Below are 56365 nucleotides of genomic sequence, written 5' to 3' on the forward strand. Positions count from 1 at the left end.
TTGGGAATTTTCTACTTGGTGGTGGATTCAGCTTCAACCAGCCTAATGATGATCCTGCGCCTGCTGCGCGGCCTGTGGCGGGTGCTGTGGCCGGTCATCCGGGTAGTAATTCAATACCTGTTAATCCGCCTCGTAACGATGGTTATTTTTCTCTACCTGGGCAGCAAGGTGATCGGCTGGCTGCTGTGACCCATCCCTTCCAAAACCATGTAATCCAGATTCGTGGGTCATTGCTTGGCGACAAAGACGCCTTTCGGCTCTACCTGTTCGATGTGATCGCCCCCGGTGGTGAGCGTTTCCAGCTTAACAGCCGCCAGCTTCGACAGAGTGGCTACTCCCTTTCCGAGACGGCTGATTGTTCGGTGCGGCTGACTTTCGCAGGCGCATCCTTCTACGCCGTATGCGCCGGGGCTGCGGAGCGCGCCGCCGAGCGGCTCGTCTCGGAGCGTAGCGGCGCGCCCAGCAGCGAACCCGCGCGCCCCTATGTCCGCGTCATCGAGCACAGCGCGCCCCGCTGACGTCCCTGTAACACGTCAGATAAAACCGTATTGAAACGGTCATTAGTGGCCATTGTTGGAGTTTTAAGAATGAGCGTTAAGGATTTTTCCCGAATCAACCCGACTACCGGCGCAACTGGTGAAGGTCGTGTGTTCGTTGACCCTAACACCGCTGAGATTGTTGACCTGTCTAAGGTCCGTCTGCTCCGGTGTGGTGTCGATACTGTTCGTCAGCTCTACCGGGGCATGATCCGGTTAGGTGTTCTGGCCCTGTTCGAAAAGCCCGGCACCATCGTTGAGTTTGCCGGTCAGCGTTGGCACACCGGACGGGTTGGCCGTGACTCTGGCTACCAGTTCAAGCTGCAGAATGCTGACCTTGGGTTCGTTCTGTTGATCAAAAACTTCAACGCCAAGGCCGACAGCATCGGCCCACACCTCAAAATCGAAGTGTCGCCCCACACTATCGACACGCTGTCGCCTGATCGCCTGCAGGCCCGCATGGACTACTACGCATCCGAGATTCTGGAACACGTCGAAGTAAATCAGTGTGCGGTGCATCTGGCGCTGGACCTGCAGGGCTGGCAACCACCAGCCGATCTGGTGTCCCGCATGCACTGCCGTGCACGCAATCACCGTGATGTGTCCGGTATCAACTCCATTGAGTGGGCCACCAAGTCGAGCGTTTACGGTCGCGGCGAAACATCCATGTTCGGCTCTGCTAACGGTATTCAGTTGAGCATCTACAACAAGACCGAGCAGGCCAAGGCGACTGACAAGCTGGACTATTGGCAAAGCGTCTGGCGGCGCAATGATGACCCGTTTGATGACGCCTGCCCGGATAACTACAACCCCGATCAAGACGTGTGGCGTATCGAGCTACGCTATCACCATTCCGTTATCCAGCAATTCGCCAGCGGCTCGACTCAAGTCAGCACCGGCCAGCTGATCGACACGCGCACCTTTGAGGCTTTCTGCCCTCACCTAGACGGCCTGTGGCGCTATGGCCTGCAGCAGTTCAAGCTGCTGAATCGTCCTAGCTACTTTGACCCCTTCTGGACCCTGATCCGTGACGATGTGCGGGTGGAACTGCCGGTTGAGTCCCTGATGGACGACACCGAGTACAAACGCTATTACAAGACGGCTGCCGGCTTCTCCGGTAAGAACGTTGAGCTGTTCCTGGGAAACTTTGTGAGCCTGCTGGCACGGGAGCGAGTGGGCGCCACCAAAGCGTTTGACCGTCTGAAGGAATGGGAATGCTGGCCTGTGATCCGCGATCACTACGCTGCAAAGGATATGGGGGAGCGGGCTATCTATCGCCATATCCGTGACCTGCTGGAAGAAAGGCACGTTCGTTGGGGGCGTGGTGTCTGATGGCAGTAATCAAGCAGCCTAACGGCCTTTGGAAAGCGGACGTTGAACCCATCAAGGGGAAGCGATTCCGCAAAACCTTCAAGACTAAAGGTGAGGCCCAACGTTTTGAGGCCAACTGCCGGGCCAAGCTGTCGCAACAGCCTGACTGGTCTCCCAAGCCAAAGGACAAGCGCCGGTTACTGGACCTGATTCAGCTCTGGTATGAAATGCACGGTTCATCGCTCACTGATGGCAAACGCCGGCATGCCATCCTGACGGCTGCAGCTGAACAGCTGCATAACCCTGTCGCTCTTGCTGTCTCTGGCTCCAGCGTTGCGCACCTGCGGGCCAAGTGGCTGCAGGATGGTGTATCCGGCAAAACGGCTAACAACCGACTGGCCTACCTGAAAGCGGTATACAACCAGCTGTACCGGCTGGATGAAATTGACTACCCCTGCCCTTTTCAGAAGGTGCCCGCGCTCAAGCTGCAGGAACGCCCCCTGACCTACCTCACCCGCGAGCAGATCAGGGAGCTATTGGACGCCCTAGACGCCCACCCGACCATGCCACACCCCGCCATGATGGCCCGCTTGTGCCTGGCTACCGGTTGCCGCTGGGGTGAGGCTCAAGCCATCACGCCAGACCGGATAAGGGGCGGACAGGTCACGTTCCATAACACCAAGGGTAAGCGGGTTCGGGTCATCCCGATTTCGGCTGATCTGGAAAAGCGACTCAAAGCCCACTGGCGTCAGTACGGGGCGTTTACCAACTGCCTGATGACCTTTTGCCGAGTGTTGGAATCAACGTCTATCAAGCTACCTGCGGGACAGGCATCACACGTCCTGCGACATAGCTTTGCTAGTCACTTCGTGATCGGTGGGGGGAGCATTCTGGTACTGCAGAAGATTCTCGGCCACACCTCGCTGGCAATGACCATGCGTTACGCACACCTTGCGCCGGATCACCTGCAGGAAGCGTTGAGGCTGAACCCTTTCGACACTTTTTCGACACTTTCCGATGCCGAAAAAGAAAAACCCCTGAAATCTTAACGAAATCAGGGGTTTATCTATCGCATCTGGCGGAGAGAGAGGGATTCGAACCCTCGATACGCGATTAACGTATACACACTTTCCAGGCGTGCTCCTTCAGCCACTCGGACACCTCTCCGGATCTCGGCGGACAGGTGACCCTGCTACCGAGGCGCGCTAATTTACCGAAACACCCGCCTTTTGGCAAACCCTTTTTCCATGTATTTCAGTCACTCCGGCGGCTTGCCGGCAAGACTCGCCAGTCATGATTTAGTTGGTAAACTGCCAGACCTGTGCTGCGGCATTGAGGCCGCGTGACTTCTAGTTGAGGACTTTCTGATGAGCGAGCTGGTTTCCTATCGTTTCGCCGACGGCGTTGCCCACCTGAGCCTGGACAACGGCAAGGTCAATGCCTTGTCGCCCGACATGATCGCAGCGATCAACGCAGCGCTTGACCAGGCCGAAAAGGACCGTGCAGTAGTGGTGCTGAGCGGCAAGCCGGGTATCTTTTCCGGCGGTTATGACCTGAAAGTGATGACCTCCGGGCCGGACGCAGCCAAGGCGTTGGTGGCCTCTGGCTCGACCCTGTCGCGCCGCATGCTGTCGCACCCCTACCCGATCGTTGCCGTGTGCACCGGCCACGCGATTGCCAAGGGCGCTTTCCTGCTGCTGTCCGCCGATTACCGCGTGGGTGTAGCCGGTCCGTTCAAGATTGGCCTGAACGAAACCGCCATCGGCATGACCATGCACCACGCCGGTATCGAATTGGCCCGTGCGCGCCTGACCCCGGCAGCCTTTGGTCGTGCAGTCATCAATGCCGAAATGTTTGCCCCGGAAGAAGCCGTGCAGGCAGGCTTCCTGGACAAGGTGGTCGCAGCCGAGGAGCTGGAAGCAGCCGCCATGGCCAAGGCGCAGGAGCTGGCAGCGCTGAACATGACTGCCTTCCGTCAGACCAAGGTCAAGTCTCGCAAGGCTTATCTTGAGCTGCTGGATGCCTGCATCGAGCTGGACCGTCAGCACGACCTGAGCTGACAGCCGCAGATTGATCAGTAGCCCCTTGGTGGGGACTGCGCCAGCGTCGCAGATGCAGTAGTCTGTTGCTCTGTTTATCGCGGAATAGTCCCCATCATGGATTCAGTCACTCAGCTTGTGCTCGGCGCCTCGATCCAGGGCGCGCTGCTTGGTCGTTGGCAAGGCCGCAAAGCCTTACTGTACGGCGCAGCCTTGGCCACCTTGCCCGACATGGATGTGCTGATTGACTACGGCGATGCCGTCGCCGACATGACCTACCACCGTGGCTTCAGCCACTCGCTGCTGGTCCTGACCGCGCTTGCCGCGGTGCTTACCTGGCTAATTCGCAAGCGCTGGCCAGATGCGGGCTACAGTGGCCGACGGCTGTTTGCCACGCTGGCACTGGTGCTGTGCACACACCCGCTGCTGGACAGCTTTACCACCTACGGCACTCAGCTATTCTGGCCGCTGACCACACCGCCGGTGGCGATTTCTTCAATCTTTATTATCGACCCGCTATACAGCATGCCGCTGCTACTTGCGGTGCTGGTGGCGCTGGTGGTCGGCCTAGGTCACCAAGGCCGTCGCTGGCAGTGCGCAGCGCTGCTGTTAAGCAGCCTCTATCTGAGCAGCACGTTGGCCGGCAAGACGATGGCAGAGCATCGCTTGCACGTCGCGCTGGCCGCCCAGGAGGTGCAAGCCGACTCGGTTTTCAGCACGCCAACCCCGTTCAACACCCTGCTCTGGCGCGTCATGGCGGTGGATGGCGATACCTATTACGAAGGGCTTACCGGTTGGCTGGACCACCAGCCACTGACTCTGACGGCCCTGCCTCGCAACAGCGCGGCAGCGGCTCAGGCACTGGCTAACTCACCGCAGGATCAGCGCCTGCGCTGGTTTACCGGCGACCGGTTACGCTACGACTTGATCAACGGACAGTGGGTAGTGACCGACCTGCGCTTGGGCATGAGCGGATATCACCCGTTCCGCTTCGCGCTGGCTAACGAAGAAAACGACGGGCAAACGCAACTGATTGAGCACACTGAACTCTGGCCGGCCCGCCGACCAGACGTCTCCACCTTGCGACTGCTGGCGCAGCGCGCAGTGGATGCGGCAACACCGCTGTCACTGGAGGAGCTAGCTCAACCGCTGGGCGAGCCCGCAGTGAATCAACCGCAGTGATGGGCTGACTAGCTGTCCCTTGCGTGGCGGCTTCTGCGATAATCGCGGTTTTGCCGGGAAGGAGCAGGAAGATGTCGGGGCCGTCGCCAAGCAGCAGTACCGCAGCCAGCCGCCGGGTGGCGATGAGTGCTGCGCTGATGGCGATCTTTACCACCATCTTCGCCAGCAACGTACCCACCCCCTTGTACGCGGTGTGGCAGGCAAAGATGGGCTTCTCTTCGACAGCGCTTACTGCGGTGTTTTCCATCTATGTGCTGGGAGTCGTGTTAACCCTGCTGACCCTGGGCTCACTGTCAGACAAGATCGGCCGACGCCAGATGATGGTGCCGGGGCTGCTGTTCATCATGGCCGGTGCCGTGATGTTCATATTAGCCAACGACATCTACGGCCTGGGTGTTGCCCGGGTGTTGACCGGCATCGGCACCGGCATAGTGACAGGTGCGTCCTCTGCCGCACTGGTGGAACTGGAGCCGAACGACAACTGGACCCGGGCAGCCACGCTGTCCGCGCTGTTTTTCACGCTCGGCGCGTTTGCTGGCCCCACCGTCAGCTCGCTGATGCTCGGACTGGGAGAGGCCGCGCTCACCTGGCCCTTTGCGGTGACGTTGGTTCTGGGTAGCGGCACGGTGGCAATGCTGCTGTTTGCGCCCTGGCCTGCGGACATTGGCCAGCGGCACCCGGAGTTTCGCTGGCGCGCCTGGCGTCCCACCACCATCAGGGTGCCGCGCGAGATGCTGGGGGCATTTATCTTTGCCGCAGCCGCCATTTGCCTGGCCTGGTCTACCGGCAGCTTGTACGCCTCACTCGGCCCATCACTGGCAACCAAGCTGGTGGGCATCGATGACCGCACCAAGGCCGGCCTGTTTGCTGCCGGCTGGCAGCTGATGGCCGGCGTCAGTCAGTTTGCCTGCAAACGTCAACCATTGGACCGCCTGCTATTGGTCGGCCCCAGCACGCTGATCCTGGGTCTGGGCGTGATGGCCGCGGCGGTGATCTACAGCTCGCCGTGGCTGTTTACCCTGGCCACCCTGGCAACGGCCAGCGGGGCTGGCGCCACCGGTGTGGTCGGTATTGCCTCCATCAGCAACACCGCGCCGGTCGATCAACGCGGCAGCATCAATTCGGCGTTTTACCTGATGGCCTACCTGACCATGGCATCGGTCGTGCTGGGCGTGGGTTTTGTCAGCGATATGATCGGCTTTGCCCCGACGGTGCTGGGCTTCACAACCGTCATTTCCTGCGCGGCCCTGACGTTGATGCTGGTTGCCATTCGCAGCAAACGAGTATCGCTCTGGTAATCAACCGAGCAGCCACCAGCGCCAGAGGAAGAACACCAGCATGCTGCCGAAGATGGTCAGCAGCAGGTTGCGACTGAACGCGGCGATCAGCACCGCAACGACGCCGCCGACCAGGTAGGCGTTGTCCTGCGTCAGCTCCAGCCCCTGGCCGCTCGGCATCAGCATGGCCGGCACGATGATCGCGGTCAGCACCGCCACTGGCACATAGCCCAGCGCCTGCTGTATCAACGGACTGAAGCGTACGCGATCCCCCACCGCAAACAGCGTATAGCGGATGGCGAAGGTAATGCTGGCCATGCCCAGCAGCAGTGCTACCTCAAACTGACTCATTGGCCACCTCCTTCACCGGCTGGGCCGCCAGCCAACGTTCAGCCAGCACGCCAGCAGTCACGCCCGCCAGCGCGGCCAGCATCAAACCCAGCTTCCACGGCAGGTCATAGGCCAGCACCGCCACCACCCCGGCGCTCACCGCAGCCAGCAGCATCGGGCGAGTACGCAGCAGCGGCACCACGATGCCGGTAAAGGTCGCCACCATCGCAAAATCCAGTCCCCAATCGGCCAATCCTGGCAGCGCATTGCCCAGCAGCGCGCCAAGCAGCGTGCAAACAAACCAGTTGCTGTACATCGCCAGGCAGGAGCCTAGGTAATACCAGTGCTTGAGCTCCTTGGGAGGGTGCGGGTCCAGGTAGTGACGATGCACCACGGCAAAGCTCTCGTCGGTCAGCCAGAATGCCAGCGGAATCTTCCAGCGCTGCGGCAGGTGGCGGACATGGGACATCAGACTGGCGCTGTAGAGCATATGCCGCAGATTGACGATAAAAGTGGTCAGCAACAGCACCACCAGTCCCGCACCGGAGGCCACCAGACTGACGGCAATAAACTGCGCCGAACCGGCAAATACCAGCGCCGACATCAACAGGGTGGCCGGCAGAGACAGCCCGCTGGCCACCGCCAGCGTGCCAAAGATAAGCCCAAACGGCAGCGCGCCGATCAGCATGGGGACGGTGTCACGCGCGCCGCGCAACAGAGTTTGGGTTTTGGCAGACATAGGCAGCAGGCAGACCGGGCAGTATCAAAACGATAAAACTGCAGCCTATCCCGTCGCCTCCCAGCAGAACAGATACAGCTACACGGCAACACCAGCGCAAACTGTTACGTTCAGGCCAAGGCCACGTGACGACTGATCAGCGCGCGCAGCGCGGCCGGCTTGACCGGCTTGGGCAAATAGGACAACCCGGCCAGCGAGATTTCGCTGAGCAGCTCCTGCCGGCCGTCGGCACTGATCACCACGCCCGGCAGGTCTGTACCCAACTGCTCACGCAACCAGAGCATCAACTGGGTGCCGGTTTCACCGTGATCCAGGTGATAGTCGACCAGCACCAGCTCGGGCACAAACCCCTGCTGTAGTACCTGCAGCACTTCTGCCCGGTCGCGAGCCACCGCCACCCGGCACTGCCAGCGGCCCAGCAGGCTCTGCATGCCAGCCAGGATACTGGCCTCGTTGTCGATGCAGAGCACAGCAGCCCCGTCGACTGGTGGCGCCAGCTCAGCGCTGCTGGCCGCCGGGCGAACCACGCGCGGCGTGCTGGCCAGGGGTACAGTCACGCTGAAGACACTGCCTTGCCCCGGCCACGAGCGCACGCTAAGTTCGTGGCCCAACAGCCGGCACAGGCCATCGGCAATCGCCAAGCCCAGACCCAGTCCCTTTTCAGCCTGGGTCCGGTGACTGTCCAGACGTTGAAACTCCTCAAAGATCAGCTGCAGCTTGTCGGTCGCAATACCCGGCCCCTGATCCCAGACTTCGATACGCACGGCGCCGCGCAGGTGACGCACCCCCAGCACCACACGGGCCGCGCTGGCATAGCGGAAGGCGTTGGTCAGGAAGTTCTGCAGCACACGTCGCAACAAGCGCATATCACTGCGCACCCGCAGCCGACTGCCGTGCACCCGCAGGTCAATATCCTGCTCGGCCGCCAGGGCATTAAACTCGATACGCAACGGATCAAACAGCTCGCTCAGGGCAAAGTCACCCATCTCCGGCACCACACGCCCCGCCTCAAGACGAGAGATGTCCAGCAGGTCGGAGATCAGTTCTTCGGCCGAGCCCAGCGAACTGTCGAGGTGTCGCACCAGCTCACTCACCTCCGGCGCCAACTCCTTCTGATGAGCCAGTGACGCGGAAAACAGACGTGCCGCGTTGAGCGGCTGCATCAGGTCGTGACTGACGGCGGTCAGAAAGCGGCTTTTCGACTGGCTGGCGCGTTCGGTTTGCGCCTGCGCCTGCAATAACGCCTGATTCAGCTCCGACAGTTCGCGGGTACGCTCATCGACCCGGCGTTCCAGCGACTCGTTGACGTCCTGCAGTGCCTTTTCCGCTTCGCGGAACGCGGAGATGTCGGTAAAGCTCATGACAAACCCGCCGCCCGGCATCGGATTACCGATAATCTCGATGACGCTGCCACCGGGAAACATGCGCTCGGAGCGGTGAGGCGTGCCCTGCTGCATCCAGGCGATGCGCTTGTCGACATGCATCTGCGGATCTCCGGGGCCACAGAGGCCACGCCGGGCGTTGTGCAGGATGATGTCGGCAATTGGCCGGCCGATAGAGATCAGGCCGTCCGGGTACTGAAACATCTCCAGATAGCGGCGGTTCCAGGCCACCAGGCGCAGTGACTTGTCGACCACACTGATGCCTTGGCTGATGTTCTCAATCGCACCCTGCAACAGGCCGCGGTTGAACTGCAGCACCTCGGACGCCTCATCGACAATGCGGACCACATCATCAAATTGCATGTCACGCCCTTCGATCGCCGCCTTAACCACCAGCCGCGCCGACGACGCACCAAGCACGCCAGCCAGCAGGCGCTCGGTCAGAATAATCCAGCTCGAATCCGCGGTCTGGCTGCCCTGCAGAGTGCCGCCCTGACGCACAGCATGGTGGCTGAAGGCGGCCTCGGCCCGCTCCTCACCAACAAACCGTGCAGCCAGCTCCAGCAGATCATCCACCCGCACCCGCAGCAGCACCTTGCCCAGACCGTCGATGCGCGGCTCAGCGTCCTGACTGACAAAGCGACTCGCCTGCCAGTGCTCCAGCACCCGCGTGCGACTGAACAGCGACACCGCAACAAACACCGCAAAATTGCAGGCCAGGGACACAACGCTGGCCAGTGTCAGGGTATCCACACCCCACCCGGCTGCCGCCGCGCGCACACCTTCGATAATCGGCAACTGATTGGTGTGCCAGTGCAGGCCGGCGCCCACCAGCGGCAATACCAGCAGATACAGCCACAGTGCGATACCTACCGAGAGCCCGGCAAGCACACCGGTACGGTTGGCCTGTTTCCAGAACAGCGCACCAAACATCGCTGGCGCCAGCTGACCTATGGCCGCAAAGGCCACCTGACCGATACTGGCCAGACTGGTGTCGCTGCCAATCAGGCGATACACCACATAGGCCAGCAGCAGGATAATCAGAATGCTGGTACGCCGCACATTCAGCAGCCAGCCGCGAAACGCCTCGTAGGAATGCTCAGGGCGGGTGCGGCTGCGCAGCAGAATCGGCAGAACCACATCGTTGGACACCATGGTACTCAACGCGATGGCAGCAACAATCACCATCCCCGAGGCAGCCGAGGCGCCCCCCAGAAAGGCCAGCATCGCTAGTCCGGGTTTACCCTGCAGCAACGGCAGACTGATGACGTAGGAGTCCGGCGAAAAACCTGAGCCCAGCGCCATCTGTCCGGCCAGACTGATCGGGATAACAAACAGCCCCGCCAACAACAGATACGCCGGGAACACCCAACGCGCGAGCCGCAGATCACCGGGCTCGCTGTTCTCTACTACCGCGACCTGAAACTGGCGCGGCAGACAGACAAAGGCCAGCATCGCAATCAGCGTCTGGAACGCCAGGCCGAGGACCGGGGTTTCCTGTTGCCAATACCTGTCCAGCGTCTGACTGCTACGTGCCTGCTCGAGCAGCTCGGAGGTGCCGCCAAACAGGCCGAATACCACAAATACGCCAACCGCCAGAAACGCCAGCAGCTTGACCAGCGACTCAAAAGCAATCGCCAGCATCATGCCCCTATGGTGCTCGGTCACATCCAGGCTGCGGGTGCCGAACAGCACGGTAAACAGCGCCAGCACCAACGTCACCACCAGTGCGGTGTCTTCTGCGCCAATGCCGCCCTCCACCTCACCCGAACTGGGCGTGCCGCTCAGCAGGTTATAGCCCAGCACTATGCCCTTGAGCTGCAGGGCAATGTAAGGCAGCACCGCAACCAGACAGAGCAAGGAAACAATCACACCCAGGCTCTGCGACTTGCCGTAACGCGAAGCAATAAAGTCAGCGATGGAGGTAATGTTCTCCTGCTTGCTGATGGTGATCATGCGCGCGTACAGGCGCCAACCAAACAGAAACAGCAGCAGGGGGCCGAGGTAGATAGGCAAAAAAGCCCAGAGCTGGGTAGCGGCCATACCCACCGAGCCAAAAAAGGTCCAGCTGGTACACCAGACCGCAAGCGATAAGCTATATACCCAGACGCGCAGGCGCGGCTTGAGCACGCTGCCGTGTCGGTCACCCCAGAAGGCAATGACAAACAGCAACGCCATGTACAGCAGGAAAATGAGGGCTACCAGCCCGCCGGAGAGCATCATCGAGCGTGTTCAGTCCACAACAATGTCACAGTCCGCAGTCTGGCAGCGCTACCGCCGTTTGCCCAGCCGACTTCCGTCGTAGCCTACATGGATTGATTAGCTAGCCAGCTCCATCTGCTGCAGGACCAGCGCCGCCTGGGTACGGGTGCGGACATTTAGCTTGCGGAAGATAGCGGTGACATGGGCCTTGACGGTCGCCTCGGACACCTCCAGCTCATAGGCGATCTGCTTATTCAGCAGACCGTCACAGACCATGGTCAGCACCCTGAACTGCTGCGGCGTCAGGCTGGCAACGCGCTCGCTGATCTGTTGCTGCTCGCTGCTCATACCCGGTGGATTATCGATGCCGGCCGGCCAACAGGTGCCGCCATCCAGCACCGCCTGCACGGCGTGCTGAATATCCTCAAGACTGGCTGATTTGGGAATAAAACCACTGGCGCCAAAGTCGCGGGCGCGGCGCGGCACCGTCGCCTCCTCCTGCGCAGAGATCAGGATCACCGGAATCTGTGGAAACTGCCCGCGCAACTGCGCCAGGCCGGAAAAACCGTAGGCGCCCGGCATGTTCAAATCCAGCAGCACCAGATCCCAGTCGGCGCGCTGGCCCAGTCGCTGCTGCAACTCGGCAATACTGCCCACATCGCTCAGGGTAATGGTGTCACCCAATCCGTCGCACAGCGCCTGGCGCAATGCACTACGAAAAAGAGGATGGTCGTCAGCAATCAGAATGTCGTAGGTCAGGCCCATGCGTGGTGTCCTGCACAGTCTTTTTTGTTATGAGAGTGAGACAGCAGGCTGAGACTGCCAGCCGCCGCCCATCACGTCAATGCCACTTTGTACCGATACAGTCTGCAGCGCCAACTGTATCTGTTAAACACTGGGGCACAGCGCCGACAATGCGCGTTTGCCTGCCGCCGAGCCCACCATGAACCTGCGCCACTATCGGGCCGATGCCCTGATGCTGATCACCGCCCTGATCTGGGGCAGTACCTTTGTCGCCCAACGGCTGGGCATGGACCATATTGGCCCCTTCCTCTACACCGGTTTGCGCTTTGCCATCGGCGCGCTGACGCTCTTGCCGCTGATCTGGCTACTGCGCAAACCAGCCGCCGCAGACGGTCGCCGACCCGCTCGCGTCAGCCGCCCGATGCTGCTCGGCAGCCTGGTCCTGGGTGCGGTACTGACGCTGGGCATCAACCTGCAGCAGATCGGCTTGATGTTTACCACTGTCACCAATTCCGGCTTCATCACCGGCCTGTACGTCATCCTCGTGCCGGTGTTCGGTCTGTTTATTGGTATGCGCACACACAAGGGCACCTGGGCCGGAGCCCTGCTGGCCCTGATCGGCATGCTGCTGCTCAGCGTCAACGCCGACTTTCAGGTGGCGCCCGGAGACTGGCTGCAGCTTGTCGGCGCTGCCTGCTGGGCGGTACATGTGCTGCTGGTCGGCGCCCTGGCCAGCCGCTATGACGCGATCATGGTGTCTTTTGTGCAGTTTGTGGTCTGTGCGTCCGTCAGCCTGATGCTGGCGCTGATATTCGAACCCATTGTGCTGGAGGCTGTGCGCCAGGCGCTGCCTGCCATCCTGTACGGCGGTGTGCTCGCGGTGGGAGTCGCCTTTACTCTGCAGGTGGTTGCACAAAAAGACGCTATCACCTCCCACGCGGCCATTATTCTTAGCCTGGAAGCGGTATTTGCCGCGCTGGCCGGCTGGCTGATTCTGGGAGAAACCCTGAGTCTACGAGGGCTACTGGGCTGCGCCCTGATGCTGAGCGGCATGTTGCTCGCTCAGCTGGTGCCCATCTATCTGGAACGACGCCGCACCCCGCCAGCAGTGCAACAGGAGCCAGCCGGCCATCATTGAGGCCGCTTGCGACAGGTGCTCAGGTAGGCATCGGTGAAGCGTTGGAAATAGCCATCCAGCGCCTCGGCAGCGGCCCCGTCACCCGCCAGCTGCAGGCAGGCCGACGCCACCTCTACGGTGCACAGGTGATCATCACGGGTTGAGCGGCGCAACCGGTAACGCGACAGCTGCTCGGTCTGCAGGCTGAGCACCGGTACGTCCGCCAGATAGGGGCTCTTGCGAAACATTTTGCGTGCCTGGGTCCAGGTGGCGTCCAAAATGACCAGCAACGGGCGCCGCCCCTGCCCCACCGCTATCTGCTCGCAGACCTGTTGGGTTGGCTGGGCGTACTCACCAGGGAACACCACGTAAGGCTGATAGGTCGGGTCGCTCAGCAGTGCCAGCAGAGCCGGGTCAACCTCGGTACGCGCCCAGGTAAAGGCGTGGGTATCGGGCAGACAATCAGCAATCAACCGGCCGGTGTTGGTGGGCTTGAGCGGCTCATAGGCGTGCATCAGCAAGCAAAAACTGACTGCGCTCTCAAGTGAAGGACGCGCTGCGCAGATACAGGCATGCACCGCGACCTGACAACCCGGACACCGCCGCACCCGCGCACCGCGCGCCAGAAAAGGTCGGGTGGAGCGCGCGATCGCGACGCTGCGCAAACGGTTTACCGCATGGTCCGGGTGTTCAGACATCACTGCATTTTCCAGGCTGGACAGGCGGCGCGCCGCAATGCCAGCATTCTATCCGATTCCAGCCGGCAGTACCGATAGCGACTGGCCAGCGAACCAGTCGCCAAAGACGTGGTCATAGGAAGAGTCGTAGTACGTGGACATTGGATCTGGAGAGACATGATGCGCTGGTTACCCCTGGTGCTTGCCGCCTGCCTGGCAGCCCCCCTTGAAGCCGCTTCCCTGCGGGATATTCGCCTCAATGAAACCCTCAAACAGGTAGCTGCGCAAAGCAACGAAAACACCCCGCGCGCCATCAGCGCGCAGATCACCGATATGGGCTTCAGCGCCGACGGCGATGAGCTGGTTAACCGGCTCGCAGTAGACGCCGACTATGCCGAACTCATGCAGCAAGACCCGCTGCTGACCCGCAGCCAGCTGCAGGCCAGCGTATGCAGCGACCTGCGTTTTCGTCGCCTGCTGGATATGGGCGCCACCCTGACCTACCACTTTGTCCTCAAGGACAGCGAACAGCCGGTCCTGACCCAGAGCTTTATCGCCGATCATTGCCAAACCCTCTGAGGCAACTGCCCAATGCAGGACGACGATCCGGCCGACTACCTCAGCCGGCACTGGCAAACCGGCAGCAATGAAATACCCAGGCGAGTCGACGAGCTGATTACGCTGTGCGCAGCCGGCAGCGACAACGCATCGCTGTACCGAGACATGCTGCTGGACGTCATTCGCATGGCCCAGGCCGACCGCAATCGCTGGGACGCCAAGATCATGCTGCACACCATTCGCGAGATGGAACAAGCCTTCTCGCGGCTGGAGATCTTCAAGCGCCGTCGCAAGGTCACGGTATTTGGCTCAGCTCGTACCAGAGCCGACCACCCGCTCTACGCCGTGGCGCGTGAGATGGGCGCAGCCCTCGCCGCCAACGACTACATGGCAATCACCGGCGCCGGCGGCGGCGTGATGAGTGCAACACACGAAGGCGCGGGGCTGGACCACAGCCTTGGCTTCAACATCACCCTGCCGTTCGAGCAACAGTCCAACACCGTGGTACATGGCACCAGCCATGACCTGGCGTTCGGCTTCTTTTTCTTGCGCAAGCTGTTCTTTGTCAAAGAGGCAGACGCGCTGATTCTCTGTCCTGGCGGATTTGGCACGCTGGATGAAACGCTGGAGGTGCTTACTCTGGTACAAACCGGTAAGAGCCCCATGGTGCCGATCATCCTGCTGGACCAGCCGGGCGGCCAGTACTGGCAGGCCTTTATGCACTTCATACGCAGTCAGCTGGCCGACAACGCCTATATCCACCCCGACGACATCAACCTGCTGACGCCATGCAAGTCACCCGCCGAAGCGATGCAGGTGGTTCTGGACTTCTACAGCAACTATCACTCGTCGCGCCGCGTTGGCGAGCAATTCGTGTTGCGTCTTCACCGGCCATTACACCCGCAGGCGCTGACACAACTGACTGCCCGCTTTGGGTCTATCTGCGCGTCAGGCGGCTTTGTACAACAGGGGATGTGTGAGCAAGAGCGCGACGAGCCCGAACTGAGCGCACTGACGCGTCTGTGTTTTGATTTCAACGACAGGGAAAGAGGCGGCTTGCGGGCCCTGATCGACTTCGTCAATCAGCCCGAAAACCTGAGAAACCACGGTACTGCATAAAGCGCAGCTGCTTGCCGCGCTCTGCCGGCTCACGGGCAACGCCATCAGGAAAGCGCTTGGCAAACACCTGGTTGGCCAGCGCCTGCCAGTCCTGACCAGCCTCAGCCAGGCAGCGCTCAACCAGCGACTCACCAACCCCACGCTGACGCAGTTCCTCGCGCAGGCGAGCCGGCCCGTAACCCCGCTGGCTACGGGCGTAGATATAGGCTTCGCAAAATCGCTCGTCACTGAGTAGTCCATCGTCAACCAGACGGTCCAGCTCAATCTCGGCCATATCCCCCGGCGCACCCCGCTGGCGCAGCTTGCGGCGCAGCTCGGCGTAGCTGTGCTCACGCCGCGCCAGCAAATCCATCGCTGAGCGGCGTATGGCTACAGGGGTTTCCAGTAGGGTGCGCGAGCGCATGACTCAGCCGGCTCAGTCTTCCAGTTCGGCGTCAGCCTCGGTTTCCGCCTTGGCCTTGCCGGGCTTGGCCAGCAGCTTCTCACGGATGGCCTTTTCGATTTCCTCGGCGATTGCCTGGTTATCCTGCAGGAACTTGGCAGCGTTAGCCTTGCCCTGGCCGATCTTGTTGCCCTGGTAGCTGTACCAGGCACCGGACTTCTCAACCAGGCCAATCTGCACACCCAAGTCGATAATCTCGGCGTTGTGATAAATGCCTGCGCCGTACAGAATCTGGAACTCGGCCTGACGGAACGGCGGCGCCACCTTGTTCTTGACGACCTTGACGCGGGTCTCGCTGCCAACCACCTCGTCGCCCTCTTTCACCGCGCCGGTACGGCGGATATCCAGACGAACAGAGGAGTAGAACTTGAGGGCGTTACCGCCGGTAGTGGTTTCCGGGTTACCGAACATCACGCCAATCTTCATACGAATCTGGTTAATGAAGATCACCAGGCAGTTGGCGTTTTTGATGTTACCGGTGATCTTACGCAGCGCCTGCGACATCAGGCGGGCCTGTACACCTACGTGGTGGTCACCCATCTCGCCTTCAATCTCGGCCTTGGGCACCAGTGCCGCTACGGAGTCGACGATGATCACGTCAACGGCGTTGGAGCGCACCAGCATGTCGGTAATTTCCAGCGCCTGCTCACCCGTGTCAGGCTGGGACACCAGCAGGTCGTCAACGTTAACACCCAACTTGCCAGCGTACTCCGGGTCCAGTGCGTGTTCGGCATCGACGAAGGCACAGGTAGCGCCTTGCTTCTGCGCTTGGGCGATGACCGACAGCGTCAGGGTGGTTTTACCGGAGGACTCCGGACCATAAATTTCAACGATACGGCCTTTGGGCAGGCCGCCAATACCGAGGGCGATATCCAGGCCGAGCGAGCCGGTAGAGATGGCCGGAATGGCCTGGCGCTCATGATCACCCATGCGCATCACGGCCCCCTTGCCAAACTGACGTTCAATCTGACTCAAGGCCGCCGACAGCGCCTTCTTTTTGTTATCGTCCATTTCGCATCCTCTTGGCTTGGGGTAGGCACCGAAGTGCCAAACCGATCAACTACTGTATATTTGGTCAGTATTATTCCACAGAAAAAATGACCCGCCTACCCCCGGTTTGCAATCAGACTGACGACCGGTCCGCAGCCTGCGCCTCAGCCTCTTTGACCAGCCGCTCTAGCGCATGCAGCACGGTCTGCGCACGCACCTCTCGGCGCCCGCCCTGAAAGCGCTTGCATTCGCTAATCACCCTGCCGTCACTCAGCGCCCAACCAAACCAGACCGTGCCAACCGGCTTCTCGGCACTACCGCCATCCGGGCCGGCAACGCCGCTGACCGCCACCGCCAGCTGCGCGTCAGCGGCCGCTTTAGCGCCGGCTGCCATCGCCAGTACAACCGGCTCACTGACCGCGCCATGCGCCTCCAACACCGTCGACTCCACCCCAAGCCAGCGACTTTTGCTGCTGTTGGCATAGGTAACGAAACCGGTTTCAAACCACCCTGAGCTGCCAGCCACCCGGGTAATGGCCTCGGCAATGCCGCCGCCAGTGCAGGACTCCGCGGTGCTGACCCGCTGGCCCAGGTGGTCAAGCACGCGCCCGAGACGCGCGGCGGCAGAATCAATTAGCGGATCGTAATGGGACATGGTGGCTCCTCAACGTGCGTAACAGGACACAGCATGCCAGTTGCCCCGGCGGCTGTACCAGAGCTGGGACCGGCTTTGTCGAGGTTGGTTTCGTGCAGACAGCATAACGCCGGCAGCCCGTTCAAGGCTGCCGGCGTTATGTTCGTGCTCAGGGGCACACGGCGGCGATGGCGCTGCTGTCGTTGCTCAGCACCTCATCGATCGGCTCACCCAGTTTGAGTACGGTCGCGGTCAGCGTGCTGCCCTCCACTGTCAGGTCGAAGCCGCTCCAGTAGAGTGTTTTGGCATTACCTTGCTCGCTGTAGGCGGCACTGGAGGCAATGTACTCCTTGGTGGTTTTGGCGGCGCTGCCGAGCTGGTTGAACAGCACACGCGGCTTGCCATTGGTGGCGCCGTAGTCCAGGTCAAACTCGTACTCGGTGCATACCGCTTTGTCCAAGCCGGAGTTGTAGGTACTGTCCTGGGCGATTACCGTCAGGGTGGTCGGCAACAATGCATCCAGCGCATCCATGTAGGCCTGATGCGTGGCATTCAACGGCATCACCTCACTGGCAACATTGACGCCGTCGGCCGCACCCGGCTGATCCTGCAGACGCCAGCCGTTCAGCCCCTCGCCTTCTTGCCGGTACAGCAGCAACTTGATGTCGCTGTCACCCACCCTGTAAAGCACTTGGTAATGCGGGTTAAAGCGCGGATTGGTTGAGGTTTTATCACTCCAGGAGAAGCTGCTGTCTGCCGGGTCCAACTGGTACTTGCCAGCGATATCAATCAGACCGCTGACGCTGTCGATGCTCAGCGCAAGATCGTCCCCCACGGCCCAGCCGTGGCGGTTACCTGCCTTGCTGAAATAGGGCTGCGTATCGTAGTTGCCGGCCAACGCCAGTAACGCTTGCGGCACACCGCCGGTGGAGGAGCTGTAGGGCGCATAGGAGCCGTAGAACACATAGCCGCTGTCACCAAACAAGCCTTCACTGACGTTCAGCTCATTGATGACACCGGTATTGGCGTTGCTCAAGGCGTACGCCAGGCCGGTACTGCTGTCCAGCCAGGCAATTTCAACGTGCGAGGCGGACACATATACCGGGCTGCTCAGTTCGCTGCCGCCAGGCAGGATCAGCCGACCGTCGGCTGTCACCTGATACTCCTCAACCACCCCGTCCTGAATACCCGAGCCGGTGGTAATTTCCTCGTACAGAAACTGGTAGACGCCCACCAATCCGGCCGGCACCGTCGCCGCCTCCCGTTCAGGATCAGTGGTTCCCCCATTGAGCTCGTCCAATTCGGCCTGCAGATGTTCAAGGGCGTCCGCCTGGCTGATCAGCGCAATGCCGAACGCGGCTTGCACCGCAGCGGCAAAATCTGCCACTCCCAGGGTGAAGTCCAGTGCGGCAGTCGCCGTCAACTCGGGGATAACAATGCCGTTCTCCGGGTTACCGTCTTCATCCAGGGTCTGCAACAGCCGGGCAATGTTGATCACCACCGGATTGTTGATATCCGTACTGCCGGCCAGATCCAGGGGCGTCAGCACGCCCTTGGCGGTCACTGCCGGGAAGACAATATCGCCGATACGGAAGGTGACGGTCTCGCCCTCCTTATACAGATACTCGCCGTCGGCGTTGGTGCTGCCGCTGAAACTGGCCGTACTGTAGCTGACTCCGGCCACCGCCGAGTCAACCAGGCGGCCAGTTTTGCCTGCCGCGCCGCCGCTATCGCCACCACCGCCGCCGCCACCGCCGCCCAAACACGCTGTCAACGCCACGGTCAGTGGCAAAAGAGAAATCAGTTTTGCGTTCATGGCCATATGCCTTCCTTGTAGATGTGCTGTCATTAAAAGACAGCCCCCCAAAGGCACGACAGCCCCTGAACATGGGGGTCAATCCACGCTGGCAAGCACCGGCGAGGCGAGCGGCACCTGCACGATCAGCCACCAGCGCTGAGCCTCACTACCTTGCTGCAGCTCGCCGCCAAGCTGGCGGGCACGGGCAGCCATGATGTGCATACCTCGCCCGCCAGCGCTGGCCGGCGCCGCGCCAACGCCATCGTTCTCGATCCTCAACTGCAAGATACCGTCGGTTTGCCAGCCTAACTCAACCACCAGCTCCCCAGGCGTTGCATGACGTAGCGCGTTACTGACTGCCTCGCGCAACAACCGCGTCAGATGACTGAACTGCCCGGCACTCAGCAGCGACGGGGCCAACTGCTGACGCCAGCGCAAGGCCACGCCGCTGGCCTGGCAGCGTCCGGCAACCTCCTCTTGCCAGCGCGCCGCCGCCACATCCAGACGCACCTCATGACCATCCATGTTCTGCAGCAACTCACGCAAGTCACGAATCGCTTCGCGTACCAGCTGACGCGATTCATCGGAGGCTGTATGCAGTAACTGCAGCAGCTTGGCACCAAGGTCGTCATGAATATCCTGACGGATCCGGTTGCGCTCCTCGGTGGCTCCTTCTACCCGGGCGTTAAGCGAGCGCAGCACCAGGCCATCCAGTGACAGCACCAGGCCCGCCAGCTGAATGTCCTGGCGAGTGAACAGACGTCGCCCCTGCTCGGCATGGCGCAGCAGATAGTCGCCCTCTCCAGCAGGACCTGGTACCTGCAAGGCTTCACCGTTATCGACTACACGCGGCAACGGCAGCTTGTGCCCCGCCCGCTCCAGCCGCAACGGTTGAAATACCGCCACCAGCGCCTGCTCTACCGCACCATGAGCCTGGTCACGCTGCTGTGCCTGCAGCATGACCGGCAGCGCCTGCGACAACCAGGTGTCCAGACCGCGCTGCCGCCTGCTGGTCAAGCGACCCCAGATGAACTGTCGCACCGGAAAGTAGACCCAGCCAACCAGCGCCAGCGACACCGCCAAAACGGTAGGCCCGGACAGGGAAAGCAACGAGGCCAACGCCAGATCAGTGAGCAGCACCGCCAGACCACCCAGCAACCAGCTCCATATCGAAAACCACCAGCGCTCCAATTCGAATAGACGATAGCGAGCCACCCCCAAGGCCATGCCGATATACATGAGCAGGAAGGTCGCCAGCAGTGGTCCCTGAGCGTAAGGCACCGCGATCTGCAAAATCGCCGGCAAAATCATACCGGCAGAAAAGAACACCGTGCCGGCAACGATCGACAGCAACACCCAACGAAAAGCCGAGCGATCTGACGGGCTGTTGCGCGTCTGCCGCCACTGCCAGACCGAGCCGGACAGCCCAACCATGAAGACACCAATAACCCACAAGTGAAAGGCCTCGACCGGGGAGGCCAGAAGTTGCAACTGATCCAGCACCATGCAGACGGCAAAACCGGCGTACAAAAACCAGGCAATCCAGACCGAGGGGCCCCGTCGCGGGTAATTCCACAAGAACGCGCTGACCGCCGCAGAAAACAGCATGGCGCCAAGGTGGTTGACGCCTGAGAGCACCCGAAACAGGTCACCATCTATAAAGAGTGCTCGCGTGCTGTACACCGCAGCACAGGACGATGACAGCAGGTATCCGAGGCCAGATAGCACAAAGGAGTGGGTAGCCAGGTTTCGTTCGCCAGCAATCCACACGGCCAGGCAGACGGCCATGCCCGCCAGACCGCACAGCAGCTGCAACCAGAACATCGCCGGCAGCTCAGTAAACCGACGCTCCAGCAGCGACAGCGACTGAATGCTACCGTCGACATAGCGAACTTGCAGCTCGCCGGCCTCAAGCGCTGCAAGCAGCGTGGAATGATCGGCAAACAACCGATTGATGTCGGCGTACAACGGCAGCACATCAGCCTCTTCAATCGCCAGCACCGGGTCGGCTGGCAGCGTGCCTGCGCCAAGCACAAAGGCGTCCACCGCCAGCGCGGGCTTCGCCGGGGCTGCAGCCACCAGTTGCCCGGCGAGCGGCGAAAAGCGTAGCTCGCTGACCGGCAGGTCGAGCGCCAGTTGAATGATCCAAAACCCATACAGCACGATGACCGCCAAAGCGGCGAGCAGTTTGGTGCGCAGCGATAACATCTAGGCAGTTCCCTCGCAGCCCCCACATTGAGGGGGTTGTTTTTGTAGACGTTCAGCGCTTCCCTAGACTCGATGGCAGCCTGCGGGAACATCAGCGCTAAGATGGTAACGCCAGCACTGTGACATCGCCCAATGGATTTTCAGCACGGAGCGCAAGAGGTCATGAACTACACCGACCGGGTACTGATCATCGAAGACATGCCTCAGGTGGCAGGCTGGCTGGCCGCGCGCTTACGACAAGCGCTCGGCGCGCAGGTGATGGATCACGCGGCCAGCGCGGCCCAAGCCATCGAGCTGATTGGTCAAAGTACTTACACACTCGCGCTGGTCGATCTCGGCTTGCCCGACGGCAGCGGCGTTGACCTGCTGCCGCAAATCAAACGCCAGAGCCCGCACGCCCAGTGCATCGTCACGACCATCTTTGACGACGCCGAGCACCTGTTCGCGGCGCTGCGCGCCGGCGCTGACGGTTATTTGCTCAAGGACGACGACGACCACACGTTCGAGGCCCAGCTGAACGGCATTCTAGAAGGCAAGCCACCACTCTCCGCTTCCATTGCCCGCCGCATTCTCGAGCAGTTCCGTCCAACGCCGGCACCGGCCAGCGATGCACTTACACCCCGTGAGCAGCAGTTGCTGCAGCTCATCGCCCGCGGCCTAAGCGTCAAGGGCGCCGCCCAGGAGCTGGCGATCTCACCCCATACCGCCGCGAGCTACATGAAGGTGATCTACCAGAAGTTGCAGGTCAACTGCCGCGCCGAAGCCACTCTCAAAGCGCTGGACATGGGGCTGCTTGGCGAGCGCCTCGGGCGCTGAGCCGACTGTCCGGCATTTCTCTCCCGACTCCGCTGCAGGCGGCTGCAAGGCCATGGTAACCTTGCGCCCACACCGGCAACGGCGCCCCAGCGTGGCGCCTTCACCCGCAGCGCAGTCGAGTCATTGATGAAAAAGAGCAAATCCGAAGCCACCGCCCACACCCCGATGATGCAGCAGTACTTCAGCATCAAACAGCAGCACCCCGAGCAGTTGCTGTTCTACCGTATGGGCGACTTTTACGAGCTCTTTTATGACGACGCCAAAAAGGCCGCACGCCTGCTCGACATCACCCTGACCGCCCGCGGCCAATCCGGCGGCCAACCGATTCCCATGGCCGGCATTCCCTACCACTCGGCCGAGGGTTACCTGGCGCGCCTGGTGAAGCTTGGCGAGTCAGTGGTGATCTGCGAACAGGTAGGCGACCCGGCCACCAGTAAGGGGCCGGTCGAGCGTCAGGTCGCGCGCATTATTACGCCCGGCACGGTCAGCGACGAGGCCTTGCTGGATGAACGCCGCGACAACCTGCTGGCCGCTCTGGTGGGCGCCGAAAAGGGCTTTGGCCTGGCCACGCTGGACATCAACAGCGGCCGCTTTGTGGTCATGGAGCTGCGCGGCTGGGAAACCCTGCTGGGTGAGCTGGAGCGTCTGGCCCCCGCCGAGCTGCTGATTCCCGACGACTGGGAGAGCAACACCCCGATTGAACGCCGCCGTGCCGTGCGTCGTCGGGCGCCCTGGGAGTTTGACCAGGACAGCGCCTTCAAGAGCCTGACCCAGCAATTTGGCACCAAGGATCTGGTAGGTTTTGGCTGCAACGACCTGCGTCTGGGACTCGGCGCTGCCGGCGCACTGCTCAGCTACGCCAAGGAAACCCAGCGCACCGCCCTGCCGCACATTCGCAGCATCAGCCACGAGCGCTTTGAAGACAGCGTAATCATCGACAGCGCCAGCCGCCGCAATCTGGAAATCGACCAGAATCTGTCCGGTGGCCGCGACAACACCCTGCTCGACGTGCTGGACCATACCGCCACCGCCATGGGCAGCCGTCTAATGGCCCGCTGGCTGAATCGCCCGCTGCGCGATATGCAGGTACTGGCGGCACGGCAGGACAGCATCAGCACCCTGCTCGATCAGCAGTTCTATCTGGACCTGCAGCCACAACTCAAGGGCATCGGCGATATCGAACGTATTCTCGCCCGTGTAGCCCTGCGCTCTGCCCGCCCGCGTGACCTGGCACGCCTGCGTGACGCGCTGGCAGCGCTGCCTGCGCTACAGGACTGCCTGCAACCGGTTGAAGCGCCGCATCTGCGCAACCTTGCCGAGCAGGTCAGCACTTATCCCGACCTGGCCGAGCTGTTGGCCAACGCGGTGATCGACAACCCGCCAGCGGTACTGCGCGACGGCGGCGTGATCAAGGCCGGCTTTGACGCCGAGCTGGATGAACTGCAGAACATCAGCGAAAACGCCGGCCAATATCTGATTGACCTGGAAACCCGCGAGCGTGAGCGCACTGGCCTGAGCACCCTCAAGGTCGGCTACAACCGGGTGCATGGCTACTATATCGAGCTGTCGCGCAGCCAATCCGATCAGGCGCCGGTCGACTACATCCGCCGCCAGACCCTCAAGGGCGCCGAGCGTTTTATCACCCCGGAGCTGAAAGCCTTTGAAGACAAGGCACTGTCGGCGCGCAGCCGCGCACTGGCCCGTGAGAAACAACTCTACGACGAGCTGCTCGACCGCCTTAATGAAGACCTCGCCGCTCTGCAAACCAGCGCCGCCAGCCTGGCCGAAATCGATGTGCTCTGTACCCTGGCCGAACGCGCAGGCACGCTGGACTACTGCCGCCCGCAGTTTATCGAGGGCAGCCAACTGCATATCAACCAGGGCCGCCACCCGGTGGTGGAACAGGTACTGGAGACGCCCTTTGTCGCCAACGACCTGGTACTGGACCCGGACACCCGCATGCTGATCATTACCGGGCCGAACATGGGCGGTAAATCGACCTACATGCGCCAGACGGCGCTGATCACCCTGCTGGCGCATATCGGCAGCTTTGTACCAGCCGCAGCGGTGGAGCTGTCCTGCGTGGACCGCATCTTCACCCGTATTGGCTCCAGTGACGACCTGGCCGGTGGTCGCTCGACCTTCATGGTCGAAATGAGCGAAACCGCCAACATTCTCAACAACGCCACCGACCAGAGCCTGGTACTGATGGATGAGGTCGGTCGCGGCACCAGCACCTTCGACGGCTTGTCGTTGGCCTGGTCCGCCGCTGAATACCTGGCGCGGGCACGCGCCTTTACCCTGTTCGCCACCCACTACTTCGAACTGACCGGCATGGCCGACAGCGACCCAGGCGTAGTGAACGTGCACCTGAACGCCACCGAACACAACGAGCGCATCGTGTTCCTGCACAACGTGCAGCCTGGCCCGGCCAGCCAGAGTTATGGCTTGCAGGTAGCCCAGCTGGCCGGCGTTCCCCGCCCCGTGATTGAAAGGGCGCGCGAGCATCTGGCTCAGCTTGAGCAGCAGAGCCTGGAACAGAGCAATCGGCCGGCAGGTACACCGCATCAACCTTTCCAAAGTGACCTGTTTGCCAGTGCTGCACATCCGCTGGTGGAACACCTGCAAGGTCTTGACGTAGATGATCTCAGTCCGCGACAAGCGTTGGAGCTGCTATACAAAATGAAACGAGAGTGGGCCTGAACAAACAACAAATGATACTTATTTGCATTAAAAAGAAGGGATCGTGCGTTTATCAGCACAAAAAAGCGTTGAACCCTATACCCCCTCAAAAAAACTGATAGACTACGCGCCAGCTTTTTCTCGCCTAATACGATGGAGACCTGACCATGACCTTTGTTGTTACCGACAACTGCATCAAGTGTAAGTACACCGATTGCGTTGAGGTCTGCCCGGTCGATTGCTTCTACGAAGGCCCGAACTTCCTGGTTATTCACCCGGACGAGTGCATCGACTGCGCCCTGTGTGAGCCAGAGTGCCCAGCCAGTGCAATTTTCTCCGAGGACGAAATCCCCGAAGGCATGGACGAGTACATCGAACTGAACGCCGACCTGGCCGAAGTCTGGCCGAATATCACCGAGAAGAAAGATTCTCTGCCCGACGCCGAAGAGTGGGATGGCGTACCGGACAAGCTGCAATACTTGGAGCGCTGAGCAGATTACCTGTCTCACCCCCGAAAAACCGGCTCTTGCAGCCGGTTTTTTTATGCACCTCGCGCACCTGGGCGTACATAGCTCGACAGCGTTTTGTTGCGGCGGGCATACCCGTGATATACCCCGTTTGCGCGGACGCCGGCAGGGCCAGCAAAGTTGATAAGGGGAAGAAGGAAGCCAGCCTACGACATTACCAGGCGCAGACACGCCTTTGGCTTAGCCCGCCCCCTGGCTACGGCTTACAGCTCGACTGCAGACCGCCAAATTCCAGACAAAAAAAAGGGGCCGGTAAACCGGCCCACTCTTTAGTCCTTTCGTGCCTTCCATGTCCAGCCATCCCGGCTTAATCGTCCTGAAAATCCCTTGCTCAAGCTCCCTGCCGAGCAGCGCTATCCGTCGCGCTTGAGTAGATAATAAGCTTTTCAGGACTGAGCGCAAGCATCAAATGACATTCATTCTCACGCAACCTTAAAAATAAAATCCTTTAAATTCATAAGCTTAATAAAAAATCACAACAAAAAGCACCGCTTACCCACGCTCCCTAGTGTCAAAGGCGTACACGCCCTGTAGGAGATCTCTTACAAAGAAAACGCATGAAAAAATAGCGGGCATAAAAAAACCGGCTGCAAGAGCCGGTTTTTTGGGGTGAGGCTGGCTTACATCATGCCGCCCATGCCACCCATACCACCCATGCCGCCCATATCAGGCATTGCAGCCGGCTTCTCTTCCGGCAGCTCAGCGATCATGGCTTCAGTGGTGATCATCAGGCTGGCGACGGACGCAGCAGCCTGCAGCGCGCTGCGGGTTACCTTGGCCGGGTCCAGAATACCCATGGCGATCATGTCGCCGTATTCGCCGGTAGCAGCGTTGTAGCCAAAGTTACCTTCGCCACCACGTACTTTCTCCAGCACAACAGCGGCTTCTTCACCGGCGTTGGCAACGATCTGACGCAGCGGCGCTTCAACAGCGCGACGCAGCAGCTTGATACCGACGTTCTGATCTTCGTTGTCGCCAGTCAGACCGTCGATCGCAGCCAGAGTACGGACCAGGGCAACACCGCCGCCAGGAACCACGCCCTCTTCTACCGCAGCACGAGTAGCGTGCAGCGCGTCTTCTACGCGGTGCTTCTTCTCTTTCATTTCAACTTCGGTAGCAGCGCCAACCTTGATCACGGCAACACCGCCAGCCAGTTTGGCCAGACGCTCTTGCAGCTTCTCACGGTCGTAGTCGGAGGTGGTGTCTTCAACCTGCTTGCGGATCTGGTTAACGCGGGCTTCGATGTCAGCCTTGGCGCCAGCGCCGTCAACAACGGTGGAGTTGTCCTTGTTGATCTGCACGCTCTTGGCTTGACCCAGGTGCTCCAGAGTCGTGGTTTCCAGGCTCAGGCCAACTTCTTCGCTGATCACAGTACCACCGGTCAGGATGGCGATGTCCTGCAGCATGGCCTTGCGACGGTCGCCGAAGCCCGGTGCCTTGACAGCAGCAACCTTGACGATGCCGCGCATGTTGTTGACAACCAGGGTTGCCAGCGCTTCGCCTTCAACGTCTTCAGCGACGATCATCAGCGGACGACCAGCCTTGGCAACGGCTTCCAGAACCGGCAGCAGCTCGCGGATGTTGGAGATTTTCTTGTCGACCAGCAGGATGTAAGGGTTGTCCAGGTCAGCGGACATGGTTTCCGGCTTGTTGACGAAATAGGGAGACAGGTAGCCGCGGTCAAACTGCATGCCTTCAACAACAGACAGTTCGTTTTCCAGACCAGAACCTTCTTCAACGGTGATGACGCCTTCTTTGCCAACGCGGTCCATGGCTTCAGCGATGATGCTGCCGACGGACTCGTCAGAGTTGGCGGAGATGGTGCCTACCTGGGCGATGGCCTTGGAGTCGGCACAGGGCTTGGCCAGGTTTTTCAGCTCGGCAACGATGCCGGCGGTGGCCTTGTCGATACCGCGCTTGAGGTCCATCGGGTTCATGCCGGCAGCAACGGCTTTCAGACCTTCAGTAACGATAGCCTGGGCCAGTACGGTAGCAGTGGTAGTACCGTCACCAGCGTCGTCATTGGCGCGGGAGGCAACGTCTTTGACCAGCTGGGCGCCCATGTTTTCGAACTTGTCTTTCAGTTCGATTTCCTTGGCAACGGAAACGCCGTCTTTGGTGATCAGCGGCGCGCCGAAGCTGCGCTCGATCAGTACGTTGCGGCCCTTCGGACCCAAGGTGGCTTTTACTGCGTTGGCCAGCGTGTTGACGCCGTCCAGCATCTTGTTGCGACCGGAAATACCGAATTTAACTTCTTTTGCAGCCATGATTGCTTTCCTTCAAATGAATTCGTTAAGGGGTTAGCGGCGGCTGGATCAGCCTTCGATTACACCGTAGATTTCGGACTCGCTCATGATCAGCAGGTCTTCACCATCAACCTTGATGGTGTTGTTGCCGGAGTAAGGACCGAATACCACCTTGTCGCCTTCTTTGACGGCCAGCGCACGAACTTCGCCGTTGTCCTGCAGACGCCCGGTACCTACAGCAACGATAACGCCGGTATTCGGCTTTTCAGCGGCCGAACCGGGCAGCACGATACCGCCAGCGGTCTTGGTTTCTTCTTCGCTGCGACGAACGACTACGCGATCGTGTAACGGACGAATTTTCATCGTTGTGTGTCTCCCAATTAATTGTCTCAAATGCCGGCAACCCGGCGCTTTCACGTTGAAATCCGCAGCCGCCGAGGCCGCTGCGGGGGACGCGCCTGTTGGCACGTCGCTGTTCACGGCTCGTGCGCGCACGAGCCTGCTAAACCGGTGTGAACTAGATGGGGCTGCGCCAGGGCTTTTCAAGGCCCTGACAAAAGATTTTTTTCAGTCACGCTCGATGCGGTGATCGCGCGGCGCGCGCTGATCTTCACCGTCGCGCCACTCACCTTCGATAATGGTGGTATCGCCCTGCTTCCAGACACTGGGGCCACCCGGCTCACCCGGGGCCGGCTTGCCGCGCGACACCAGCGCCATAACCAGGCACGGAACCGCCAAGGTATCGGTAATCAAACCGGGGATCATCAACAGCACGCCCGCCAGCAGCCACCACATACCGGTTTTCAGTACCGCAAACGGGGAACGGTTCTCGGCCATGCGAATCTGCAGCTGCTGCAGCATGGACCAGCCCTGACGCTGAATCAGCACCAGGCCCAGCAGGCCACTACCAATTACCCACAACAGGGTTGCCCCGACGCCTATGCGGTCGCCGAGCACAATCAGTGATGCCAACTCCAGCAGCGGCAGAATCAGCAACAACACTCGAAATAAGGCCATGTAAACCTCTCTATATGGTCAGTCAGGACTATATGGGTACGCCCACGGCCGCTTTCAAGGCACTGGCGACGAGGCGCTCGGCCGCAGCATGAAACAAAGTCAAAAAATGACCCGAATGCGGGTTCAGGTCTTCAAAAACCACCGAATCTGGTGCATGCTTGCGCACCTGTTTCAATAACCTATTACGAGGAGTGTCTGATGCAACTGCAAGACAGCGTTATCATCATTACCGGTGGCGGCCAGGGTCTGGGGCGAGCCATGGGCGAGTTCCTGGCGGCCAAGGGTGCCAAACTGGCACTGGTCGACCTGAACCAGGAGGCACTGGATGCTGCCGTTGCCGCTTGCAAGCAGGCAGGCGGAGATGCTCGCTCCTACGTTTGTAATGTGGCCAACGAAGAGCAGGTCACCCACATGGTGAACCAGGTGGCCGACGACTTTGGCGCCATTCACGGCCTGATCAACAATGCGGGCATTCTGCGCGACGGCCTGCTGCTGAAGGCAAAAGACGGGCAAATTCAGAAAATGAGCATGGCGCAGTGGCAGTCGGTCATCGACGTCAACCTGACCGGCGTTTTCCTGGGCACCCGTGAAGTTGCTGCAAAAATGATCGAGCTGGGCACCCCGGGCCTGATCATCAACATTTCCTCCATCTCGCGCGCGGGCAACATTGGCCAGTCCAACTACTCTGCCGCCAAGGCCGGGGTAGCCGCCATGACCGTTACCTGGGCCAAGGAACTGTCACGCTACGGCATCCGCGTAGCAGGCATCGCGCCGGGCTTTATCGAAACCGAAATGACCGGCAGCATGAAGCCCGAAGCGCTGGAAAAGATGACCTCCGGAATTCCGCTCAAGCGTATGGGCAAGCCGGCAGAGATCGCCCATTCAGCTGCCTATCTGTTCGAGAACGACTACTACACAGGTCGCATTCTGGAACTGGACGGCGGTCTGCGCATCTGATCGACGCCTACGCAGCGCAGCGCCACTAGCGCCGCGCTGCCTCGCCTACCAACCCACCCCTACCCCCAGAGTGTATCGGGTATCGCGATAGCCGGTCTCATCGGTCGTGTTGAGATAGTCCAGCTCCCCTTTCAAACTGAGTGAGGCCCAGCTGGTCAACCGGTAGCGCAAACCCAACTCGGTATCAAGCTGATAACGCACCGCCGGGTCGGCCGGCAATAGCACCTCGGCGTTATGAAACACCTCAAAGCGCTTGCCTAGCAGGTAGCGCCGATAATCCCACTGCAGCCCCAACGCATCGTACTTGTCGCGAGTGCCGTCACGCTCTTCGGTCCAGAGCCGCCCCAGCAGCAGCGAGGTTTCAAAGCGCCCCAGGCCATTGTTCCACCACTGGTAACCAGGGCCTGTACCAAACTGACGCTGACGAGCAAGCTCTTCTATATAGTCACGCTTGTAGCGCATGCGCCCGGCCCAGAACCAGTGGTCGTCGAGGAACCGGTTGAGATCATAGGACGCATCCAGCACGTGACTGGTCTTCACATCGTTGCTGTAGTCACGGTCATACTCCAGCGTCATATCATGACGCCAGCGTCCATGCTGCAGGCTTGACGCAATATCCACATCGACGTCGCGCTTTTCGGTGCCCGAGGTGTCCTTGATGTCCAGCTCGGCGTCAATATCCCCCTCCCAAACCATGTCGTACACCAACGGGCGCGGCACCAGCAGACGATCAATGCGGGCTATGTCTGTCGCAATCGGCCGACGGTTGGGCACCCGCAGCATGACCTGCCCCGGCTCCTCAGCCTCTGCCAGCTGCACCGTATACTCATCGCCATTACCCAGACGCACCAGCACCGGCTCATCGCTGGTAAAGGTACGAATGCGGCTGGTGCTGATGGACAAAGTACCTGCATACTCGGTGCGCAGCACCAGCTTGCCGGCATCCAGAAATTCCACCTTACCGCTGACTCGGTCCCCATTGTCGAGCCACAGCGTATCGGCGACACTGCCCATCGACAGCACCGCCAGAACCAAACCTGAAACCAGCCGACGCAACATGATTGCCTCACACCCCAAAATATGTCGGAAAACGAAAACCTTGCATGAAAGACCAGCAGACATCCGGCATGTTCCAGCCTGACAACCCAGACCCGCGCCGCGACGCCTTCTTTCAGGCATTGGCCAGCATCCCGGCGGGCAGGGTCACCAGCTACGGCCGTCTGGCTGCGCTGGCGGGGCTGGGTCGGGGCGCGCGATTGGTCGGCCGCTGGCTCGGGCAGCTGCCCGACGACACCCGTCTGCCCTGGCATCGCGTACTCAACAGCCAGGGCAAGCTGTCGCTGGGCGCTGATACGCCGGCTGGACGCGAACAGCGAGCGCGCCTGAGCGCCGAGGGTGTGCTGATCCGAAATGGCCGCGTCAACCTGCAACACTACGGCTGGCCTGACGCCTGAGCCGCCGCAACAAGGACATCCATGAGTCTTCAAAACACACCAGACAGCCCCCAGCCGGTCCACGACGGGCTGCGAGTCTACCTCAAGCCACGCGTCATCGGCATGCTGTTCCTTGGCTTCTCTGCCGGTCTGCCGCTACTGCTGGTTGGCGGCACCTTCAGCGCGTGGCTGCGCGATATCGGCGTTGAGCTGGCCTCCATCGGTTTTCTCAGTTGGGTCGGCATGGCGCATTCAATCAAGGTTCTCTGGGCGCCGCTGATCGACCGTCTGCCAGTGCCTGTGCTGACGCGCCTGTTCGGTCGCCGACGTAGCTGGATGCTGCTGGCTCAGTTGGTGATTGCCGGCTCGCTGCTCGGCATGTCTCTGAGCGATCCCCTGGAGCACCTGGAGTGGGTTGCACTATGGGCCGTGCTGGCCGCCTTTGGCTCGGCCACTCAGGACGTTGCGATCGATGCCTACCGGGTTGAGGCCGAAGCCCGCCACCGCCAGGCAGCAATGGCGGCCACCTACGTGACCGGCTATCGGGTCGCGATTCTGGCCGCCGGCGCCGGCGCGCTGCATATTGCGGCCCTGCAAGACTGGAGCAGCGCCTACAGCATGATGGCCGCACTCATGCTGGTAGGCCTTATCACCACGCTGTGCATCGCCGAGCCCGAGGTGCACGACAACCGCGACGCACAAGCAGCCGAGCAAGCCTTGGCACAACAGCTGGGGACTACCGGTGCCGGCTGGCGTCAGAGCCTGTCGAACTGGGCAACCAGCGCCTTTATCGCGCCCTTTACCGAGTTTTTCGGCCGCTATGGCCGCGTCGCCATCGTGATCCTGTTGTTTGTCGCCACCTTTCGCATCAGCGACATCTTCATGGGCACCATGGCCAACCCCTTCTATCTGGATATCGGCTTCAGCAAGCAGCAGATTGCCAACATTGCCGCCGCCTTCGGGCTGGCCATGACGCTGGGTGGCGCGGCATTGGGCGGTTTTATGGTGGCACGCTTTGGCATCGCTCCGATCCTGGTTTTAACCGCCTTCATGGCCCCGGCCACCAACCTGATCTTTGCCTGGCTGGCCTTCATTGGGCCGCAGCCGGACGGACTGGTGCTGGCAATCATCGCCGACAACATTACCGGTGGATTGGCCATTTCTGTCTTCATCGCGTACCTGTCCAGTCTCACCAACACGGCCTATACCGCCACCCAATACGCGTTGTTCAGTTCACTGATGACGCTGCCGGGGCAGTTTGCCGCCGGCTTCACCGGGCTGCTGGCAGCCAAACTGGGCTGGATCGGATTCTTCTGCGTCACCGCGTTAACCGGGCTGCCGGCAATCATCCTGGCCTTCGCCCTGCTCAAACTGGCGCACCCGGACCGCGTTTCCCGCCCGGGCATTGACTGACAGTACAGCAGCGAGAAAATGCGCCACGCATAAAGCAGAAAACCCGGCAAAAGCCGGGTTTTCCATAGCGCATTGACGATTACTTCGCTGCCGCCTCGGTAACCATGTGCACGGTACGCTGCGGGAAGGGAATGGAGATCCCCTGTGCATCGAAGGCTTCCTTGGCCTGCTCCTGGATATCCCAGAACACACCCCAGAAGTCTTCCGTCTTGGCCCACATGCGCAGCGAGAGGTTGACCGAATTATCGCCCAGCGACACCAGCCAGACCGCCGCCTCCGGATCTTTCAATACGCGGCTGTCAGCCGCTGCCAGGCCCAGCAGAATGGAGCGGGCCTTTTTCACATCGTCGCCATAGTCAATGCCGATATTGACGTCGACACGGCGGGTTGGTTGACGCGAGTAGTTGACGATATTGCCATTGGACAGGCTGCCGTTAGGGATGATGACAGTCTTGTTGTCCGGCGTTTTCAAAATGGTGTTGAAGATCTGGATACTATCGACCGTACCCGCCACGCCCTGCGCCTCAATGTACTCACCGGCACGGAACGGGCGCAAAAACAGGATCAGCGCACCGCCGGCAAAGTTAGCCAGGCTGCCCTGCAGCGCCAGACCGACAGCCAGACCGGCAGCACCCAGCATGGCAATAAAGGACGTGGTTTCGATACCAACCATGCCCGCGACGCTGATCAGCAACAGCACCTTCAGGGCAACCGACACCAGCGCGGTCACAAAGCCATGCAAAGTCGGCTCGACATTGCGCTTGTTCAGCACGGCTTCCATCGCCTTGATGACCCGGCCAACCAACCACCAACCAATAACCAGCGTCAGCAGCGCCAGCGCCAGCTTGCTGCCGTACTCGATTACCAACGGCAGCCAAGCCTCTTCCAGCCCATTCAGCTTTTCCATCAGTTGCTCCATTACTTCCCCCTTTTGCATCTAAAAAATAGCCGACTGAGCCTCAGTCGCGAAAATTGTTGAACTGCAGCGGCATCTCCAGCGCGCTGCCGCGCAACAGGGCGATCACCTCTTGCAGGTCATCGCGCTTCTTGCCGGTCACGCGCACCTGGTCACCCTGAATGGCGGCCTGGACCTTGAGTTTAGCGTCCTTGATCAGAGACACGATCTTGCGAGCGAGTTCCTTGTCGATTCCTTCCCGGAGCAGCACTTCCTGCTTGACCTGCTTGCCCGAGGCAAACGGCTCCTTGCACTCCAGGCAGCGAATATCCAAGTTGCGCTTGGTCATGCTGAGTTCGAGAATGCCCATCATCTGTTCAAGCTGAAAGTCGGCATCCCCGGTCAGGGTAATCTGCAGCTGCTTGTCGTTAAACTCGAAGCTGCCCTTGCCGCGCAGGTCATAACGCCGGTCCAGCTCCTTCTTGGCATTATCAACCGCGTTGGTCACCTCATGTTTGTCCAGTTCGGAAACCACGTCAAAGGACGGCATGCAACTTCCTCTAAATGGCAAATATATGATGTTGATTGCAAAACAACAGTATACCCTCGTGGCATTATAACCAGATTGGTCAACATCCAGCAGGGAGCACCTCATGCCCAATCCCCAACTCAGTATTCTGGTGGTGGATGACACTAAGTTCAGCAGCGCTGTCATCGGCCACACACTGAGCCAGGCCGGCTATAACGACATTCGCTTCGCCAGCTCGGCGGTTGATGCGCTACGCATGCATGAGGAGCGCGCCGCCAGCGTCATGGTGGCCGACTGGTTGATGCCGGAAATGGACGGCCTGGAGCTGACCACCCGCATTCGCCAGCTGGATGAGCAAACCGACCATTACACCTACGTGGTCCTGCTGACCGCACGAGAGGGTGACAACGTGCTCAGCGAAGCCTTTGACCGGGGCGTAGACGACTTCATCAGCAAATCTGCCATGAACGAGCAGTTGCTGCCGCGCATCTTCGCCGCCGACCGTACCTCGCAGCTGATTAACCGTCTGCTGGATGAAAACCGCCTGCTGGCGACCAACAACGCCCAGCTCGAAGAGCACAACCTGGTCGACCGGCTGACCGCGATTGGCAACCGCCGCTACCTGCTGCAACGCCTCAGCGATGCACTGCGCAGCGTCGAGTCACGCGGCGGCGCGTGCTGCCTGGTCGTCATGGGTGTACAAAATCTACCCACCCTGCACGAACGCTTTGGCGACCTTGTGCAGCAAGAAGTCCTGCGCGGCACGGCACGACGTCTGCAGCAACTGGTGCGTCCAACCGATGTTATCGCACGGGTCGACAGCAACGCTTTTGCCATCGTCACCCTGGCCGAAGAGGCTGCCGACCTGAAGCCGGCGAGCTTTCGCCGCCTGCACGACGGGCTCAACCTGAAGGCGTTCAAAACCAGTGACGGCTACCTGTCGATTCGTGCCGGCATGGCTATCTGCACGCTGACCGACAAACAGGCGCTGCCTGATTCGCAACAAATGCTGGAGCAGGTGGAGGCCAAGCTGGCTGAGGCCTACGAAACCAACCTCATCACCGAAACCCGGCTGTCCTGAGCCCGTGTTGCATATTCTTGGCCCAGGCAGCTTGGGCCTGCTATGGGCCGCCCGCCTGCAGCTGGCGGGCATCGATTACCGCTTGATTGTGCGCAACCAGCAGCAACTGGAGAGCTGGCAGCGGCGTGACAACCAACTGCTCTTCAATGACGGCAGCCAGCGCCATGCCCTGACCCTGGCCCTCGAAACAGCGGCGCATGACACACCTATCAAGCAGTTGATCGTTGCCACCAAGGCGCATACGGCGCTTGCTGCCGTGCAACTGCTGCAGCCTCGGTTGGCGCCGGCGTCAGACATACTCATGCTGCAAAATGGCCTCGGCGCGCAGCAGGCGGTCGCCCGAGCCTGCCCCGGCCAGCGCCTCTATGCCGCCAGCGTCACTGACGGTGCCTGGCAGCCGGCGCCAGGAGAACTGGTCTGGGCTGGGAGAGGCCGCACCACCCTCGGCCCACTCAGCGCCGATACAGACTCCCCCGCCTGGCTGCAGACACTGCCGCCAGCCTTGTTTGATTGGCACTGGCAAAACCCCATCATGCCAACGCTATGGCGCAAGCTGGCCATCAACTGCGCGATCAACCCCTTTACGCTCATCTACGATTGCTGCAACGGCGAGGTGCCTGAGCGCGCAGGCGCGTGGCTGACGGCCTGCCTGACGGAACTTGAGCAACTATTGCGTCAACAGGGCATCGACGATGACTTGACCGGCATTGTCCACCAGGTGATACGCAACACCGCGACCAACAGCTCCTCCATGCGCCAGGACCTGCATGCCGGCAGACGCACCGAAATTGACTACATCCTCGGCTACGCCTGCCGTCAGGCTCGCCATGACGGGCTGCCGGTGCCGGCGTTGGAGCGTCTGCTGCAGTCCGCCCAGATCTGTTTGCAGCAGCACCAACTACCCACCGATTGAGCCACCCAACCGGAGAGCACCCCATGGGCTACCGCCTCAGCAAAATCTATACACGCACCGGCGACCGCGGTGATACCGGCCTGGCGGACGGCCAACGTATCCGCAAGGACCATCCAAGAATTGAAGCAATGGGCGATGTTGACGAACTGAACTGCCAACTGGGAGTACTGCTGAGTCAGCTGGAGACGCCAGAACTGGCCGAACTGAAAGCGGCACTGGTGCCGCTGCAGCACCGTCTGTTCGACCTAGGCGGTGAGCTGGCTGTGCCCGGCCACGACATCATCGAAGCAAGCGACGTCGCAGCACTGGAAGCATTGGTGGATGAATACAATGAGGCACTGGCGCCACTGCAGAACTTCATCCTGCCGGGCGGCTCATCGTTGGTGGCGCAGGCTCACCTGGTGCGCAGTGTCTGTCGGCGGGCCGAGCGCCACTACCTGACCCTCGCGGCAGAGCAGAAGGTGAACAACCAATCGGCTATCTACCTTAACCGCCTGTCAGACCTGCTGTTTGTGGTCGCCCGCAGCATCGCGCGCTTGCAGGCTGTCGATGAAGTTCTGTGGGCACCCAAGCCCAAGCCAGAGGCTTAGGCCCACGCACCCGGCTCCGGCTATACCTTGAAGGCGTTGATGATGCCTTGCAGCGATTGCACCAGTTGCCCCATGCGACCGCTGGCGTCCTCCGAGCGACGGGCACCTTCGGCGGTGCGCTCACCCGCCTGGTTGATCTGCACGATGTTCTGATCGATATCGTGGCTAACCACTGTCTGCTCTTCGGCAGCGGCCGCAATCTGCTGGCTCTGATCAACAATTTGCGTCACCGCTTTCAGGATGCTGTCCAGCCCCTGCTGAACCCGCAGAGAGGCATCTACCGTGGAAGCGGTCATGCCATGACTGCTGTCCATAGCCCGCACCGCTGCACCTACACCGTCCTGCAGGCGCACGATCATCTGCTCGATTTCTTCGGTGGACTGCTGCGTGCGACGCGCCAGGGTACGCACTTCATCCGCCACCACCGCAAAGCCGCGGCCCTGCTCGCCAGCCCGGGCAGCCTCGATAGCCGCGTTCAGCGCCAGCAGGTTGGTCTGCTCAGCCACACCCTTGATCACATCCAGCACCCTGCTGATCGACGCGCTGTCTTCCGCCAACTGGTTGATAACCCGCACCGAGTTTTCGATCTCACCGGCCAACTTCTCGATGCCGTCGACCGACGATTCAACCAGGCGTCGCCCATTGAGGGTTTCCGTGTTCACCTGTTCGGCGTTGGTGACAGCCAAAGCGGCGCTACGCGCCACCTCCTGGGAGGTGGCAGCCATTTCGTTCATGGCCGTTGCAACCTGTTCAATCTGACTGCGCTGCGCGGTCACCGACTGGTTGCTTTCTGTCGCGATCTGCTCAACCTCACGGGACTGCTCCTGCACCTGCCCCGAGGTCACGCTGACCTGCTGGATCAACTCACGCACGCGCTGCACCGTGTTATTGAAATCACTGGCCAGGGCGCCCAGCTCGTCGCGACTATCCACATCCACGCGCACGGTCATGTCACCCTGAGCAACCTGCCCCATTTGCTGCGACAGACGCTTGAGCGTGCGGCGAGTCGCCATGTAGAAGCCCGCGTACAGGTAGATAATCAGCAAACCCACCGCGAGCAGCGAGACAATCAAAACCATCATGGCGCGCTCATTCTGACCCAGGCGGCTTTCCAGTCGCCCCCCCAGATAGTCAAAAATGGCGGCATTCAGCGCATAGGTGGCATCAATCTCGCCGCTGATGCGGTCAAAGAAAGCGTCCCAGCTGCTGTCCAGCGAGGCAGCGAGGATGATGTCTTCTTCAAAGATCAGCGACGCGTTGTCGATACTTTCGCGGCTGCGCGCCGCTGCCGCCGCCAGCGTGGCGTTACCGGTCTCGCCGATCGACTGATCCAGGCTCTGCTGATAATCGGTCCCCAACTTCTGCAGCACGGTTACCAGCTCATCCATCTCGCGACTGGCATCGGAGTTGAGAAAGCCAAGCCCCATCGAATAGGCACCGGTCGCACGTCCCTGGCCAACGGTAGATGTGACCTCGGGCATGCCGGCGATCAACAGCTCGGTGAGCTGGCGAATGTTGCGATCAAAGTCCTGCGGCAATCCGGCGTAAGCGGCGGCCAGATTCAGCAAGCTGCCGACATTGTCCAGCGCCTGAGCGGACATGCCACTGCGCGAAATGATCGACTGAGCGCCGATTTCTTCATAGCGGGCAACCAGTTGGTCACGCATCTGAATAACATCCGCCGCCGCCGGGTCTTCTGCACTTAGCGGTAGCTGCTGCAACTGCTGCACCAGTTGCCCACGCACTTGCGTCAGGCGCTCTTCGATACCCGCCACCTCGCCACCCTGACCGATGCGCAGGTTCACCACATCCAGATCACGCACCAGTTCGGCGCTTTGCAGCGCCTTGGCCACACCCTGCACGACCGCCAGGCTGTCGAGCGCATGTCGCGTGACTTCGACGCGCTCGTAGGACTGTTGCACGAGCAGCGTACTGACAATACCAAGGGGGACAAAGAACAGTACGCTGATCAGACAGAACTTCATGCCGTAGCTGAGTCTATTCATCAACGCAATGGCAGGGGACAGAAGGCTATTCACCCGAGAACTCTCCTAAAAGTAAGCTGCCCTGCGGTTCGGGCTAGGCATCAGCTGTACTGACGCTGGTTGTTTTAATGATATCCGCTGCAGAGGCTGACGCTGCGCGCCACTTCTTAATGTCTCATGTTGACGCTATCGGCTTCAATTACGACAACTTTAAGAAAACGCCGAACGCCGTCAGCCCAATACCACCAACAACGCCATCACCACCGCCCAGGCCAGCAGCGCGCGCTTGAGCAAGGTACGAGTGTCGGCCAGCGCGCCGGTGTCGTCCTCATCAGCCAAGCTCCCCTGCCCACCAGACAAGGCAGCCACCGCCGTGCGATCAACCAGCTCATCAGCGCCAACATCCCAGCTCAACAGCGCGCCAGCCAAGGCATCGCGCACATGGTCAAAGTGCCCCACCAGCGCAAAGCTGACTGCCAGCAGGCGCGCCGGCAGCCACTCCAGGGCGTGCACCAGGGCCGGGGCAGGCCCTGTCTGCGGCGCAGCCTGCCGCGCGGTCAGCAAGTGCAACAGACGGTACCCCAGTGCACCAACCGGGCCCAGCAACACAAACCAGAACACGGTTACCACATAGCCATGCAATACCTCGCGCAACAAGACACGACGCGCAGCAGCCACCAGAGGCGGCAGCGCGCCATCAGCATCGGCAGGCACAGGCGCACCCAGCTCATGCTCAACCAGCTGCGACGCGGCCTGCTGATCACCGCGCGCCAACGCAGCTTCAAACCTCGCTGTCATCCCCTCCAGGGGATCGCGACGGCCCATGCAGGCCAGCAGCACCAATGCGGACAGCAGCAGAAGCATCAAACCCAGGCTCTGGCTGCCCAGCCACCACTGCAGCACGGCGAGCGGCAGCAGCGGCAAGAGCACCAGCAGCATGACCAGCCAAGGGCCGCGATCAGCCCAGCGCGCGGTAAAACTAATCCACAGACGTGGCACATCCACTGGCAAGCCACGGCGCAGCGGCGCCAGCCACATCAGCCCACACACCAGCAACAAGGCAAGAAAATACATCAGCTCACTCCCTTGAGCGCTGAAAGATAGCGCTGCCAATCAAAGGCGATACCGGGGTCCGACTTGCGTCCCGGCGCGATAAACTCATGACCGGTAATACGGCTATTGGTGATGGCCGGATAGGCTGCCTGCAGCGCCTTGGTCAGGGCTAGCAAGGCAGCGTATTGGGCATCAGTGTAGGCAAGCTCATCAGTGCCTTCGAGCTCGATACCGATAGAAAAGTCATTGCAATTGTCCCGGCCGGCATAGCGCGAAGCACCAGCATGCCAGGCACGCCGGTCGCAAGAGACAAACTGGGTAACCAGGCCGTCACGCTCGATCAGAAAATGCGCCGACACCCGCAGTGACGCAATGTCAGCAAAGTAGGGATGCTGGGCAGGATCAAGCTCACCCTGAAAGAAGGACTGTACGTAGCCGCCGCCAAACTCACCAGGCGGCAGACTGATATTGTGGATTACCAGCAGGGAGATATCATCGCTCGGGCGCTCATTGCAATGCGCAGAAAGACACCGTGGCGCCCCTTCCAACCAGCCGTCGCGCACCAGCATACCGCCCTTCCCCCTGTAGCCAAAAGCTCATGCTATCAGGCGGCGGCAGCGGACGCATTCAGGACTTTGACTGGAGCTGACGCAAATTGCCGATAACCGACTCCAGAGCGCGATCAAACAGCTGATTCTCATCCAACAGGCTAATGCGGCCCTGATCGAAACAACGGGCCAGCTCCTGACGTCCGAACTCAGCCACCTTCAGACCGTTGCGATTCACAAAGATGAATTTACCGCTGAAACTGATGATGGCGGCCAACTTGCAGCGCTGACTCGCCTTGCCTTCGGCTGACTGCAGCTGACACCAGCAACCCGTGCCGAGACCATCTATCCAGCGCTGGGCGCCGACGCTGGGCAAGTCCTCAACCGTCTCGACCGGAGCTTCCAGCTCTTCTTGCTGAATGACCGGCTGCGCGATATGCACCGCCTCAACGACAACCGGCGCGGGCTCCGGTGCTGCCACCGCAGGCGCGACAGCGCGCTCCTCGACAGCGGCTTCTATCACCTCGGCGTCGTGCTCACTTTCGGCTGCGGTCGCGGGCTCAACCGCCAAGGCCAGGGCCGCCAACTGCGGTTGCTGCAAGGCTTTTAGCTGCGCCGCCACCGCCGCAGCATCCAGACCCAGCAGTTCAAGCCCTTCGCACAAGGCCGCTTCGGTCTGGCGATTATGCTCAATGCGCAGCTCGCGCCCGGCGTAGTTCACCGGCTCGACGCTGACCACCATCGCCACGGCGGTTTCCAGCGCCCGCTGCCAGGCGACGGAATCAGCACCTTCGCGCAGGAATACCATCTGCATCACCTGGCTCCAGGTATCGCGCAGCATGTCTACCAACGTCACTGGCAGGGTACGCCCCACCAGCAGGCCATTCATCTCACGCGCCACCTGGGCACGTGCGGCCTGGATACGCGCGCGCCCCTCTTCAGCATCCCGGGTGCGCTGCTCTACTCGGTCCGCGCGACGCTGTTCAGTGCGCAAAAAGTCGGTCAGCCGCTGATACAGACTATCGAACAACCCCGCATCGGGTTCCGGCTCGGCCAGCAGTTGCTCAACGATGTCTTCGAGCAGCGCATGCAGCTGGTCGCGGCGCAGATCATCATGCTCGTTCCAGCCCATGGTAGCCCGAGACAACTCATTGAGCAGGCGACGAGCCGGGTGTGAAGAACGACTGAAAAAGCTCTTGTCTACAATGGCCACACGCAGCACAGGCAACTGCAGCCGGGTAATCAGCACCTTGACAGCAGAGGGAAGTTCCCGGTCCTCGAGGATAAAATCGAACAGCATGGAGACCAGGCTGATGACATCGTCATCCACGCGCGCAACAGTCTTGCGATCAGCGCCCATCTCACGCTGCTGGTGTAACAGTTGCTGAATTTGCCGGCGCAGGCCCGCCCCGCCGGACTCGGCAGAGAAGCTTTCCGGCGATACGGCCGCCAGCACCTGCAGCAGCTCGTTACTGTGCATCGGCGCTGAGCCCGCACCTGAGCCCGTGAGCCCCGACAAGGCCATATCACCGCTGGCCAACCGCCACTTGCCGATCAGCTCGCTGAACATGCCCAGCACTTCCTGCTGCTCGGACGCCGTAGCGCGTACCGCACCAGCACCGCTGTCGCCACGCGCATCGCCAGTACCGCGCGCTGGCATCGGGCGGCGGCTGGAGCTGACCGCCGACACGCGCAGATCAGGCATGACACCTGCACTGATCAGCGCCTCGTTAAGCCCCTCATACAACGTGTCGATACCATTCAGGACGTTTCGCTCGAATAGCTTGAAGATAATCAGCCGCACCTTGATATGCAGCTCGAGCGCGTCCAGCGCCTCGGCAAAGTGCTCTACCAGGCTGCCGGGTGCAAAGGGGCAGTTGCGCTCGTCGACACGCTTGCGCGCGAGACTGTTCACTCGCATGGCCAGGTGGGCCAGCGCAGTCTGGCTACGGCCAGCGACACGACTGACCATGCCATCCAGCGCAACCGACTGCTCAAGCTCCTCGGGCTGTACCAGCGCCAGCGAATCAAGCTCGAAGGACACCGCCGCAGCGCCCTGCGCGCCGGCCTCGCTGGTCAGCTGCTCGGCCGACAGCACCAGTGCGTCGCAGGTGCGGCGAATAACACTCAGGCGCTGCAATCGAACACTGCGCATGGCTTCAAAGAACAGCGTCTGTTCAGCGTTATTGGCAGCTTTGTCGGCCATCTCGAACAGCGCGTCATCGGCCATATCGAACACCTCGACCAGACCGCGCTGGAGGTAGGCTGAGGTGAGATCCCGCACCGTCACCAAGGGCGCAGGCAACAGCGATCCGCTGGCCGCTGTGCGGGCTACCAGATTAGGCTTGATAGATACCACCTTGGGGTCCTGGGACATGCTTGCTCTCCAGACAAGATCACTTTGTTGTGCCTGCTATACGCCGGTGTGCACTACCTGCCTTGACTGCTGCGATCCCTGCGACGACTTTATGGCGTCAAAATTATATTAGCTTGCAGTATACCCGTTTCAGAATACAAAGGATCGGCGCCCTGTCGATTTCTTGATAAGAGTCACAATTCAGGTCACGCACCAACAACAGGACACATCTGGTAACGCACTGCGCGATCCTGGTATATCCTGAGTCCGGGAAGCGTTTTTTTGATCAAAACCTGCCTGACAACTAACGGACGCGCCACAAGCGCGCAATCCAATAAGACACCAAGGAGCCACGCTCAATGGAAGCGATCATTGCCCTTATCGGGGATATTAACGGCATTGTATGGGGGCCAGCGATGCTGGCACTGCTGGCCGGCACCGGTTTGTATCTAACCCTGGGTCTGAAGTTTACGCCGCAGCGCAAACTCTTCTACGGCTTCAGCATGCTCTGGCGCGGCCGCAAAAGCAGCGAAGAAGGCGACATCAGCCCGTTCAATGCACTAATGACGGCGCTGTCGGCCACCGTAGGCACCGGTAACATTGCCGGCGTTGCCACCGCGGTCTTCCTCGGCGGCCCCGGCGCCCTGTTCTGGATGTGGGTCATTGCCGTAGTAGGCATGGCCACCAAGTTCTGCGAAGCCGTGCTGGCGGTGCGCTTCCGCGAGAAAGACGCGCTCGGCAACCACGTGGGCGGGCCGATGTACTACATCAAGAACGGCCTGGGCGAGAAGTGGAAGTGGCTGGGCGTGCTGTTCGCCATCTTCGGCATGCTGGCCGGCTTTGGTATCGGCAATACCATTCAGTCCAACTCGGTAGCCGATGCACTGAACAGCTCCTTTAGCATCCCACCGCTGGCCACCGGCATCATTATCGCCGTACTGGTCGCCCTGGTCTTGCTGGGCGGCATCAAGCGTATCGGTGAGGTAGCGGGCAAACTGGTGCCGATCATGGCGATCTTCTATGTTGGTGGCGGCCTGGTCATTCTGATCCTGCATGCCGACAAGATCCCGGAAGCCTTCAGCCAGATTTTCTACTACGCCTTCAACCCAAGCGCAGCAGCGGGCGGTTTTGCCGGTGCGACTGTCTGGATGGCCATGCGCTTTGGTATCGCCCGCGGCGTGTTCTCCAACGAGGCAGGTCTGGGTAGCGCGCCGATTGCGCACGCCGCCGCGCAAACCAACAACCCGATCCGCCAGGGCACCGTGGCAATGCTGGGCACCTTTATCGACACCATCATCATTTGCTCGATCACCGGTCTGGTGATCATGGTGACTGGCGCCTGGACCAGCGGCGAGAACGGCGCACCACTGTCGGCACTGGCCTTCAGTCAGGGCCTGCCGGGTGTGTGGGGGCAGTACATTGTCAGTATTGGTCTGGCAGTGTTCGCCTTTACCACCATCATCGGCTGGAGCTTCTACTCCGAGAAGTGCACGCAGTTCCTGTTCGGCGAGCGCTCCAACCTGCCGTTCCGCCTGCTGTGGATCATCGCGATTCCGCTGGGCACCCTGCCCGGCATTGATCTGAACAGCCTGTGGCTGGTGGCTGATACGCTGAACGCCATGATGGCCATTCCCAACCTGATTGCACTGCTACTGCTCAGCCCTGTGGTCTTCAAGCTGACCAAGGACTACTTTGCCGACCCGGCAAACTACATGAACAAGTAACAGCCCGTCAGACCTGAAGATGCCCGCCGCCAGGCGGGCATTTTTGTTGCGATCGGGTATACTCGCCGGCACTTGCGACCAGACGCCGGAGCCAGCATGCCCAACCTCACTCTCGACAGCCTGCAGACCACCATCGTTGATGACGTCCGCCGTGCCTTGGCCGAAGATGTGGGCGATGGCGATATCACTGCCAGCCTGATCCCCGCCGACCGGCAGGCCGAAGGCCGCATCATCACCCGTGAGGCTGCCGTGTTCTGTGGCAAGGCCTGGGCAGATGAAGTCGCTCGCCAGGTCGACCCGCAAATCGTCATCGAATGGCTGGTCAATGATGGCGACAACCTGCACGCCGATCAGACCATCTGCCGCTTCAGCGGCCCTGCTCGCGGCCTGCTGACCGCCGAGCGCTCGATGCTCAACTTCATCCAGCTGCTGTCCGCCACCGCCACCCGCAGCCGCCATTTCGCGGACTTGGTTGCCGGCACCCGCGTCAAACTGCTGGATACCCGCAAGACGCTGCCCGGTCTGCGCCTAGCGCAGAAGTACGCCGTCACCTGCGGCGGCTGCCATAACCACCGCATCGGCCTGTATGACGCCTTCCTGATCAAGGAAAACCACATTGCCGCCTGCGGCGGCATCGCCCAGGCTATCAGCCGCGCCAACGAGATTGCACCGGGCAAGCCGGTAGAGGTGGAAGTAGAAAGCCTGGATGAACTGAAGCAGGCACTGGAAGCCGGTGCCGACATCGTCATGCTCGACGAGCTGAGCGATGCCGACATGCGCACAGCGGTCACACTCAACGCCGGGCGCGCCAAGCTCGAAGCCTCTGGCGGCATCACCGAGGCGACCCTGCGCAGTGTCGCCGAAACCGGTGTGGACTATATCTCGATTGGCAGCCTGACCAAGGACATCAAGGCCGTGGACCTATCCATGCGCCTGCGCTTTCAGGCCGCCAGTTGAGGTAAGGCGCGGTTAAAGCCGCGCCAGTAACGCGCCACAGCTAGGCAAGTGCCAGTCGGCCAACTCAGGCCAGGGGTTATCAGGCAGGATCAGACAGGTGCGGCTGCCCGCCGCTCTGCCCGCCTCAAGATCAAAGCGAAAATCCCCCACCATCACCGCCTCGTCAGGCGTCAGTTGCCAGCGATCCAGCAACTGATGAATGCCATCGGGGGAAGGTTTGGGCTCAGCCTCTTCCCGCCCCAGCACATCTTCGGGGGCAAAACAGTCGAGAATACCCAGGCAACTGAGCGTCGAGCGCGCGACCGTCTGCAGGTTACGCGTCAAAATCCCCAGCTGCCGCCCCTGATCACGCAGTTGGCGAATCAGCGCCACAGCGCCCGGTGCCGGCTCGACTTCGGCGGCCAGACGCAGCTCGATAGCATCGAGCTGGGCTTTCATCGCGGTGTAGTCGGCGGCAGGCAAGGTCGCCATGTAGGTCAGGATGTCCGCATCAGCAGGCACCCCGAGCTCGCGCCGAATCGCCGGAAAATCGTGCTGCGCCAGCGTCAGCGTGCCATCCAGATCAAACACCCAGCCGCGCACCTCGCGCATCTCAGCGCTCGACCTTGCGCATCAGCGATTCCTGCGTGACCGAGGCCACCAGCTCACCGGCGCGGTTGAATATCTGGCCACGCGACAAGCCACGCGAGCCGCTGGCCGAGGGGCTGTCCATCGCGTACAGCAGCCAGTCATCCATGCGCAACGGACGGTGATACCAGAGCGAGTGATCCAGGCTGGCGACCTGCATATCACGCGACCAACTGGAGATCGCATGGGGCTGCATGGCTGTACCCAGCAGGTGAAAGTCCGAGGCGTAAGCGAGCAGATAGCGGTGCACCTGCGGATCATCCGGCAAGGTGCCGTCGGCGCGGTACCACATGTAGCGCACCGGCTCCCCGGCCTTGGGCTCAAAGGGGTTGAACTCACCGACCGGGCGAATTTCGATCGGCTTGCCGCATAACACCTTGTCCCGCACCTTTTCGTGGATCAGGTGCTGATAACGGCGAGTCCACTCGGTTTCGTTCGGCAGATCTTCCGGGCCTGGCACATCCGGCATCGCCGCCTGATGGTCATAACCGGCCTCGTCGCCCTGAAAGGAGCTGATCATGGTGAAGATCGGCTTGCCCTTCTGAATGGCCTGCACCCGGCGCGTGGTAAAGCTGCCGCCATCGCGCAGCGGGTCAACCTGATAGACGATCGGCAGATCGGCATTACCCGGCCGCAGAAAATAGCCGTGTACCGAGTGTACATGGCGCTCGGAGTCGACAGTTTGACTGGCTGCCGACAGCGACTGGCCCAGCACCTGTCCGCCAAAGAGTTGCTTGAAGCCCAGATCCTGGCTACGGCCACGGAACAGGTTTTCCTCGATTTTCTCCAGCGCCAACAGGTCAACCAGATCGTCCAGCAGTTCACTCATAGTGCGTCCTCACGTCATGCCCGACCGCTATCGGGCAGGTACTTCTCGACAATAATGGCGGTGTGCACACCGCTCGAGTGCCGGCCAGTTTAACCCGTATTGTCTCGCATGAGCAGAGCGCATCATTGCCGAGACTTGCCGGCCAGCAACTGGCTACCCATACTCACAACGCACCAGCCCCAAGGAGCCTCCGTGGACCTCCCGTTGATCTATCACCCGGATTACAGCTTCCCGTTCCCGGCCCCCCATCGCTTTCCGATGGATAAATTTGCCCGCCTGCATGACCACCTGCGCGCCACCACCGTACTGCGCGATACCAACCTGCACAGCCCAGAACGCTGCAGCCGAGACCTGCTAACCCTTGCCCACGACGCCGACTACGTTGCGCGCTTCCACGACAATGCGCTCGACGCCACCGCCCTGAGGCGCATGGGCCTGCCCTGGAGCGAGGCTCTGGTGGCACGCACCACCCGCGCTGTCGGCGGCTCGCTGCTGACCGCCGACCTTGCCCTGCAACACGGCCTGGCCTGCCACTTGGCAGGCGGCACCCACCACGCCCATCACGACTTTGCTTCTGGCTTTTGCATCTTCAACGACTTGGCGATCATCAGTCTGTCACTACTGGCCAGCGGACAGGTGGAGCGCGTACTGATCATCGACTGCGACGTGCATCAGGGCGACGGCACCGCCAGCATTCTTCAGAACGAGGACGCTGCCATCACCGTATCGCTGCACTGCGAGAACAACTTCCCCGCGCGCAAGGCCCAAAGCGACTGGGACATTCCCCTGCCGCGTGGCCTCGATGATGCAGGCTACCTGCACACCCTTGAGCAGGTGCTGAACTACCTGTTGCCCATCTACCAGCCGGATCTGGTGCTGTATGACGCCGGCGTCGATGTGCATCAGGATGATGCGCTTGGACACCTGCAATTGACCGATGCCGGCATCGCCGCCCGCGACCACCTGGTGATCGACAACTGTCTGGGTCGCGACATCCCGGTTTGCGCGGTGATTGGCGGTGGCTACGACAGCGATCGCGAAGCGCTGGCTCGCCGCCACGGCATCCTTCATCACAGCGCCGCGGCAATTTGGCAGCAGCGCGGTTTGGGCTAAACTGCGCGCCTCACCGCCAGAGACAGCCCATGACCACACCCACAGCACAACACGCCCAGCCCGTCGCGATCATCGGCGCTGGCCCCGCCGGCCTGATGGCTGCCGAGGTGGTGTCGGCAGCCGGCTATCCGGTCGACCTGTACGACGCCATGCCCTCGGTCGGGCGCAAGTTTCTGCTGGCTGGCGTCGGCGGCATGAATATCACCCATTCCGAAGCCGCCGCGCCCTTTCTCTCGCGCTACCGCGAAGCGGCGCCCTGGGTTGGTGACTGGCTGGGCGCCTTCGACGCCGAGGCGCTGCGCAACTGGATTCACGGGCTGGGTATCAACACCTTTGTTGGCAGTTCAGGGCGGGTGTTCCCCGCCGACATGAAGGCTGCCCCGCTGTTGCGTGCCTGGCTCAAACGCCTGCGCGAACAGGGCGTGCACATCCATACTCGCCATCGCTGGCTGGGCTGGGATGAAAACGGCGCACTGCGCTTCAACACAGTGAACGGCGAAGCCCTCAAGACATCAGCCGCCACCCTGCTGGCCCTCGGCGGCGGCAGTTGGGCGCGGCTGGGGTCAGATGGCAGCTGGGCACCGCTGCTCGAAGGACGTGGCGTCGAGATACGCTCACTGCGTGCAAGCAACTGCGGGTTCATCAGTCAATGGAGCCCGTTTCTCAGCGAGCGCTTCGCCGGGCAGCCGCTCAAACAGGTCATCGCCAGCACCCAGAGCCTCAGCGGCGAGGCTATCAGCCGCCGTGGCGAGGCCATCCTCACGCACGACGGTCTGGAAGGCAGCCTGATCTATGCGCTGTCGGCCGCCTTGCGTGAGCAGCTGGAAGCCGGCGGCGAGGCAAACCTGGCACTCGACCTGGCGCCAGATCATACGCAAGCACAGCTCCAACAGGCCCTCAGCCAGCCACGCAAGGGCCAGAGCCTTAGCAACCTGCTGCGCAAAAAAGCCGGGCTGGACGGGGTTAAAGTCGCACTGCTGCATGAATGCCTGAGCAAAGACGTGATTGCCGACGCAACCAAGCTGGCTGCCGGCATCAAGGCGCTACCCATCCCCCTGACTGGCACCCGGCCACTGGACGAGGCCATCAGCAGCGCCGGCGGCGTGTGCCGCAGCGCGCTGGACGACAGGCTGATGCTGCAGGCCCTGCCCGGCACCTTCTGCGCCGGCGAAATGCTCGACTGGGAAGCCCCCACCGGCGGCTACCTGCTCACGGCCTGCTTCGCCAGCGGGCGACATGCCGCCCATGGGATGCTCGACTGGCTCAAGGACAACAGCCGATGCCTGAACTGAAAACCCTCGGTCTGTTTATTGTTACTGCGCTGGCAGAGATCGTCGGCTGCTACCTGCCCTATCTATGGCTGCGCGAGGGCAAGTCAGTCTGGCTGCTGGTACCGGCGGCGCTCAGCCTGGCTGCCTTTGCCTGGCTACTCAGCCTGCACCCCACCGCTGCCGGCCGCGTGTACGCTGCCTACGGTGGCGTCTATATCGCCGTGGCCATCGGCTGGTTGTGGTGGGTAGACGGCATTCGCCCAACCCAGTGGGATCTGCTGGGCTCAGCTATTGCCCTGCTCGGCATGGCGATCATCATGTTTGCGCCCAGGACAAGCTGAAGATAGCATAGCGCCACCCTCACCTATCGAAAGGAATCGTTACTGTGCTTCGCCCCCTTACCCTGTCTGTCGCGCTTGCTAGCGCCATGTTCATTTCAGGTTGTGCTACCGAGTCCTCTCGCACCATCGAAGCGCCCCGCGTCACCAGCTACGGCACCAGCTATCAGGGTGTACGTGCGCCCATCGCTGTTGGCCAGTTCGACAATCGCTCAAGCTACCAGCGCGGCATTTTCTCCGACGGTGTAGATCGCCTCGGCAACCAGGCCAAAACTACCCTGGTGACGCACCTGCAGCAGACCAACCGCTTCAATGTGCTGGAACGAACCAACATGGCCCAGCTGGCTGCCGAGGCTGGCTATAGCGGCGCGACCCAGAACATCAAGGGCGCCAGCTACGTGATTACCGGTGACGTCACCGAGTTTGGCCGCAAGGTCACCGGCGACCACCAGCTATTCGGCATCCTCGGTCGCGGTAAGTCGCAGGTCGCCTACGCCAAGGTGGCCTTGAATGTGGTGGATGTTGGCACCTCCGAAGTCATTTTCTCCACTCAGGGAGCCGGCGAGTACAGCCTGTCTAATCGCGAAGTAGTGGGCTTTGGCGGCACCGCCGGTTACGACGCAACGCTGAACGGCAAGGTGCTGGATCTGGCCATCCGCGAAGCCGTCAACAACCTGGTACAGGGTGTCGAGTCCGGTGCCTGGAACCCGGCCGGCAACTGATAACAACAAGGATGTAACATGACGCTGACATATCTGCGCAGCAGCGGCCTGCTGGTCGCAGCTCTCGTGGCTGGCTGCGCGCCGGTCAATCAACCGCTCTATCATTGGGGCGACTATCAGCAAACAATTTATCAGTACCACCAGGACGGCGTTACCGATTACGCCGCGCAGGTTGGTCGCGTTGAAGCCCTGCTCAATCAGGCGCAGGCTCAGGGCAAGAGCGTGCCCCCGGGCCTGCATGCCCACCTGGGCATGCTCTACTTCAACACCGGCCGGGAGATCGAGGCACGCGAGCAATTTGCCATGGAAAAATCCCTGTTCCCGGAATCCGGGCATTTTGTCGATTACGTGCTGAAGGCACAGCCGGAGCACAACCAATGAGATCCATTCTGAGCCTGACTCTGGTGCTGCTGATCAGCCTGCTGACCGGCTGCGCCACACAGTCCACCTATGACTACACGGCTTTTCGTGAGAGCAAGCCCAGATCCATTCTGGTCCTGCCACCGGTCAACGACTCACTGGAAGTGGGCGCCAGCTACAGCTTCCTGTCGCAGGTGAGTTATCCGCTGGCTGAATCCGGGTACTACGTTTTCCCGGTTGCGGTTGCTGAAGAAACATTCCGCGAGAACGGCCTGACTGACCCGCAGGAGATCCACGCGCTGCCGCTGGAAAAGTTGAACGACGTATTTGGTGCCGACGCGGTGATGTACATCAAGATCACCCAGTACGGCACCAGCTACCAGATCATCGCCAGCGATACCCGGGTAACCGCAGAGGCATCACTGGTCGACAGCCGATCCGGTCAGCTGCTCTGGAAAGGGGCAGCAACCGCTTCCAGCACCGAGCAAAGCAACAACAGTGGCGGCGGCCTGGTCGGTATGCTGGTCGTAGCTCTGGTAGACCAGGTGATCAATACCACCACGGAGCGCAGCCACCAGGTTGCCGGCATTACCAGCATGCGACTGCTCACCACCCACAGCGTCAACGGTATTCTGCCCGGCCCACGCGCACCAGCACTGCAGCGTCAGTAACCTCGCATGCGCAGGCTGAGCCTGCGCACGCACCATCACTCGCCCTGCGACAGCACCTTCACACCCGACAGCCGCGGCACCATCCAGCGCTCGAACAGCCTAGGGAAAAAGCGTGCAACCAGGCGCGCCTGCCAGTCGACATTGGACAAGATCAGTTGCCGTTTGCGCCGGCAAGCGCCGCGATATATCGCTTCTGCCACTTCGGCGGGGGCAGACACCTTGAAGGGCATGGCGGTGGTCGCCTGCGCCACCGAGCCGTCGCCCACCAGTGCGTTCTTGCGGATATCCGTCGCGGTAAAGCCCGGGGATACCAGCATCACGTTGACACCCTGCTCACGCACCTCCATGCGCAGGGTTTCAAACAGGCCATGCAGCGCGTGCTTGCTGGCGTTGTAGGCGCTGCGGTTGAGCAGCGGCGCAAAGCTCGATAGCGAACTCAGCACAATGACCTGACCGCGCCGCGCCAGCAGGCTGGGTAAGGCGTGGCGCGTGCAATTGAGCGCACCAAAGTAGTTAACTGCCATGATGCGCTGAAACACCGCAAGGTCGGTGTCGGCAAAAGCGCTGCGATGGGTAATCCCGGCGTTATTGATCAGCAGGTCGATGCCGCCAAAGTGCTCGACGACCTGCGCCATTGCCTCGGCGCAGGCCTGATCATCTGATACATCGCAGTTAATCGCCAGAACATCGGCGTTGAGTTTGTCGTGCAGTTGCTGACGGAAGGCCACCAGTGACTCATCGTGGATATCGAGGATCGCCAGGTGGGCGCCGGCCTGGGCAAAACGCAGTGCCAGCGCCCGGCCAATACCAGCGCAACCACCGGTAATCACCACCACCTTCTGTTGAAACGCCGCTCTGCCCATATCGCCTCCTGCCATCGCCGTTGTCCTTCAGCCTAAAGCCGAAGTGCAACAGCAGCAAGGGAAGCACTGATTAATTCCACACGCTCTCTGCGAGTGCTCAAGCGCGTAGCTGCAAGGCGCGATGTGCAGCCAATAGTGGTTCTATTGGCAAGCAGCGCAACGCAGTAGATGCATGCTTGAGCGCCCGCCCTGCGGGGCGTTCAGGTTGGGCCGCATCCGGCGGGCCGCACTCTTCGGTGTGATTTCTCGACAGATCCCGACATGCCTTCAAAACCACGCCTTGATTGCAGCCCGCCGGATGCGGCCCAGCCTGAACGCAAGAGAGCATGCGGAATTAATCAGTGCTTCCCAAGACAATAGCGGTGTCAGGGCGCCAAGCGCTCTCGCACCCAGCCGCCATCAACCAGACGATACCGCAGTCGATCATGCAGCCGGCTCGGACGACCCTGCCAGAATTCAATCAGGGTCGGCACCAGACGATACCCGCCCCAGTGCGGCGGACGTGGCGCTTCACTATCGGCGTACTGCTGCTGCACAGCGCCCAGACGTTGCTCCAGCACCTCTCGGCTGTCGATCACCTGGCTCTGTGGCGAAGCCCAGGCGCCGAGGCGGCTGCCCGCCGGACGGCTATGGAAGTAGGCGTCGGACTCCTCAGTACTGGCCTGCTCGACCGCTCCTTCGATACGCACCTGGCGCTCCAGGTCGTGCCACCAGAAGGTCATAGCGGCAGCCGGGCGGGCAGCCAGTTGCTGGCCTTTGGCACTCTGGTAGTTGGTGAAGAAAACAAAACCGCGCTCATCAAAGCCCTTGAGCAACAGCGTGCGCAGATGCGGCTGACCTTCACCGTCGACCGTTGCCAACATCATCGCGTTGGCTTCGGTGCTTTCCACTTCAACCGCCTGGGCAAACCACTGGCTGAACAGGGCAAAGGGTTCTGCAGGCGCCTGGGCTTCGGTGAGTCCGTCACGGGTGTAATCACGACGCAGGTCGGCAATGCTGGGTTTCATGGGGTCAGTTTCCGGCAATAGTGAGTCAATCTAGCGTAGCAAGCGGGGCGCGCCGCACCTTGACGCAGCGCAAGCTTTCAGTCGATCGCCTTGAGGCAGCGGTAAACCGCCTGGCTGAGCGCCACCGCGCGCGGGTCCATCAAGACATAAGGGCCCATGGTGTTGGTCACGTAGCCAAAACCGACCTTGGCGTCCGGATCACAGAAGCCGAGCGAGCCGCCGGCGCCGGGGTGGCCAAAAGCGTTCTTGCCCATGCCAAAGCTGCCACCGGGGCCTTCGTGCTCCAGCATCACACCCAGGCCAAAGCGGGTCTGGCACAACAGGGTGTGATCCTCACCTGCGCTGTGTTCCTGCTGCATCTGCTTGACCAGGTCGGCATCAAGCAGGCTAACGCCACCTAGCTGACCGTCATGCGCCAGCAGCTGCCAGAAGCGCGCCAGCGAACGGGCGTTGCCGGTGCCGTTGGCGGACAGGATATCGGCCTGCTGCCACTCGCGGCGGTTGGTGCTGGTCATCATGCTGGAGGGGTTACCAAAGGCCTTGGCGGTCATGCTGTCGGGCTGCCCCATAGCGCCAAACAGGCGGCGGGCACCCTCATCGCCGTACTGGTTGCGCAGGCGCGACACCGACGCGATACGCTCCAGGTCCTCATCCGGCACACCAACGAAGAAGTCCATGCCCAGCGGCCCGCAGATGCTGTCGGCAATCGCCTGGCCGGGGCGCTGGCCGGTCAGGCGGCGCAGCGGCTCACCCAGCAGCCAGGCGTAGGTGACGGGCGCGTAGCCGTGCTCATCGCCCGGCGTCCACCAGGGCTCTTGCGCGGCCAGCGCGGCGCTCATGGCGTCCCAATCGAACAGTGCTTCAGGCGGCAGGGTTTTGCTGACCGCAGATAAACCGGAGCGGTGGCTCAAAATCTGCCGCAGGGTGACCGCCTCTTTACCGGCCTGGGCAAATTCAGGCCAGACCGCCGCCAGCGGTGCGTCCAACTCCAGCTTGCCAGCAGCAACCTGCTGCAGCAGTGCGACGGCGCCGAGGGGTTTGGTGCAGGAGAACACGTTGACCAGGGTGTCCTGTTCCCAGACAGCCTGATTGTCCTTGTCGCGCACGCCCTGCCACAGGTCGAGAACGGTGTCGCCGCCAACGGTGACGCACAGCGCCGCACCGCGGGCCTGCTCATCCTGCTGTTGTTCAGCAAACAGCTCGCGTACTGACTCAAAGCGCGGATCAAAGTAACCCTGGATAGTGCTCATCATGCGTTCCTTGTTGTCTTGTTTCTGCCCATTTAACCGAAGCCGTCGGCCCTCGACAGCCATTATCAGTGCGCCTTTCGACAGGCAATCGTTCCGGCTGATAGCTCAGTCAATCTCGCGGCGAAACGGCGGCAGCGCGTTGAGAATCGCCTTGCCGTAGCGCTGGGTTACCAGCCGGCGGTCCAGCACCGTCACCGTGCCGCGGTCGCTTTCGGTACGCAGCAGACGGCCGCAGGCTTGAATCAGCCGCAAGCTGGCATCCGGTACGGCAATTTCCATAAACGGGTTGCGGCCGTTCTTTTCAATCCATTCGGCCAGCGCCGCTTCGACCGGATCATCCGGCACCGCAAAGGGGATCTTGGCGATCACTACGTGCTCGCAGTACTTGCCGGGCAGATCGACGCCCTCGGCAAAGCTCGCCAAACCGAAGATGACACTGGGCTGGCCATCATCCACCTGCTTGCGGTGCTGGCGAATCAGCTCCTGCTTGGACAAATCGCCCTGCACCAGTACCCGCTGGCGGAATTCTGCCGGCACACCGGAAAACACCTCCAGCATCTGCTTGCGCGAGGAAAACAACACCAGGCTACCGCGCTCATCCGCCAGAATATCCGGCAGGTGTTCGACAATCGCAGCGGTGTGCCCCGTACTGTCGCGCGGGTCAGCCCCGTAGTTGGGAACACGCAGCAAACCGGCCTCAGCATGTTTGAAGGGGCTGGGCGCCAGCGTGCACACCGCGCTGCGTGGCAGGCCGGCGCGGTGACTGAAGCGGTCAAACTTGCCCAACGCGGTCAGCGTGGCGGAGGTAGCAAGCGCCGCAAAGGCCGGATTCCACAGGTACTGGCGCAGGGTGTCAGCGGCCAGAATCGGGCTGACATGCACCTCGATGTCGCCGTTGTCGGTCAAGGTCAGCCAACGCGCCGTCGGCGGCTTGCCTTCCGGGTCCTGCAGGCAGAACTGGGTCCACAGGGTCCAGTTGGCTTCGGCGCGGGCCTGCAGGGCGCCGAACAGCGGATACCATTCCTCTGCCTGGGCCTCGGACACACCGATGGTGGTCTCACCGTCCATCGCCTCCTTGAGCATGTCGACAATGCGTTGCAGCTGGTCGCTCAAACGGCCAAAGCCGGCCTTGAGTTCCATGCCCATGTCGCAGAGCTCCTGCGGCACCTCGCCGTGTTCAAAGCGGTACTGCGGCCGGATATTGCCGCCCAGGTCTTCGGCACTGGCAAAGTCGGCAACATCACCCAGCGCCTGCTGCATGAATTGCTGATGTGGCTTGAGGTCACGGGCGGTGACCGGGGTCTGCTCCAGCACCCGGCCCAGGTCGCCCGGCAGCGGGTGCTGAGCCAGCAGCTTGCTGAGGTTCTTGTCGATCTGATCGAGCCAGTCGGCGGTCGCGTGCAGGCGGGTGTTGTGGGCAAAGTGGCCGATCGCCTTGTCCGGCAGGTGGTGCGCCTCATCAAATACATAAAGGCTGTCGCGCGGGTCCGGCAGAATTGCGCCGCCACCCAGCGCCAGATCCGCCAGCACCAGGTCGTGGTTAGTGACGATGACATCAACCTTCTGCACGCCCTCGCGGGCCTTGTAGAACACACATTGCTGAAAGTGACCGCAGCGGCGGTTACTGCACTGAATATGGTCGGTAGTCAGGCGTGACCAGTCCTGGTCCTCCAGCGCCTCAGGCCAGGAGTCGCGTTCGCCGTCCCACTTGTTGCCACCCAGTGCTTCAACCATGCGGGTGTAGAGCTTGAGGCCGGCCTCATCCACATCGATACGAAAGCCGTCTTCGGCAAACATCTGCTGCTGGTCGGCCATGGACTGGTTTTCGCGCAGCAGGTTGTCCAGCTTGGCCAGACAGACGTAGCGTCCGCGCCCCTTAGCCAGCGAAAAACCGAACTTGAGACCGGAGTTACGCAGGATATCCGGCAGATCCTTGAGCACGATCTGCTCCTGCAGCGCCACCGTAGCCGTGGAGATAACCAGGGGCTTGCCGAGGTGACGGGCAATGGGAATCGCCGCCAGACAGTAGGCCACCGTCTTGCCGGTGCCGGTGCCGGCCTCGATAACCGCCACGGCCGGATCACCGTCACGATGGCCTTCGTCGTCCAGCGCGACGTTGCCGAAGACCTTGGCGACCTCGGCAATCATCACCCGCTGGCCGTAACGCGGCTTCAGCGACTTGTTTTCCAGGAAGGTGCGGTAGGCCGTCTGGATCTGGCCTTTGAGTTCATCGTTCAGCATGCGGGCTCCGGATCAGCCGGCGATGATACCATCCAACGCCCCTCAGCTGGACCGCCGGCGCTTGCA

The 56365-nt window shown here is 61.1% G+C and carries 52 protein-coding genes and 1 tRNA gene (1 of these 53 only partly in view); 26 read left to right on the top strand and 27 right to left on the bottom strand.

Annotation, left to right across the window (positions count from 1 at the left end):
- The 3 genes from HV822_RS04000 to HV822_RS04010 form a co-directional block, all read left to right on the top strand.
- Positions 1–518, top strand: the end of a protein-coding gene (locus tag HV822_RS04000) for a zonular occludens toxin domain-containing protein (protein ID WP_238872482.1). Its footprint begins 718 nt before the window's first position; 518 of the gene's 1236 nt are visible here — the last part of the coding sequence; its start codon lies beyond the left edge, outside the window; the stop codon is at positions 516–518.
- Between the two features lie 69 nt (positions 519–587).
- The gene (locus HV822_RS04005) at positions 588–1868 is read left to right on the top strand and encodes a hypothetical protein (RefSeq protein ID WP_238872483.1); all 1281 of its coding nucleotides are present in this window, start codon (positions 588–590) and stop codon (positions 1866–1868) included.
- Positions 1868–2896 carry a phage integrase gene (locus HV822_RS04010; RefSeq protein WP_238872484.1) on the top strand — a complete coding sequence of 343 codons (1029 nt, stop codon included), beginning with the start codon at positions 1868–1870 and terminating at the stop codon, positions 2894–2896. Before HV822_RS04005 ends, HV822_RS04010 begins: the two co-directional genes overlap by 1 nt.
- A gap of 27 nt (positions 2897–2923) precedes the next feature.
- Here HV822_RS04010 and HV822_RS04015 read toward each other — a convergent pair.
- Positions 2924–3014: transfer RNA gene (locus HV822_RS04015), tRNA-Ser, on the bottom strand.
- Positions 3015–3214: 200 nt separating this feature from the next.
- On the opposite strand from HV822_RS04015, the gene HV822_RS04020 reads away from it, so the two are divergent.
- From HV822_RS04020 to HV822_RS04030, 3 genes are all read left to right on the top strand, one after another.
- Positions 3215–3907, top strand: coding sequence for a crotonase/enoyl-CoA hydratase family protein (locus HV822_RS04020; RefSeq protein WP_238872485.1), 693 nt, complete (start codon positions 3215–3217; stop codon positions 3905–3907).
- 96 nt (positions 3908–4003) lie between these two features.
- Positions 4004–5068 (top strand): metal-dependent hydrolase, encoded by a 1065-nt coding sequence (locus HV822_RS04025; protein ID WP_238872486.1) that lies wholly within the window; start codon positions 4004–4006, stop codon positions 5066–5068.
- Positions 5069–5139: 71 nt separating this feature from the next.
- The gene (locus tag HV822_RS04030; RefSeq protein ID WP_238872487.1) at positions 5140–6366 is read left to right on the top strand and encodes an MFS transporter; all 1227 of its coding nucleotides are present in this window, start codon (positions 5140–5142) and stop codon (positions 6364–6366) included.
- On the opposite strand, the gene HV822_RS04035 is transcribed toward HV822_RS04030, so the two are convergent.
- The 4 genes from HV822_RS04035 to HV822_RS04050 all read right to left on the bottom strand — a co-directional run bounded on the left by HV822_RS04035 (position 6367) and on the right by HV822_RS04050 (position 11763).
- Positions 6367–6696 carry an AzlD domain-containing protein gene (locus tag HV822_RS04035; protein WP_238872488.1) on the bottom strand — a complete coding sequence of 110 codons (330 nt, stop codon included), beginning with the start codon at positions 6694–6696 and terminating at the stop codon, positions 6367–6369. It lies immediately after the preceding gene.
- On the bottom strand, positions 6683–7414 hold the full coding sequence (locus tag HV822_RS04040) for an AzlC family ABC transporter permease (RefSeq protein ID WP_238872489.1): 732 nt from the start codon (positions 7412–7414) through the stop codon (positions 6683–6685). Before HV822_RS04040 ends, HV822_RS04035 begins: the two co-directional genes overlap by 14 nt.
- Before the next feature lie 110 nt (positions 7415–7524).
- The gene (locus HV822_RS04045) at positions 7525–11019 is read right to left on the bottom strand and encodes a hybrid sensor histidine kinase/response regulator (protein WP_238872490.1); all 3495 of its coding nucleotides are present in this window, start codon (positions 11017–11019) and stop codon (positions 7525–7527) included.
- Positions 11020–11115: 96 nt separating this feature from the next.
- Positions 11116–11763, bottom strand: coding sequence for a response regulator transcription factor (locus tag HV822_RS04050; RefSeq protein ID WP_238872491.1), 648 nt, complete (start codon positions 11761–11763; stop codon positions 11116–11118).
- A 178-nt stretch (positions 11764–11941) separates the two neighbouring features.
- Between HV822_RS04050 and HV822_RS04055 the strand changes: the two genes are divergently transcribed.
- The gene (locus HV822_RS04055) at positions 11942–12880 is read left to right on the top strand and encodes a DMT family transporter (protein WP_238872492.1); all 939 of its coding nucleotides are present in this window, start codon (positions 11942–11944) and stop codon (positions 12878–12880) included.
- On the opposite strand, the gene HV822_RS04060 is transcribed toward HV822_RS04055, so the two are convergent.
- Positions 12874–13557 (bottom strand): tRNA-uridine aminocarboxypropyltransferase, encoded by a 684-nt coding sequence (locus HV822_RS04060; RefSeq protein WP_238872493.1) that lies wholly within the window; start codon positions 13555–13557, stop codon positions 12874–12876. The genes HV822_RS04055 and HV822_RS04060 overlap by 7 nt on opposite strands.
- Positions 13558–13716: 159 nt before the next feature.
- Between HV822_RS04060 and HV822_RS04065 the strand changes: the two genes are divergently transcribed.
- Together HV822_RS04065 and HV822_RS04070 are read left to right on the top strand one after the other, a co-directional pair.
- Positions 13717–14115: a PA3611 family quorum-sensing-regulated virulence factor gene (locus HV822_RS04065; protein WP_238872494.1), complete on the top strand. Its 399-nt coding sequence runs from the start codon at positions 13717–13719 to the stop codon at positions 14113–14115.
- Positions 14116–14127: 12 nt separating this feature from the next.
- Complete coding sequence (locus HV822_RS04070) at positions 14128–15213, top strand: LOG family protein (protein WP_238872495.1); 1086 nt, start codon at positions 14128–14130, stop codon at positions 15211–15213.
- On the opposite strand, the gene HV822_RS04075 is transcribed toward HV822_RS04070, so the two are convergent.
- The 5 genes from HV822_RS04075 to HV822_RS04095 all read right to left on the bottom strand — a co-directional run bounded on the left by HV822_RS04075 (position 15173) and on the right by HV822_RS04095 (position 21285).
- Positions 15173–15616: a regulatory protein RecX gene (locus HV822_RS04075; RefSeq protein WP_238872496.1), complete on the bottom strand. Its 444-nt coding sequence runs from the start codon at positions 15614–15616 to the stop codon at positions 15173–15175. The genes HV822_RS04070 and HV822_RS04075 overlap by 41 nt on opposite strands.
- 12 nt (positions 15617–15628) lie before the next feature.
- Positions 15629–16666, bottom strand: a complete 1038-nt coding sequence (gene recA, locus HV822_RS04080) for a recombinase RecA (RefSeq protein WP_238872497.1) — start codon at positions 16664–16666, stop codon at positions 15629–15631.
- Between the two features lie 112 nt (positions 16667–16778).
- Positions 16779–17300, bottom strand: a complete 522-nt coding sequence (locus tag HV822_RS04085) for a CinA family protein (RefSeq protein WP_238872498.1) — start codon at positions 17298–17300, stop codon at positions 16779–16781.
- Positions 17301–17448: 148 nt separating this feature from the next.
- Positions 17449–19095 carry a hypothetical protein gene (locus HV822_RS04090; protein WP_238872499.1) on the bottom strand — a complete coding sequence of 549 codons (1647 nt, stop codon included), beginning with the start codon at positions 19093–19095 and terminating at the stop codon, positions 17449–17451.
- A gap of 78 nt (positions 19096–19173) precedes the next feature.
- Complete coding sequence (locus HV822_RS04095) at positions 19174–21285, bottom strand: sensor histidine kinase (protein ID WP_238872500.1); 2112 nt, start codon at positions 21283–21285, stop codon at positions 19174–19176.
- 162 nt (positions 21286–21447) lie between these two features.
- Between HV822_RS04095 and HV822_RS04100 the strand changes: the two genes are divergently transcribed.
- The 3 genes from HV822_RS04100 (at position 21448) to fdxA (ending at position 25274) form a co-directional block, all read left to right on the top strand.
- A complete protein-coding gene (locus HV822_RS04100) occupies positions 21448–22101 on the top strand; it encodes a response regulator (RefSeq protein WP_238872501.1) in 654 nt (217 codons plus the stop codon).
- 126 nt (positions 22102–22227) lie between these two features.
- Positions 22228–24804: a DNA mismatch repair protein MutS gene (gene mutS, locus HV822_RS04105; RefSeq protein WP_238872502.1), complete on the top strand. Its 2577-nt coding sequence runs from the start codon at positions 22228–22230 to the stop codon at positions 24802–24804.
- A gap of 146 nt (positions 24805–24950) precedes the next feature.
- Positions 24951–25274 carry a ferredoxin FdxA gene (gene fdxA, locus HV822_RS04110; RefSeq protein ID WP_083724410.1) on the top strand — a complete coding sequence of 108 codons (324 nt, stop codon included), beginning with the start codon at positions 24951–24953 and terminating at the stop codon, positions 25272–25274.
- Positions 25275–25930: 656 nt separating this feature from the next.
- Here the strand turns inward: fdxA and groL are convergent.
- From groL to HV822_RS04125, 3 genes are all read right to left on the bottom strand, one after another.
- Positions 25931–27577 carry a chaperonin GroEL gene (gene groL, locus HV822_RS04115; RefSeq protein ID WP_083724421.1) on the bottom strand — a complete coding sequence of 549 codons (1647 nt, stop codon included), beginning with the start codon at positions 27575–27577 and terminating at the stop codon, positions 25931–25933.
- A gap of 48 nt (positions 27578–27625) precedes the next feature.
- Positions 27626–27919, bottom strand: a complete 294-nt coding sequence (locus HV822_RS04120) for a co-chaperone GroES (protein ID WP_083724423.1) — start codon at positions 27917–27919, stop codon at positions 27626–27628.
- A gap of 204 nt (positions 27920–28123) precedes the next feature.
- On the bottom strand, positions 28124–28573 hold the full coding sequence (locus HV822_RS04125) for an FxsA family protein (protein ID WP_238872503.1): 450 nt from the start codon (positions 28571–28573) through the stop codon (positions 28124–28126).
- 198 nt (positions 28574–28771) lie between these two features.
- Between HV822_RS04125 and HV822_RS04130 the strand changes: the two genes are divergently transcribed.
- Positions 28772–29530, top strand: coding sequence for an SDR family oxidoreductase (locus HV822_RS04130; protein WP_238872504.1), 759 nt, complete (start codon positions 28772–28774; stop codon positions 29528–29530).
- 45 nt (positions 29531–29575) lie between these two features.
- Here HV822_RS04130 and HV822_RS04135 read toward each other — a convergent pair whose 3' ends face one another.
- Positions 29576–30589: a DUF481 domain-containing protein gene (locus HV822_RS04135; protein WP_238872505.1), complete on the bottom strand. Its 1014-nt coding sequence runs from the start codon at positions 30587–30589 to the stop codon at positions 29576–29578.
- A gap of 44 nt (positions 30590–30633) precedes the next feature.
- Between HV822_RS04135 and HV822_RS04140 the strand changes: the two genes are divergently transcribed.
- Positions 30634–30984, top strand: a complete 351-nt coding sequence (locus HV822_RS04140) for an MGMT family protein (protein ID WP_238872506.1) — start codon at positions 30634–30636, stop codon at positions 30982–30984.
- Positions 30985–31005: 21 nt separating this feature from the next.
- Positions 31006–32376, top strand: coding sequence for an AmpG family muropeptide MFS transporter (locus HV822_RS04145; protein WP_238872507.1), 1371 nt, complete (start codon positions 31006–31008; stop codon positions 32374–32376).
- A gap of 79 nt (positions 32377–32455) precedes the next feature.
- Here HV822_RS04145 and HV822_RS04150 read toward each other — a convergent pair whose 3' ends face one another.
- Positions 32456–33295, bottom strand: coding sequence for a mechanosensitive ion channel family protein (locus tag HV822_RS04150; protein ID WP_238872508.1), 840 nt, complete (start codon positions 33293–33295; stop codon positions 32456–32458).
- A 40-nt stretch (positions 33296–33335) separates the two neighbouring features.
- On the bottom strand, positions 33336–33821 hold the full coding sequence (locus HV822_RS04155) for a YajQ family cyclic di-GMP-binding protein (protein WP_238872509.1): 486 nt from the start codon (positions 33819–33821) through the stop codon (positions 33336–33338).
- Positions 33822–33924: 103 nt separating this feature from the next.
- On the opposite strand from HV822_RS04155, the gene HV822_RS04160 reads away from it, so the two are divergent.
- From HV822_RS04160 to HV822_RS04170, 3 genes are read left to right on the top strand one after another with little or no spacing between them, the layout of a single operon-like run.
- On the top strand, positions 33925–34881 hold the full coding sequence (locus tag HV822_RS04160) for a GGDEF domain-containing response regulator (protein WP_238872510.1): 957 nt from the start codon (positions 33925–33927) through the stop codon (positions 34879–34881).
- 7 nt (positions 34882–34888) lie between these two features.
- Complete coding sequence (locus tag HV822_RS04165; protein WP_238872511.1) at positions 34889–35794, top strand: 2-dehydropantoate 2-reductase; 906 nt, start codon at positions 34889–34891, stop codon at positions 35792–35794.
- 23 nt (positions 35795–35817) lie between these two features.
- Positions 35818–36384 carry a cob(I)yrinic acid a,c-diamide adenosyltransferase gene (locus tag HV822_RS04170; RefSeq protein ID WP_238872512.1) on the top strand — a complete coding sequence of 189 codons (567 nt, stop codon included), beginning with the start codon at positions 35818–35820 and terminating at the stop codon, positions 36382–36384.
- Positions 36385–36404: 20 nt separating this feature from the next.
- Here HV822_RS04170 and HV822_RS04175 read toward each other — a convergent pair whose 3' ends face one another.
- The 4 genes from HV822_RS04175 to HV822_RS04190 all read right to left on the bottom strand — a co-directional run bounded on the left by HV822_RS04175 (position 36405) and on the right by HV822_RS04190 (position 42347).
- Positions 36405–38423, bottom strand: a complete 2019-nt coding sequence (locus HV822_RS04175) for a methyl-accepting chemotaxis protein (RefSeq protein WP_238872513.1) — start codon at positions 38421–38423, stop codon at positions 36405–36407.
- Between the two features lie 177 nt (positions 38424–38600).
- A complete protein-coding gene (ampE, locus tag HV822_RS04180) occupies positions 38601–39443 on the bottom strand; it encodes a regulatory signaling modulator protein AmpE (protein ID WP_238872514.1) in 843 nt (280 codons plus the stop codon).
- Positions 39443–39991: a 1,6-anhydro-N-acetylmuramyl-L-alanine amidase AmpD gene (gene ampD / locus HV822_RS04185; RefSeq protein ID WP_238872515.1), complete on the bottom strand. Its 549-nt coding sequence runs from the start codon at positions 39989–39991 to the stop codon at positions 39443–39445. Before ampD ends, ampE begins: the two co-directional genes overlap by 1 nt.
- 58 nt (positions 39992–40049) lie before the next feature.
- Complete coding sequence (locus HV822_RS04190) at positions 40050–42347, bottom strand: DUF1631 domain-containing protein (RefSeq protein ID WP_238872516.1); 2298 nt, start codon at positions 42345–42347, stop codon at positions 40050–40052.
- A 338-nt stretch (positions 42348–42685) separates the two neighbouring features.
- Here HV822_RS04190 and HV822_RS04195 point away from each other — a divergent pair, with 338 nt between their 5' ends.
- Positions 42686–44050, top strand: a complete 1365-nt coding sequence (locus tag HV822_RS04195) for an alanine/glycine:cation symporter family protein (RefSeq protein WP_238872517.1) — start codon at positions 42686–42688, stop codon at positions 44048–44050.
- 96 nt (positions 44051–44146) lie between these two features.
- Entirely contained in the window at positions 44147–45007 is an 861-nt protein-coding gene (gene nadC / locus HV822_RS04200; protein ID WP_238872518.1) for a carboxylating nicotinate-nucleotide diphosphorylase, read from the top strand.
- 12 nt (positions 45008–45019) lie between these two features.
- On the opposite strand, the gene HV822_RS04205 is transcribed toward nadC, so the two are convergent.
- Both HV822_RS04205 and tesB read right to left on the bottom strand, forming a co-directional pair.
- The gene (locus HV822_RS04205; protein WP_238872519.1) at positions 45020–45598 is read right to left on the bottom strand and encodes an HAD family hydrolase; all 579 of its coding nucleotides are present in this window, start codon (positions 45596–45598) and stop codon (positions 45020–45022) included.
- Position 45599: 1 nt separating this feature from the next.
- Positions 45600–46463, bottom strand: a complete 864-nt coding sequence (gene tesB / locus HV822_RS04210) for an acyl-CoA thioesterase II (protein ID WP_238872520.1) — start codon at positions 46461–46463, stop codon at positions 45600–45602.
- Positions 46464–46655: 192 nt separating this feature from the next.
- On the opposite strand from tesB, the gene HV822_RS04215 reads away from it, so the two are divergent.
- The 6 genes from HV822_RS04215 to HV822_RS04240 all read left to right on the top strand — a co-directional run bounded on the left by HV822_RS04215 (position 46656) and on the right by HV822_RS04240 (position 50938).
- Positions 46656–47576 carry a histone deacetylase family protein gene (locus HV822_RS04215; RefSeq protein ID WP_238872521.1) on the top strand — a complete coding sequence of 307 codons (921 nt, stop codon included), beginning with the start codon at positions 46656–46658 and terminating at the stop codon, positions 47574–47576.
- A gap of 29 nt (positions 47577–47605) precedes the next feature.
- Positions 47606–48868 (top strand): TIGR03862 family flavoprotein, encoded by a 1263-nt coding sequence (locus tag HV822_RS04220; protein WP_238872522.1) that lies wholly within the window; start codon positions 47606–47608, stop codon positions 48866–48868.
- A complete protein-coding gene (locus tag HV822_RS04225) occupies positions 48856–49188 on the top strand; it encodes a YnfA family protein (RefSeq protein WP_238872523.1) in 333 nt (110 codons plus the stop codon). Before HV822_RS04220 ends, HV822_RS04225 begins: the two co-directional genes overlap by 13 nt.
- An 86-nt stretch (positions 49189–49274) precedes the next feature.
- Positions 49275–49907 carry a CsgG/HfaB family protein gene (locus HV822_RS04230; RefSeq protein ID WP_238873531.1) on the top strand — a complete coding sequence of 211 codons (633 nt, stop codon included), beginning with the start codon at positions 49275–49277 and terminating at the stop codon, positions 49905–49907.
- A gap of 18 nt (positions 49908–49925) precedes the next feature.
- On the top strand, positions 49926–50288 hold the full coding sequence (locus HV822_RS04235) for a DUF4810 domain-containing protein (protein WP_238872524.1): 363 nt from the start codon (positions 49926–49928) through the stop codon (positions 50286–50288).
- Positions 50285–50938 (top strand): DUF799 domain-containing protein, encoded by a 654-nt coding sequence (locus tag HV822_RS04240; RefSeq protein WP_238872525.1) that lies wholly within the window; start codon positions 50285–50287, stop codon positions 50936–50938. Before HV822_RS04235 ends, HV822_RS04240 begins: the two co-directional genes overlap by 4 nt.
- A 35-nt stretch (positions 50939–50973) precedes the next feature.
- Here the strand turns inward: HV822_RS04240 and HV822_RS04245 are convergent, their stop codons facing one another.
- The 4 genes from HV822_RS04245 to dinG all read right to left on the bottom strand — a co-directional run bounded on the left by HV822_RS04245 (position 50974) and on the right by dinG (position 56299).
- Positions 50974–51816 (bottom strand): SDR family oxidoreductase, encoded by an 843-nt coding sequence (locus HV822_RS04245; RefSeq protein WP_238872526.1) that lies wholly within the window; start codon positions 51814–51816, stop codon positions 50974–50976.
- Between the two features lie 350 nt (positions 51817–52166).
- Positions 52167–52808 carry a pyridoxamine 5'-phosphate oxidase gene (pdxH, locus tag HV822_RS04250; RefSeq protein ID WP_238872527.1) on the bottom strand — a complete coding sequence of 214 codons (642 nt, stop codon included), beginning with the start codon at positions 52806–52808 and terminating at the stop codon, positions 52167–52169.
- A 77-nt stretch (positions 52809–52885) separates the two neighbouring features.
- On the bottom strand, positions 52886–54058 hold the full coding sequence (locus tag HV822_RS04255; RefSeq protein WP_238872528.1) for a serine hydrolase domain-containing protein: 1173 nt from the start codon (positions 54056–54058) through the stop codon (positions 52886–52888).
- Positions 54059–54163: 105 nt separating this feature from the next.
- Positions 54164–56299: an ATP-dependent DNA helicase DinG gene (gene dinG, locus HV822_RS04260; RefSeq protein WP_238872529.1), complete on the bottom strand. Its 2136-nt coding sequence runs from the start codon at positions 56297–56299 to the stop codon at positions 54164–54166.
- Positions 56300–56365 lie beyond the last annotated feature (66 nt).

The organism is Halopseudomonas maritima (assembly GCF_021545785.1).
Taxonomy (GTDB): domain Bacteria; phylum Pseudomonadota; class Gammaproteobacteria; order Pseudomonadales; family Pseudomonadaceae; genus Halopseudomonas; species Halopseudomonas maritima.

What these genes read in the sequence shown, in the direction of transcription:
- HV822_RS04160 (WP_238872510.1), top strand. Translation starts at nt 33,925, where the DNA reads ATGCCCAATCCCCAACTCAGTATTCTGGTGGTGGATGACACTAAGTTC.
- nadC (WP_238872518.1), top strand. Translation starts at nt 44,147, where the DNA reads ATGCCCAACCTCACTCTCGACAGCCTGCAGACCACCATCGTTGATGAC.
- ampD (WP_238872515.1), bottom strand. Translation starts at nt 39,991, where the DNA reads ATGCTGGTGCGCGACGGCTGGTTGGAAGGGGCGCCACGGTGTCTTTCT.
- HV822_RS04130 (WP_238872504.1), top strand. Translation starts at nt 28,772, where the DNA reads ATGCAACTGCAAGACAGCGTTATCATCATTACCGGTGGCGGCCAGGGT.
- HV822_RS04085 (WP_238872498.1), bottom strand. Translation starts at nt 17,300, where the DNA reads ATGTCCCATTACGATCCGCTAATTGATTCTGCCGCCGCGCGTCTCGGG.
- pdxH (WP_238872527.1), bottom strand. Translation starts at nt 52,808, where the DNA reads ATGAAACCCAGCATTGCCGACCTGCGTCGTGATTACACCCGTGACGGA.
- HV822_RS04095 (WP_238872500.1), bottom strand. Translation starts at nt 21,285, where the DNA reads ATGTTATCGCTGCGCACCAAACTGCTCGCCGCTTTGGCGGTCATCGTG.
- HV822_RS04150 (WP_238872508.1), bottom strand. Translation starts at nt 33,295, where the DNA reads ATGGAGCAACTGATGGAAAAGCTGAATGGGCTGGAAGAGGCTTGGCTG.
- HV822_RS04245 (WP_238872526.1), bottom strand. Translation starts at nt 51,816, where the DNA reads ATGGCAGGAGGCGATATGGGCAGAGCGGCGTTTCAACAGAAGGTGGTG.
- HV822_RS04010 (WP_238872484.1), top strand. Translation starts at nt 1,868, where the DNA reads ATGGCAGTAATCAAGCAGCCTAACGGCCTTTGGAAAGCGGACGTTGAA.
- HV822_RS04005 (WP_238872483.1), top strand. Translation starts at nt 588, where the DNA reads ATGAGCGTTAAGGATTTTTCCCGAATCAACCCGACTACCGGCGCAACT.
- tesB (WP_238872520.1), bottom strand. Translation starts at nt 46,463, where the DNA reads ATGAGTGAACTGCTGGACGATCTGGTTGACCTGTTGGCGCTGGAGAAA.
- fdxA (WP_083724410.1), top strand. Translation starts at nt 24,951, where the DNA reads ATGACCTTTGTTGTTACCGACAACTGCATCAAGTGTAAGTACACCGAT.
- ampE (WP_238872514.1), bottom strand. Translation starts at nt 39,443, where the DNA reads ATGTATTTTCTTGCCTTGTTGCTGGTGTGTGGGCTGATGTGGCTGGCG.
- HV822_RS04055 (WP_238872492.1), top strand. Translation starts at nt 11,942, where the DNA reads ATGAACCTGCGCCACTATCGGGCCGATGCCCTGATGCTGATCACCGCC.
- HV822_RS04065 (WP_238872494.1), top strand. Translation starts at nt 13,717, where the DNA reads ATGCGCTGGTTACCCCTGGTGCTTGCCGCCTGCCTGGCAGCCCCCCTT.
- HV822_RS04220 (WP_238872522.1), top strand. Translation starts at nt 47,606, where the DNA reads ATGACCACACCCACAGCACAACACGCCCAGCCCGTCGCGATCATCGGC.
- HV822_RS04170 (WP_238872512.1), top strand. Translation starts at nt 35,818, where the DNA reads ATGGGCTACCGCCTCAGCAAAATCTATACACGCACCGGCGACCGCGGT.
- HV822_RS04225 (WP_238872523.1), top strand. Translation starts at nt 48,856, where the DNA reads ATGCCTGAACTGAAAACCCTCGGTCTGTTTATTGTTACTGCGCTGGCA.
- HV822_RS04125 (WP_238872503.1), bottom strand. Translation starts at nt 28,573, where the DNA reads ATGGCCTTATTTCGAGTGTTGTTGCTGATTCTGCCGCTGCTGGAGTTG.
- HV822_RS04240 (WP_238872525.1), top strand. Translation starts at nt 50,285, where the DNA reads ATGAGATCCATTCTGAGCCTGACTCTGGTGCTGCTGATCAGCCTGCTG.
- HV822_RS04135 (WP_238872505.1), bottom strand. Translation starts at nt 30,589, where the DNA reads ATGTTGCGTCGGCTGGTTTCAGGTTTGGTTCTGGCGGTGCTGTCGATG.
- HV822_RS04060 (WP_238872493.1), bottom strand. Translation starts at nt 13,557, where the DNA reads ATGTCTGAACACCCGGACCATGCGGTAAACCGTTTGCGCAGCGTCGCG.
- HV822_RS04230 (WP_238873531.1), top strand. Translation starts at nt 49,275, where the DNA reads ATGTTCATTTCAGGTTGTGCTACCGAGTCCTCTCGCACCATCGAAGCG.
- HV822_RS04140 (WP_238872506.1), top strand. Translation starts at nt 30,634, where the DNA reads ATGAAAGACCAGCAGACATCCGGCATGTTCCAGCCTGACAACCCAGAC.
- HV822_RS04195 (WP_238872517.1), top strand. Translation starts at nt 42,686, where the DNA reads ATGGAAGCGATCATTGCCCTTATCGGGGATATTAACGGCATTGTATGG.
- HV822_RS04075 (WP_238872496.1), bottom strand. Translation starts at nt 15,616, where the DNA reads ATGCGCTCGCGCACCCTACTGGAAACCCCTGTAGCCATACGCCGCTCA.
- HV822_RS04155 (WP_238872509.1), bottom strand. Translation starts at nt 33,821, where the DNA reads ATGCCGTCCTTTGACGTGGTTTCCGAACTGGACAAACATGAGGTGACC.
- HV822_RS04255 (WP_238872528.1), bottom strand. Translation starts at nt 54,058, where the DNA reads ATGAGCACTATCCAGGGTTACTTTGATCCGCGCTTTGAGTCAGTACGC.
- HV822_RS04040 (WP_238872489.1), bottom strand. Translation starts at nt 7,414, where the DNA reads ATGTCTGCCAAAACCCAAACTCTGTTGCGCGGCGCGCGTGACACCGTC.
- HV822_RS04035 (WP_238872488.1), bottom strand. Translation starts at nt 6,696, where the DNA reads ATGAGTCAGTTTGAGGTAGCACTGCTGCTGGGCATGGCCAGCATTACC.
- HV822_RS04020 (WP_238872485.1), top strand. Translation starts at nt 3,215, where the DNA reads ATGAGCGAGCTGGTTTCCTATCGTTTCGCCGACGGCGTTGCCCACCTG.
- HV822_RS04100 (WP_238872501.1), top strand. Translation starts at nt 21,448, where the DNA reads ATGAACTACACCGACCGGGTACTGATCATCGAAGACATGCCTCAGGTG.
- dinG (WP_238872529.1), bottom strand. Translation starts at nt 56,299, where the DNA reads ATGCTGAACGATGAACTCAAAGGCCAGATCCAGACGGCCTACCGCACC.
- HV822_RS04050 (WP_238872491.1), bottom strand. Translation starts at nt 11,763, where the DNA reads ATGGGCCTGACCTACGACATTCTGATTGCTGACGACCATCCTCTTTTT.
- HV822_RS04030 (WP_238872487.1), top strand. Translation starts at nt 5,140, where the DNA reads ATGTCGGGGCCGTCGCCAAGCAGCAGTACCGCAGCCAGCCGCCGGGTG.
- HV822_RS04025 (WP_238872486.1), top strand. Translation starts at nt 4,004, where the DNA reads ATGGATTCAGTCACTCAGCTTGTGCTCGGCGCCTCGATCCAGGGCGCG.
- mutS (WP_238872502.1), top strand. Translation starts at nt 22,228, where the DNA reads ATGAAAAAGAGCAAATCCGAAGCCACCGCCCACACCCCGATGATGCAG.
- HV822_RS04120 (WP_083724423.1), bottom strand. Translation starts at nt 27,919, where the DNA reads ATGAAAATTCGTCCGTTACACGATCGCGTAGTCGTTCGTCGCAGCGAA.
- HV822_RS04090 (WP_238872499.1), bottom strand. Translation starts at nt 19,095, where the DNA reads ATGAACGCAAAACTGATTTCTCTTTTGCCACTGACCGTGGCGTTGACA.
- HV822_RS04045 (WP_238872490.1), bottom strand. Translation starts at nt 11,019, where the DNA reads ATGATGCTCTCCGGCGGGCTGGTAGCCCTCATTTTCCTGCTGTACATG.
- HV822_RS04070 (WP_238872495.1), top strand. Translation starts at nt 14,128, where the DNA reads ATGCAGGACGACGATCCGGCCGACTACCTCAGCCGGCACTGGCAAACC.
- HV822_RS04235 (WP_238872524.1), top strand. Translation starts at nt 49,926, where the DNA reads ATGACGCTGACATATCTGCGCAGCAGCGGCCTGCTGGTCGCAGCTCTC.
- recA (WP_238872497.1), bottom strand. Translation starts at nt 16,666, where the DNA reads ATGGACGATAACAAAAAGAAGGCGCTGTCGGCGGCCTTGAGTCAGATT.
- groL (WP_083724421.1), bottom strand. Translation starts at nt 27,577, where the DNA reads ATGGCTGCAAAAGAAGTTAAATTCGGTATTTCCGGTCGCAACAAGATG.
- HV822_RS04190 (WP_238872516.1), bottom strand. Translation starts at nt 42,347, where the DNA reads ATGTCCCAGGACCCCAAGGTGGTATCTATCAAGCCTAATCTGGTAGCC.
- HV822_RS04145 (WP_238872507.1), top strand. Translation starts at nt 31,006, where the DNA reads ATGAGTCTTCAAAACACACCAGACAGCCCCCAGCCGGTCCACGACGGG.
- HV822_RS04205 (WP_238872519.1), bottom strand. Translation starts at nt 45,598, where the DNA reads ATGCGCGAGGTGCGCGGCTGGGTGTTTGATCTGGATGGCACGCTGACG.